Consider the following 57671-nt stretch of genomic DNA (forward strand, 5'->3'; position numbering starts at 1 on the left):
ACCCTATAACTTTGATTGCTGACCTGGCGACAGGGCTTGCAGATCAAGGTGAGGATTCAAGTAGTTATGTCGTTCTTCATGAAGTCGAAGAAGACGCAATCAAATCAAGCTGATTCGAGTCGCGGAGTTCCTTGGGAATTCAATGCGGCAACTCTACGAATTGGGTTTGTTGCTCATCCTAGAACCTCTAGGAAGCAGCAGGCCAACCAGTCAAGCCTGACGACCATAGCGAGTTGGTCCCACTCCTTCCCATCCCGAACAGGACAGTGAAACGACTCAGCGCCGATGATAGTGCGGACTCCCGTGTGAAAGTAGGTCATCGTCAGGCTATTTACTCCGCTACGCCCCTCTCCTGGTTCCAGGTGAGGGGCGTTTGCTTTTGGGCGCGGAGATTTGCCCCGAATCCTGATACCTGCGGTCGCCTGCGTGGCGCAGGAATCAGAGAAGACTGGCGTGGCCTATTTACTCGTGCAGGGCTGTAGCCAAGACTCGTATATGGAACTGCGTGTCGGTTGAGTTCAAGCGAGCGTCGACTTCGATGTTCGAATGCGCGACGTTCGAATGCGATATGTGCGCCAAAATATGCGCGCCAAAGAAAAAGCCCCACCCGCTTTCGCGAATGGGGCTTTCTTGTTTGGCTCCTCGACCTGGGCTCGAACCAGGGACCTACGGATTAACAGTCCGGCGCTCTACCGACTGAGCTATCGAGGAATTGAGCCTCGCAGTATAGCCTACTTTTGCGGAAGACTACAAGCTCATCGAGAGATTGAGCCGAACGGTCCGGGGGGCGAGCGGGTAGAGGTAGCTGTGGCTGAACTGGTAGGGGGCCTCACGCCAGGCGCGCCGGTCGGTGGCGTTGTCGATGGCGAGGCGCCAGACCCAGCGCTGGGCTTGCACCCACTGCGTCAGCCGGAGTCCCAGATCAAGCGTCGTCCAGGCCGGGATGGCGAATGCGTTGTCGGGGGTGGCGAAGCGCGATGACTCGTGATTGAGGCCGACAGTGGCTTGCAGACCTGTTGTGATCTGGTGGCGCCACTGCGCCTTGATGCTGGTGGCGGGGACGTTGGGCGGCGTTGTGTTGGTGAGGCTCGCGTCGACGGCGCCGAGACGACGTGCATGGAGCTTGGTGGCAGACAACAGGAGGCCGCCGTCCGACCACTTCCAGTCGGCGCTTGCCTCCAGCCCTTGGTGGCGCGCCGTGCCGTCAGCCTTTCGCTCGCAACTGAGTGCTGCGCTGCAGCTTCCGATGTCTGACCAGACGGGGCGCGTGATGTCGAACCAGGCGAGGGAGCTTTCGATGCGCTGTGAGCCTGCCTTGATCCCCACTTCGGTCTGCCGGCTGGCGAGCACGGGCAAAGCTCGCCCGGCGTTCTGGTAGCGACTGCGGTTGGGCGTCACTTCAGACTCAGCGCCGCGCCCCCAACTGGCGTACACCAGCCAGTTGGCGTTGAGCGCGTGGCTCACCGCGATCCAGGGTGACGTCACCGACTGGTCGTAGTTGGTCGCGCGAGATCCGTCGGTGCGAACGGATTCGCGGTGAAGGCGGGTATGACGCAGCCCGAGCCAGGCGACGGTTTGCGAGCCGAGGGCGACGCGGTCGCGGATGAAGACTTCGGTGGTCTGTTCGTCGCGGTTGGTGTTCTCGTCGGTCAGGTCGGGCGCTGCAGGCGTGATGGCGGAGCCATCGACGTAGCCGGTGCCAGCGTAGTTGTAGGCCTGCTGCTGGAAGCGGCTCGTGAACTGGCTGCGCAGGGTGCCCAGGCCGATGTCGTGGCGAAGATTGGCCAGCTCCACCGAGCCAGTGGCTTGCAGTTCGAAGGCGCGCGTGTTGCGGCGTTCGTTCTCGCTGCGGAAGTCGTAGAGATCAAAGCTGCCGTCGGGGCAATAGCGATCGGCCCACCAATACCCGGTGGCGTCGGTACAGCCAAACGGGAATGCAATGCGGTCGTTGGTGTGCAGCCGCTGGGTTGCCGCTTGCGCCTTCAGGCGCCAGTCGCCGGCCAGGCGTTGCTGGACGCGGAGCGAGGCATGGACGTTGTCGAATTCGACGGGCAGGCTCCAAGGCTGGTTGTTCAGGTTGAGGCGCGGGTCAACGCTGCTGGCGGCTGGCACCTGGTTGCCGAGCAGGCTGAATCCGGCTTGGCTGGGCTGGCGCTGGCGATTGAATTCGACTTCAGCGTCGAGCTGGGTCTCGCTGGAAACGCGCCAATCAGCCGCTATCGCGGCCGTGTGCGCCTGGCCATTTGCATGGCGCAGGCTGGGTTCGAGACGGCGAGCGTCCAGATTCACACGCAGGCCGAACTCGCGCTGGGTGCCGAAGCGGCGCGATGCGTCGATCGCGGCTTGCAGCGTGCCGGGCTGCTCGGCAGCCAGGAAGACCTGCGTGGCATCGTCGTCGAGTGGCCGCTTGACGACGAGGTTGACGAGGCCTGCAGGAGCACTGGTGCCGGACTGCATGCCCGATGCTCCTTTGAGGACCTCGACCGCCGACTTGTTGGCCAACGAGAGAGCTGTCTCGCCCGAAATGGGCAGGCCCTCGCGCCGTACGTTGAAGCGGTTGTCCAGATCGAAACCGCGGATCTTCAACTGGCTCCAGTAGCCGACGGCGTTGTAGCCATCGGAGACCGAGGCATCCAGCTTGGTGAGGCCTGAGAGCTGACTGACGCCGCTGTCCAGCAGGCGCTCGGCCGAGAGCGACTGCGCCTGCAGGGGCAGCTTGGCCGGAGGGTCAGTAAAACCAGCGAGGCTGGGTGTGGGGTCGGTGGCACGTCCACTGACGGTGACCTGGGGTAGTGTCTGCGCGGCAGACAGGGACCAGGCGAGCGAGGCCGCAGCGGCAGCCACGGCGGAGGGGGAACGAAGAGTTTTGTGAGCCATCGGACGATGTCGTTGCGATGGCAGGTCGGCGGGCTCGCGGAAGACCGGCTCGGAGACGAACGTGAGAGCGGTCCTTTGGCGATCGCTTCCCTGCGCGAGGATTACCTCAATCAGGTTCAAAGGGACTGTCTCAGTCGATGGCGCTGGGCCATCAACACCCCTAGCGGATGCGGCGCACTGGGCGTGCGTCACGGCTTGAATTGTAGGCTCAGGGCGTTGCGGCGCCCGTGCTGGCGGCGCGGCTCGGGGGGCGCTCAGCGCTGCTTGAGGAAGTCGGCGTAGGCCAGCGCGCTGAGCTTGGGCGTGCGCCGCTGCGTCTCGAAGTCCACGTGTACGAGGCCGAATCGACGCTCGTAGCCAAAGGCCCACTCGAAGTTGTCGAGCAAGGACCAGACAAAGTAGCCCCGCACGTCCACGCCGTTCTGCATTGCGCGTGACAGGGCCTCCAGATGGCTGCGGACGTAGGTCTGGCGCTGCGTGTCATCCACCTGGCCAGACGCATCGACTTCGTCCTGGCTGGCGCAGCCGTTTTCAGTGATGACGAGCGGCGGCAGGTTGGCGTAGTCGCGCTTGAACTGCTCCAGGATGTCCTGCAGGCCCTGGGGGTAGACCTCCCAGTCCATGGTCGTGCGTTCAACGCCTTCGGGGTGCACCCAGGTAAAGCTGTCTGGGCCGGTGCTGCGGACCACGGCCCGGCTGTAGTAGTTGAGGCCCAGGTAGTCCAGTGGCTGGGCGATGGTGGCCATGTCGTCGGTCAGCACCAGCGGCTCGCAGCCGGGCCAGAGGGCCCAGAGATCCGCCGGGTACTCGCCGCGCAGCAGCGGGTCCAGCACCCAGGCGTTTTGGTAGGCATTGAAGAGGGTGACTGCACGTGCGTCTGCAGGCGTGACCGGGTAGGCCGGCGAGACATTGGCCACCAGGCCATGCTGGGCGCCAGGGTCGTTGGCGCGCATGGCGGGCAGCGCCAAACCGTGGGCCAGCAGGTGGTGGTGCATGGCCTGGGCGCCCCAGCGCAACTGCGCATGGCCTGGGGCGTGGTGGCCGTTGCCATAGCCCAGATAGGCCGAGCACCAGGGCTCATTGAAGGTGGCCCACGCGGCCACGCGCCCGCGCAGCTCGCGGGTCATCAGGTCGGCATAGTCGGCAAAGCGGTAGGCCAGCTCGCGGTTGAGCCAGCCGCCCCGGTCCTCCAGGTTCTGGGGCAGGTCCCAGTGGTAGAGCGTGACGTAGGCCTTGATGCCTCGGCGCTCCAGGCTATCGAGCAGGCGCTTGTAGAAGTCGATGCCCTTGGCATTGGGCCGGCCTGCCTCGTCCATCACACGTGGCCAGGCGATGGAGAATCGGTAGGCGTCGAGGCCCAGGTCGGCCATCAGGGCCACGTCCTCGTCAAAGCGGTGGTAGTGGTCGCAGGCCACATCGCCGTTCTCGGCGCGCAGCACCTTGCCGGGCGTCGCGCAGAAGCTGTCCCAGATGGAGCGTAGCCGGCCGTCCTCGAAGGCGGCGCCCTCGATCTGGTAGGACGAAGTCCCGGAGCCGAAGACGAAGTCCTTGCGCCATAGCGGCGAGCCAGCGGGCGGGGCGACAAGGGCGGCGAGGGCGGCCAGCGAAGGTTGCTTGCTCATGGGTATTCAGGGGGATGGGCGGGAGCCGCTGGTTGTGTGATAGTTCTAGCTAAACGAAGGCTGTTTAGTAAAAATGGCCACTTCCCGGCGCATGATTGCCGGAACTGACGCGGGCGGGTGCCCGCCTTTCTGTGCGGTTCGAAGGGCGGGTGGGCATGGCGCCAGGTTCCTCCAGCGCTGCCTCCGACTGCCAACTCGAACATGTCCAAACCCGTCACGATCCGCAAACTGGCCCTGGCGGCCAATGTGTCCATTGGCACCGTGTCGCGTGCGCTCAAGGGGCAGTCGGGCCTGTCGGAGCAGACGCGCGGCGAGATCCTGAAGTTGGCTGCCGACCTGGGCTATGACCTGGGCAAGCTGCGCTCCACGCGGCCGCGGCGCATCTTGTTTGTCTACAACCGCGAGCTCAGCTCGCTGGCCACCAACCCCTATTACTCGCACGTGCTGCACGGCGCCGAGACGGCCTGCCGCGAAGCGAGCGTGGACCTGAGTGTGCTGTCCGTGGCGCCGGGCGAGGCGGTGGCGCCACAGGTGCGGCGCGGCGGGGCAGACGCCATCCTCGCGGCCGGGCACTTCGATGCCGGCACCATGCAGGCGCTGCGTGGCTGCGACCTGCCCATGGTGCTGGTGGCTCACTTTCATCCTGGCATCCACTGCGTCAATGACGACAGCATCTACGGCGCGCGGGCAATGACCGAACACCTGCTGGCCCAAGGCGCCAAGCGGCTGGCCTTCATCGGCGGGCCGCTGGCCAATCACTCGGTGGCCCAGCGCTTGAAGGGATTCCGCCAGGCGCTGTTTGCGGCCGGGCGCCTGGCCGACCCGATGCTGGAGGTGGAGCTGGATGCCACCATCGACTACGGCGAGGCTGGCCGCAAGGCCATGCGAGGCCTGCTGGCCTTGCCCCAGCCGCCCGACGCCATCTTTGCCTACAACGACCAGACGGCGCTGCGCGCGCTGGAGGCCTGCGTCGATGCTGGCCTGAGCGTGCCGCAGGATGTGCTGATCGCGGGCTACGACGACATCGACGACGCCGCCCGCAGCCAGCCCGCGCTGACGACCATCCGCGTGGACAAAGAACGCCTGTGCCGTGAGGCTGTGCTGCAGCTGCTGGATGGCCGCGTCGAGCCCGGCGAGACCTTGCTGCCGGTGGACCTGGTCGTGCGCGACAGCACGGTCCGCACCTGAGAGCCAGCGAACAAATCCTGCACACCCGCTCGTCCGCCCCAAACGCCGCCACTCGGCGTTGCAAATGCGCGCCGTAGCCCGAGCTACGGCTGTGCTTTGCGCCTTGATTGGCGACCTTTGGGCCGCCCGCTCGGGCGCGCCGGATTCATTCACTGGCTCTGACATCAGCGCGCCGGCAGGTAGGGCGTGAGCCATTTCATCTGCGGCTTGTCCTGGCCGTCCGGCCCGGGCTCGATGGACAGGAAGTAGTCACCCCACCAGGGCCCCGCTGCCCACCACAGCCAGCCGGCCCAGACGTCGGCATTGGCGTGCAGGTGGTCCAGCGCGGCCTTGATGCTGGCCTCGCAGCCCGGGTTGGCGCCGCCGCCTAGTTCGCCGAGCAGGCCCTTGTGCTTGTGCTCGCGCAGCCAGGCGGTAAAGCGTTGCAGCCGCTCGGCGCCGCCGGGGCCTTCGCAGATGGGGCTGGTACCTGAGTTGTCTTTGTCGAAGTACTGGTGCACTTCGATCAAGAGGTTCTTGCCCGGGTCGCGGAGCTGCTTCATGGCGACGCTGTTGGGCGTGCCGTAGTAGTTGCTGTCCCAGCTCCAGGCGCCCGTCCAGGCGTTGCCGGGCACGCTCACCACATTGCGCGCGCCGGTGGCGCGGATGGCGGCGATGGCCGCGTTGGCGCTCTCGACCCAGGTTTCGGTCTTCATGGTGTGCGGCTCGTTGACGAGGCCGAACATCACGCGCGGGTTGTCCTTGAACTGCTCGGCCACGCGGCGCCAGAAGTCGGCAAACGCGGCATGCGGCACTTGCTTGCTGCCGACGGTGTGGCCGTACCAGCGCGCGTAGTTGTGCGGGTTGAGCAGGACGCTGAGGCCGCGGTCGGTCGTGCCGTCCACGAAGGCACGCAGGCGGCCGAGTTCGGTGGTGTCGAGCTCTCCCATCAACTGGCGCTGCAGGCGCTCCCAGCGGAAGCCCACGCGCATCAGGTTCATGCCGCGCGACTGGAAGTAGGCGGTGCTCCTGACCGTGGGGTAGATGTAGTCCTCGTCGTAGAGGCCGGGCAGGTTCTTTTCGCCGAACTCGGCGCCCGCGAGGTTGACGCCGCGCCATGGCAGCAGCTTGGGCTCTGCCGCGTGCGCGGCGAGAGCCGCCAGGGCCAGCGCTGCCACGATCCAGGTCCTGAGGGCGGTGCGCATCAACGAGTCTCCTTGTTTGGCTGCACCATCAGTGCGCCCAGCACGTCCTGGCAGGCGCCCATGGTGTGGTAGTCGGTCTTCCCCGGCGGGCTCTTGTGCGTGTCGACCTTGCGGTTGTCGGGGTGCAGCTGGCGCCACCAGGCGCCGCGTTCGTGGTCGATGAAGTGCTGCCAGGCGTAGGCCCAGAGGCGGTCGTAGGCGTCCCAATAGCTGGCTTCGCCCGTGCGCACGGCCAGCCATGCGGCGGCGGCCAGGCTCTCGGCCTGAACCCAGAAGTACTTGTCGCCGTCGCACACCTGCTCATCCGGCCCGAAGCCGTAGACAAGTCCGCCGTGGGTGGCGTCCCAGCCCAGCCGCATGGCGGTGTCGAAGAAGTGCTGGGCCGTGGGGACCAACCAGTCGGGCGCGGCAGTGCCAAGGCGGCGGTCGAGCTGCATCAGCAGCTTGGCCCACTCGGTGAGGTGGCCGGTCTGGTAGCCCCAGGGGCGGAAGATGTTGGTCTTGTCGTCGCGGTTGTAGTCCCAGTCGGGGCTCCAGTCCTCGCGGTAGTGCTCCCAAACGAGGCCCGATGCCTTGCCGGCCTGCTGGCGGGCGATGCCCTCGGCCAGCAGCCGGGCGCGGTCGAGGTAGCGGGCCTCACCCGTGGCAGCGTGTGCTGCCAGCATGGCCTCGCAGCTGTGCATATTGGCGTTCTGGCCGCGGTAGGGGCCGACCTGCCAGTCGGGCGTGGCCTCGTCGGCGTAGAGGCCGTGCTCGGGCAGCCAAAAGCGGCGCTCCATCAGGTCGAAGGTGTCGGCGATGCCTTGTGCTGCACCTGGCACCCCGACATCGGCCGCATGCGAATGGGCCAGCAGCACAAAGGCGAGGCCATAGCAGTGGTTGGTGCCGTCGCGCACGGTGGCGCGGCCTTCGTGCCAATCGATCTCCCAGGCATAGCCCTCGCCGCTTGGTTGTTTGTGAGCGGTGCGGACGAAGTCCAGCGCGTGCCGCACGTCGGCCAGCGGCGCGCCAAACCAGCGGTGCGCGAGCGCCGTGTTGAAGACGAAGCGCGTGCTGGAGACGAGGTGGCGGGTGCGACGGTCGTAGACGGTGCCGTCGTCTTCGTAGCAGTGGAAGTAGCCGCCGCTCGGGTCTTTGGCGCGCGGGGCGTAGAAGGCGAGCGTGTGCTGGACGTGGGCGAGCAGGGCGTGCGGCTCGCGCAAAGCAGGAAGGGGCGGCGTCACTTGAGAACCTCGGTGCGCAGGAAGTGGGTGAGTTCGTCAGCCATCTGGGCGTGGACGTCGATGCGTGGGTGCGCGTAGGCAAAGGCCTGGAAGGTGTAGCGCCAGACGAGCTGGTCGCCTTCGGCACGCAGGGTGGCGTAGGCATCGTCCAGCGCTTTCACGAGGCGGGGCTCGTCCTTCCAGGCTGTCATGCCGCCCACGGCGATGACGAGCCGGGCGCCGGGGTGGCGCTGACGCAGCCGGCGGAGGAAGTCGAGGTAGCGCGCGCCGAACTCGGGCGAGAGCTTCTGGCCCATCGAGTTGGGGAAGCCGTGGTCGTTCTGCCCAAGGTTGATGACGACGATCTCGGGCTTGGCGGGGTCCGGCGGGGCGAAGGGCGCATCCAGGCGCGGCGCAACGCGGTCCCAGACCTGGTGCTGCAGCATGTCGTGCCAGGTGGCCGTGAGGCCGATGCCGCTGACGGCCTGGCCGAAGTAGTCGGCCCCCAAGCGCTCGGCGGTGATGGCGCCATAGGCGCGCGTGCCGTCGTGGGTGGAAAGGTCTTCGTACTGGTCGGCGCCGAGGTCGCCATTGCAGGCACCGGCGGTGATGGAGTCGCCGTAGACCACGAGCCGAAGCGGGCGTGCGGGCGGCGGCGTAAGCAGGCGGCTGGCGGGCGCGAGGCGCAACCCGAGGAGGGTGGCATCGCCCTGCGAGCCCTCGGTGCGCTTGACGAGGCGCAGCTCGTGCTCGCCAGCAGGGAGGGGCTGCCTCAGCACCCATTCGCCCCGCTCGCCACGCACCTGCAGGCGGTGGGGCTGCTGGTCGACCCACACCGTGTAGTAGCTGACGCCATGCGGCTCGAAGCTGAACGCGATGGACTCGCCCGTGAAGCGGGCCCGCAGCTCGTTGCCGCTCCAGGACAGGCGCACGGCGCTCTGCCCCTCGACGCGCTTGCGCTCCATGCGGCCGATGAACTGCAACTCGGGCGCGTCGGTGCTGATGAGGCCGGCGCCGCCAGCTGGCTTGCGCTCGAAGTCGAAGCGCTGCAACTCGACGCCCTGCAGCCCCGCCGCCATCACGGCGAGCAAGCTCGCAGGCCGTCCGCTGCCCTGCCATTCGTCGCGCTTGACGCGCACGTGCAGCAGATGCGGCCCGGGCTCCAGGTCGCGGCCCACCAGGGTGTGGGACCAGCCGAGGTAGCCCTTTCGCTCGGGCACCTGGCCGCGCAGCGTCACCACGGTGCCGTCGTCCACCCATGCTTCGAGGTTGCGGTAGTGCTCGCTCTCGGCGTGGAAGACGGCGATCTGGCGGCCCCAGACGAGGAAGGATGCATGGGAGTCGTCGCGGGTGCTGACCCAGCCGGGCTGCTGGCGCGGCCACTCGGGATGCACGTCGCCGCCGCGCGTGAAGCCCTGGTTGGCGTAGGACAGCAGTTGGTCGCCAGACCAACTGCGTGTGAACTCGTGGTCGCGCCCATGCAGCGCGGCGGGCACGGTGGGTGCGGGAGCTGGAGCCGACGACAGGGCTGCGCTGATTTGCTCGACCAGCGCTGCGGCGATGGCGTCGTGCCCACGTTGGTTGGGGTGCACGGGCTCGTCGTAGAGCGCGGACCAGGAGCCCTGGCCGGCGGCCACGCGGGCTTGCATCCAGGCACCAAAGTCAAGGTGGCTGAGCCCGTAGTGGCGGGCAATGCGCAGTTGCTCCTCCACGGAGCCACGCGCCTGGTTGCCTTGCTGGGTGAGGTGCAGCGTGAACACCGCCGCTGGCTTGGGGGCTGAGAGCAGGCGGCGCACCAGGCCCTCGTAGCTGCTGCGGCGGGTGGCAGGGTCCAGCCACTCGTCGTTGACGCCGAACTCGACGATGACGAGATCAGGCTGGGCGTCCAGCACGTGGGCGTCAAGGCGCTGCACGGCGGCAGCGGAATCCGTGCCGCTGACGCCGGCATTGATGAACGTGACCTTGCCCTTGCCCGGCTGCGCCAGCAGCCAGCGCTGCAACTGCCCGGCCCAGCCTCGTTGGCGCGGCGGGCTGGCCGCATAGCCGGTGGTGATGGAGCCACCGATGACGGCAACAGTCAGCGTCTGGCCTTGCTGCCAGTTCGCCAGCGCCTGCTGCAAGCGTGGGTCGGTGCCCGCGCGCGCATGGTCAAGGGACAGGAGCATCAGAACGAGTAGCAGCAGTCGGCGCATGGCGAGCAAGGCGCGAGAGCATTTCAAGCTCGGCGCGGACATGGTGATAGGGGCATTCCCAAGGGCCGGCCTTGGGGGTGGAGGGCAGGGGTCGCAGCTCGGCGTCGAGCATCTTGATCCAGTCGCCATGCTGGCGATCCACATGGTGCTGGCTGATGAACTGCCAACTGCGGTGTGCGGCCTGTGCAAAGCGGGCCTCGCCGCTGATCTCGAAGGCGTCCCAGTAGCCGACCATGGCTTCGGCCTGCACCCACCAGTGGCGCCGCGTGTCGGTGGCCTTGCCGCCAAACTCGCCCGCGCCCAGCATGCTGCCGTCGGGCGCCATGCCCGTGGCCAGCACGGCGTCGGCGATGGTGACAGCCAAGCTGCGCGCGCGGGCCAGGCGGGCGGGGTCGCCAAGCACCTCGGCGGCGCGCACCAGCAGCCAGCCGGATTCGATGTCGTGGCCCCAAGAGAGCAGGGGCGTCATGTTCTGCCAGTCGCGGGTGAAGAACTGGCCGAAGCAGCGGTCCTGCGGGCGCCAGAGCTTGTCCAGGAAGAGGTCGATCAGCTCGGCCAGGCGCTCGCGCACCCGGGCTTCCGGCCGCGCGCGGTAGAGCTCGGTGAAGGCCTCCATCACGTGCAGCAGGGTGTTGGTCGTCTTGGGGGCGGGGGGCTCGGCGTCCGACAGCTTCGCGCCGGGCAGCACCTGCCAGTCGCGCGTGCAGCCTTCGTAGTAGCCGCCCAGCTCAGGGTCGCGGGCGTGGGTGTCGATCAGCTCGAACAGCCGCCAGGCGGCCGCCAGGGCCTCAGGCTCCGGGCAGCTGACGAGGGCGTAGATGCCAAATGCCTGGGCGTAGGTCTGCTTGTGGTCCGCGATGGGGTGGCCCTCCGCATCGACCGACCAGAACAGGCCGCCGTGTTGGGCATCCGTCAGGCGTTGAAGCACCCAGCGCAACGCCTGTTGCACGCGCTGGCCACGCGCCTGACCAAGCTGGCGCGCCGCATTGCTGAAGCTCCAGAGCACCCGGGTGCCCAGGACGGCAGTGCGCGGGGCGTCCAGGAGGCGGCCATCCAGCTCTCGGCCACCAAGCAGGCGGCCTTGGGGGTCGAACATCTCGCCCTGCCACCAGGGCAGGACGTTGTCGGTCAGGTCGGCACGCACGCTGTGCGCCCAGGCCTGGGTATCGGTAGGGGTCATGGGTGAGTCAGGGGGGGGCAGGGCCCAGACGCTGTCGCGGGGGCGCGACGCCAGGGCGCGCAGTTTCGCGCTGGAACGACTTTCGAGAGACCGGTCGCAGGGTGGGCTGAGAGGGCGGATGCAGTCGCCGACGTTGGCTTGTGGACTCGCCGCGCCGCTTGGTGAGGTTGAGGGTGACCGCAACAAATAGTTCCGTTTACTAAACATCAGACAGAATTAGACGCCAGAACGGCAGTTTTGTGCGCGTCGATGCGCGTTTTCCCTGCAAGTAAAACCCCGAGGTGACCGAGGCTGAACGAGTGAACATACTGCTGGCAGCCTGGAAGCAGGAGCTTGATCCGTTCCTCGATCAAAAGTTGCGTAGATTGTTTAGATAAACACGGTTGTTGTGTTGCGTTGTTCTCCCCCTTATCGGTTGGCTGATTACAGCCTGTTTAGCTTTGTTGGGTCTGTGGAGCCTGGCGGCGCCGCTGCACGCCTGGGGCTGGGTGTTTCAGTGGGTTTCATGACTCGTTCTTGCGGGGCGCTGGATCCTGCGCGGTGGGTGGCGTCGTGACTGATCGTCAAATCGTGCCCCTGAACGAGGGGTGGCAACTGGCTGAGGCACCCGCGCGGGCTTCGGCGGCTGAGCTGGCGCGGTTGCCTGAATCGGCCTGGCTCAACGCCACGGTGCCGGGCTCCGCCCACGGCGCACTGCTGCGTGCGGGCCGCATCCCCGACCCTTTCTACGGCATGAACGAGCAGGCCGTGCAGTGGGTGGGGGACAAGACCTGGGTCTGGCGCCTGCGCTTTCGCGTCGACGCCGACTTCGAACCCCACGAGGACCTGGTGTTCCAGGGCCTCGATACCTATTGCGATGTGTGGCTGAACGGCGAGCTGCTGCTCAGCACCGACAACATGTTTGTGCCGCACCGCGTGGCTGTGCGGGACCGCCTGCGCGCAGGGCTCAATGAGCTGCTGCTGTGCTTCCATCCGGCGCTCGTGCGGGCGCGCGTGATCGAGGCAGCGCACGGCAAGCGCCATCTCTGGAACGGCGACAGTGCTCGCCTCTACGTGCGCAAGGCGCAGTACCACTTTGGGTGGGACTGGGGGCCTGTGCTGATGACGAGCGGGCCGTGGCTCCCGATCCAGAGGCAGCGCTACGGCACGCGGATTGATGATGTGCAATGCCGCCAACTGCACGCGACCGAAGCCGGGGGGCCGGTTCGCGTGCAGTTGCGGACGCGCTGGGCTGGTGATGCGCCCTCGAGGGTCTCGCACGAGTTGCTGGACCCCGAGGGCAGGCCGGTGGCTGCCGCCGATGTTTCGGCATCGTGCGGCGAAGCCAGCCTGACCGTCACCGAGCCCCGCTTGTGGTGGCCGCGTGGCATGGGGGAGCAAGCGCTCTATACCCTTGTCACGCGGCTGCATGCGGGCGACCAGGTGGTGGCCGTGGACCGCCGCCGTATCGGCTTGCGGACGCTGCGCCTGGTGCAGCAGCCCGTGGCGGGCGAGGCTGGCACCAGCTTCTTCTTCGAGGTGAACGGCCGCGAGGTCTTCATCGGCGGGGCCAACTGGATCCCGGACGACAACTTGCTGGAGCGCATCACGCCTGCGCGCTACCGCCAGCGCGTCGAGCAGGCGGTGGCCGGCAACATGAACATGCTGCGCGTCTGGGCCGGCGGCATCTACGAAGACGACGCCTTCTACGACGCTTGCGATGAACTGGGCGTGCTGGTCTGGCAGGACTTCCTCTTCGCCTGTGGGCTCTACCCCGCGCATGCGGAGTTCCAAGCCAGTGTTCGAGCTGAAGCCGAGGCGGCAGTGCGGCGCCTGCGCCACCGTGCCTGCTTGGCGCTGTGGTGCGGCAATAACGAGGACTACGCCATCGCCGAGTCCATCGGTGCCCACGGCCCGCAAGCGCCGTCTGGCCGCTTCCCGGCGCGCGTGATCTACGAGGAGTTGTTGCCCGCCGTTTGCGCCGCCCTCGACCCAGACCGTCCCTACTGGCCGGGCAGCCCGTATTCACCCAACGCCACTGGCATCACGCTCTCTTCGGACCCAACGGTGGGCGACCGCCACTCATGGGAAATCTGGCACCAGGCCATGCTGCCCTATCAGCGCTACGCCGATGTGCAATCGCGCTTTGTCAGCGAGTTCGGCATGCAGGCGCATCCGTCCCTGGCCTTGCTGGAGCGCACCTTGCCCGAGGCCGAGCGCTATCCCGAGAGCCGCACCATGGTCTGGCACAACAAGGCCGGCAGTGGGGCGCCAGACGGACACCGCCGCCTCGCGGTTTACGTGTCGGACAACCTGCGCGCCGCAACGTCGCTGGCCGGGCAGGTCTACGCGACCCAGTTCATCCAGGCGGAAGCCATGCGCGTGGCCTACCAGGACTTTCGCCGGCGCTGGCAGCGCCCCGGGGCACGCGCCGTTGGCGGCGCCCTGGTCTGGCAGCTCAACGATTGCTGGCCCGTCACCAGCTGGGCGCTCATCGATTCAGCCGGCGTCGTCAAGCCGGCCTGGCATGCGATACGCCGCGCCATGGCGCCGCTCGCGGTCGCTCTGCGGCAAGAGAAAAACTCACTTCGATTCACGGTGATGAATGCCGGCGCGACCCGCGAACTCGCCATGCGCTTCAAGGCCTTTGATCTGCAAGGTAACTGTCGTTTTGAGCAGACATTAGGGTGGACCGCAGACAGCGATGTCAGTGCTGATGGATGGATTGCGCTACCCGTTTCGGATATCACTGTCGTTGCTGAAGTTATTGCGACTGATGCCCGCACTAATTCCGAGATTTCGAGGGATTGCGCGTGGCCCGAGCCGTTCAAGTACCAGGATTTCTCGCTTGCGAGCCTCAGTTTTCACCGCTCTGATGAGGGCCTGAAAGTGAGTGCCACCGCACCTGTCAAGGGCCTGTGGTTGCTGTCCGAGGGCCTGGAGTTTGAAGACAACTTCATTGACCTTGTGCCTGGCGATGTTCGCCACATCGCCGTGCGTGGTGTTTGCCGGGCGCCGGTGGTCTGGACTGCTTTGGACCAATTGGGAGGAAAGGTGCCTGAAGCACTCATCCCTGGCGCCCCTTTCTCGCCGTGATCCCGTGCCCCGGGGTCACATCTTTCAACCTTGACTAGCTTTACCCAACCAGAGGATCCCCATGAGGAGACATTTCAAGCAGACGCTGCTGTCCCTGGCCGCAACGCACGTGGCCTTGACGGCTGGCGTCGCGTTCGCCCAGGCGCAGACAGGCGCAGCGGCTCCGGCCGCTGACAAGAGCTCACAGCAGCTCGAAACCGTGGTGGTGTCGGGGCGGCGTGCCGCACTCGCTACCGCGCAAAAGATCAAGCAGAACTCCGATGAAATCGTCGACTCGGTTGTCGCCGAAGAAATCGGCAAGCTGCCAGACCGTTCGGTCTCGGAAGTGCTGCAGCGCATCGTTGGCGCCACCATGTCGCGCGTGTCCGCGTCGAACGACCCGGTGCACTTCTCGGTCGAAGGCTCGGGCGTCAATATCCGTGGCCTGACCTACGTCAGCTCCACGCTGAATGGCCGCGAAACCTTCAGCGCCAACCAGGGCCGCACACTCGGTTTCGAGGACGTGCCGCCTGAACTGATGGCCGGCGTCGACGTGTACAAGAACCCGTCGGCCTCGCAGATCGAAGGCGCCATCGGCGGCTTGGTGAACCTGCGCACGGCCCTGCCGTTCGACTACTCGGGTTTCAAGGGTGCGATCTCGGTCGACGCCACGCGCGGCAGCCTGTCAGCCAAGACCAAGCCCAGCATCTCGGGCCTGCTGTCCAACACCTGGAACACGCCTGCCGGCAAGATCGGTCTGCTGATTGACGCCACGCATTCGCTCGGCGCCAGCCGGACCGACGGCCTGGTGCTGGACCCCTTCTACAAGGCCACGCCCGACGCCAAGAACTGGATTCCGAAGGCCATGTCCTGGAAGCAGCAGTTCTACAACCGCACGCGCGATGGCCTCTACGGCGCGGCGCAGTGGAAGAAGGACAGCATTGAATCCTCGCTGACCTTCTTCCGCTCCAAATACAAGTTCGACTGGAACGAGTACAACGTCAGCGCGCAGAACGACCCCTACAGCGTCGTCGTGCTTGACGGCACCTATGACGCCAACGGTGTGATGACCAAGGGCGTGCTGACCGGCAAGAAGGACGCCAACGGGAACTACACCGGCCTCGAAGTCGAGAACCAGACCCGCTTCTCGAAGCGTGCCTCGCAAACCGACGAATGGGCTTGGAAGATCTCTGGCCGGGTCAACGACAACCTGACCTTGAGCTCGGACCTGCAGTACATCAAGTCGAGTACTCAGAACTTTGATTCGACCGTGGGTACCGGCGTTCAACTGCCCAAGCAGACCGTGGACCTGACGGGTTCCATGCCGAAGCTGGTCTTTGACCAGGGCGACATGGCGATCATGAATGACCCGTCCAAGTACTACTGGTCCATGATGATGGACCACCTGGACAAGGGCAAGGGCACCCAAAAGGCATGGAAGGGTGATGCGCGCTGGATGTTCAACGACGACTCCGTCTTCCAGGACGTGACCGTCGGTGTGCGCCTGGCCAAGCGCGATGCCGAGACCGTCAACAGCAACCCCAATTACAACTGGGCGACCGTCACCCACGCGTGGCAGGTGGGCTGGAACATCAAGGATCTGGCCTATCTGCCGAAGTCTGATCTGCCGACATTCAAGAACACCTACAGCGGATTCATGAATGGCAAGGTCCAGCCTCCGAACCTGTATTTCCCGGCGGCGTCGGTGGCCTTCGGCTGGCCCGACAGCTACAACAAGCTGCACCAGCTCTATTTGAACGAGTGCGATGCGCTCGCGAAAACGGCAGGTTGGGACGGAGCTGGCTGCGCACAGCAAGCCAACAGCATTAAGGGCGGTGGCAAGTGGGCGGTCGCGACCTTCGGCACTGACCCGTCCGGCCGGAACACGCAATCGGAGACCACCACTGCCGCCTATGGGCAACTGCGGTTCTCCTTTGAGGACCATGGCCTCCCGATCGACGGCAATGTCGGTTTGCGCGTGGTCAGGACCCAGAACGATGCCGATGGCTACACCATCCTGCGGACCCAGCCGGCGCCTTCCGGGGCGACCGGCGTGGCAGTGCCTAAGCTGACGCCGTTTGAGAAGGCCGAGGTCTACAGCCAGAGCTTCACGGACTTCCTGCCGAGCTTGAACCTCAAGTACAAGGCGACGAAGGATCTGCAGTTCCGCTTCGCTGTGTCGCGCGCGCTGGCGCGCCCGCAGTTCGGCCAGATGCAGGCATACATCTCGATGGCCCAAGGCATTGAGCTGGATTCGAAGGTCGTCCCGCCAAACGTCAAGAAGGTCAACCTCAGCGGCTCCGGCAACGGCAACCCCTTCCTGAAGCCCATCACTTCCGACCAGGAAGACCTGACGGCTGAGTGGTACTTCGCGAAGAATGGCTCCCTGACGGCGGCCCTCTTCAACAAGAACCTGAAGAACATCATCGTCAACCAGGCATTCAACCGGACCATCAAGGACGACAACGGCCAGCCCGTCACGTTCGTGCTCAACGGCCCGGTCAATGGTGCCAAGGGCTATGCCCGTGGCATGGAGCTGGCCTATCAGCAGTATTTCGAGGGTCTCCCGGACGCCTTGCAAGGCCTCGGTCTGCAGGCGAACTACACCTTCGTGGACAGCAAGGTCAAGCGCTACAACGCGGTGTATACGGGCTTCTGCTCGCCGGGCGAAGGTCAAGAGAACTTCAACCTGTACATCAACGGTTGCGATACCGATGGCCGTTCGTTTGGCGACGTACCGCTCGACAACCTGTCACGCAACACCTTCAACATCGCGCTGCTGTATGACCAAGGCCCGGTGTCTGCCCGTATCGCCTACAACTGGCGTGGCAAGTACCTCTACGGCGTGGCGTTGAACTCCGACAACACGGGTCCGAACCAGACCAATGCGTTGGACACCAACCCGGGCAGTGCGACCTTCGGTCAGCACAACCTGCCGGTGGGCCTGCCGTTGTGGGCAGATGGTTATGGCCAGCTTGATGCCGGTATCCACCTGAAGATCGGCAGCAATATGTCGGTCGGTCTGGAAGCCAGCAACCTGCTGAACAAGACCTACAAGCAGATCATGCAGCAGCACATCGGCATGATCGGCCACAACTACTTCACGTCGGGTCGCACCCTCAAGATCAACGCGCAATACAACTTCTGAGTTCCACACGTGGCAAGGCCGGTCGCCGGCCTTGTCAGGACTCATGAAGAAAGGGCACCGCTTGCGGTGCCCTTTTTCTTTCTAAGCTCGCAAATAGGGGCGTCTACATCTTGGGTGCTTGGCAGTAGTGCCGGATGAACTCCGAGTGCTCTGGCATCACGGAAACGCAGTTGGCAATGGTGTCGGACACGCCCTTGAGGTAGTTCACCGTGTCTTCGAGCCCTTGTAGCTCGGTGAGGGCCAGCCAGCGCTTGGGGCGCAGGTTCTGGCCTTCCATCACCTCGAACCAACTCGGTTCGCGGAACAGGTCGGTGTCGACGTAGACCAGGCGCCCGCTCGCAGCGTAGAGGGCCATACGCCAGCGCAGGCCTTCGGGCACGGCCATGTTGGCGCAGGCCTGCCAAAAGCCGCCGTCCTCGCGCTGGTTCAGGTGGTAGTGCAGCACGATGAAGTCCCGCACCGATTCATAGCGCTGGCGGCTCTGGCGGTTGTACTCGGCGATCTCTACGGGGTCGAAGCCGCTGTGCGGGAAGGCCTCGATCAGCCCGGCGACTCCCATCTGTACGAGGTGTAGCGCGGTGGACTCCAGCGGCTCCACAAAGCCGGCCGACATGCCGATGGCGACGACATTGCGCGTCCAGGCGTCTTTGCGCATGCCAGTTTTGAAGCGAATCAGCCGCGGGTCAGCGAGGGCTGGCGCGTCGAGATTGCGCAGCAGTACGGCAGCGGCTTCGTCGTCGCTCATGTGCTGGCTTGAATAGACGTGGCCGTTGCCCACGCGGTGCTGCAGCGGGATGCGCCACTGCCAGCCGGCGCTGTGGGCGGTGGAGCGCGTGTAAGGCAGCAGCGGCTTCGTGCTCTCACTGGGTACCGCCCACGCGCGGTCGCAAGGCAGCCAGTGGCTCCAGTCCTCGAAGCCCACGCCTAGCGCCTTGTCGGCCAGCAGGCCGGCAAAGCCGGAGCAATCGAGGAAGAGGTCGCCCTCCACCATTTCGCCACTCTCCATCTGCACCGCGCGCACATGGCCGTGTGTAGGCCCAGGCGCCTCGTCAAGCAGCACGCGCACCACCTTGCCTTCGGTGCGGCGCACGCCGCGCCGCTCGCTCAGCGCGCGCAGGTGCCGGGCATAGAGGCTGGCATCAAAGTGGTAGGCATATGCCAGGTCCGCCAATGGCGAGTTCTGCATTTCCGGCTTCGGCAGCATGAAGCGGTTGGCCTTGGCAGCCATGCTGGAGACGACGTAGGCATCGATCGGCTCTGCCCGGCCCAGTGCGCGCAAGCGCAGCCAGTATTGGGTGAAGTCCACCGGCCACAGCGGCTTGCCGACGCGACCGAAGCCGTGGAAATAGCGCTCACCCACTCGGCCCCAGTTGACGAACTCAATGCCGAGCTTGAACGTTCCTTGCGTGGCCTTCAGGAAGGTGGCTTCGTCGAGCTGGGCCAGGCCGTTGAACATCTTGATCAGCGGGATGGTTGCCTCACCCACGCCGATGATGCCGATCTCCTCGGACTCGACGAGGCGGATCTCGTAAGGTGGCTTCAGCACGGCGCTCAACGCTGCGGCTGACATCCAGCCTGCGGCGCCGCCGCCCACGATGACGACACGGCGCAGAGGCTTGGCAGTGTTTTCCATGGAAACAGCTAGAAAATTTTCGATGCCGCCAGTCTAGGCAGACCCGAGCGGCACGTCATGGGCGCTATCCCGCGGCGCGGGCGACAGCGTGGCGCAGGAAGGTGTCGTGATCGGGCATGCCGGCCGTGATGCTCGCGAGCGCCTCACGCCGCTGCCGCAGGTATTGCAGCGCCATTGCCTCCGGCACCTCTTGCATCCACGGGCTCGCGCGTTTAGGCCAATGCCCCATGCCCGCAAAGATCGCCAGCCAGCTGGTGCGGTCAAAGCCTTCGTCGTCGTAGCCCACGAGCACGCCGGTTTCACGCCAAGTGTGAATCTTGTAGGCCAGCGATTCAGGCAGTTCGAGTGCGGCCATGTAGCGCCACAGCTCGCTGTCGCGGCGTTCGGTCAGGCAGTAGTGCAGGATGATGAAGTCGCGGATGCGCCGGTACTGGCGCACTTGTTGATCGCTGAAGGCCGCAGCCGCATCCGGCGTAGCGCCACCAGGTTGCAGCAAGAGCGGGATCAGGCGGCCCAGTGCGTTGTGGACCAGGAAGATCGCCGTGGACTCCAGCGGCTCCAGAAACCCTGCGGCCAGGCCCAGGCCCACCACGTTGTGCGACCAGAGTTGCGCGCGATGGCCGGTGGTGAAACGCAGCAAGCGCGGCTCGGCCAGTGCCTTGCCATCGACCTGCGCCAGCAACTGCTCGCGAGCCCGGTCCTCGTCGATGAACTTGCTCGCGAACACATGGCCATGGCCGCAGCGTTCGCGCAGCGGGATGCGCCAGGTCCAGCCCGCCTCCTGTGCGGTGGAGCGGGTGTACGGCGTCAAAGTCCCCTCGGGCCGTTCGGCCGGTACGGCCCAGGCGCGGTCCACGGGCAGCCAGTGGCTGAAGTCCACAAAGGGCACGCCCAGCGTTTTGCCCAGCAGCACGGAGGCAAAGCCCGAGCAGTCCACGAAGAAGTCGCCGGCCACCTCGCGGCCATCGGCCAGCTTCAGGTAGGCCACGCGGCCATCGGGGTGCCGCGCCACATCGACCACCTTGCCCTCGATCCGACGCGCGCCGCGCCGCTCGGCGAGGCGACGCAGGAAGCCGGCATAGAGCACGGCATCGAAGTGGTAGGCGCAATCAAAGCGTGCCGTGATTGCGTCGCCCTCGGTATCAGGCAGGCGGAAGCGGCCTTCGCGGGCCATCACTGTGGGCAGGCAGTGATCACCCAACTGGCCACCCAGCCGCGCCTGCACGCGGTGGTACTGGCCCCACAGCGCCATCGGGCCGTCAAGCGGCCCAAAGTCACCGAAGGTGTGGAAGTAGTGCTCGCCCTTGACACGCCAGTCCACGAACTGGATGCCGAGCTTGAAGCTGCCTTGCGTGGCGGCCAGCATCTCGGCCTCGTCGATGCCCAGCAGGCGATTGAAGGCGCGGATAGACGGGAAGGTCGCCTCACCAACACCGATGATGCCCAGCTCTTCGGACTCGACCAGTTCCACCTGCGCACCCGGCATACCGGTGGTGAAGGCGGCGGCCGCCATCCAGCCGGTGGATCCGCCGCCGAGGATGACGATGCGTCGAGGGGTCATGCGCACTACTCCGGAAGTTGCAGCTGCGGATTCTCTTCGCGCTCGGTGCTGGCGGCGCTCAGGGCTTGCCTGTGCGTGTTGCGATGAGCAGTGCCGGCACGCCAAGCTCGGTAGTGATCCTCTGCCGCTGCACGGCCAGTGTGGGCATGCTTCAACCCATGAACACCACCGCCACCGTCGCCGCTGATCGCGTTCCTCTGCCCCAGAAGGTCGGCTATGGCCTCGGCAGCTTCATCGACATGTGGGGCCACTGGCTCTACCAGTCGCTGGTCTTCCATGTGTTCAACGTCTTCCTCGGTGTGGCGCCGGGCTTGATCTCGACGGCGCTGATGGTGAAGACGCTGGTGGACGCCGGCAGTGACGCGATCTTTGGCTGGCTCTCAGACAACACGCGGACCCGCTTTGGCCGCCGCCGTCCCTTCATCCTGGTGGGCGGCATCCTGGCCGGCATCGGCCTGCCGTTGATGTTTGCCGTGGGGCGTGACTGGACCGAGGGGCAGTACTTTGCTTTCCTGCTCGTCTCCACCTGCCTGTACGTGCCCTTGATGAGCTGCTTCTACATGCCCTGGAACAGCCTTGGGGCCGAGCTCACGCCGGACTATCACGAGCGCACCAGCGTGCAGGCCGTGAAGAGCGCGATCCAGAAGATCCCCGAGCTGGCGATGTTTGTGGCCGCGCAGTTCACCACGCTGGCCGTCTTCAACGACGCCTCCGGCAAGCCCGACATCCTGCGCGGCGCGCAGGTCTATTGCTCGCTGCTCGGGGCGGTGATGGTGGCGGTGTCCATCGCCATCTTCCTGCTGACGCGTGAGCGCTACTACGAGAAGTTTGTGCGCCAGACGCAGGCGCCCGTGCCCTTCAAGGACACGCTCTACCGCACGCTGCAGAACCGGCCCTTCCGGTTCATGCTGGGCACCATGCTGACCTATGGCCTGGCCACGTCGATGGTGGGCACGCTGGGCTACTACGCCACGCTCTACTACGTCTGCCAGGGCGACGTGGCCCTGGGCACGCAATGGAACTCAGGCATGGGGATGGCGGGCATGGTGATGGGCCTGATGGGCATTCCCTTTGCGGCCGGTGTGGCCAAGCGCGTGGGCAAGCGCAATGCCATTCGCGTGATGCTCATACTGGCCGTTGGCGCCTTCATCGGTGACTGGTGGTTCTACAACCCCAGCTACCCGGCGCTGCAACTGCTGGCCAGCGGCTGCACGGCCTTCACCTCCGCTGGCTTCTGGACCCTGTTCGGCTCCACCATGGCCGACGTCTTCGACACCGACGAGTTGGAGACCGGTCAGCGCCGCGAGGGCTCGTTCTCGGCCTGCCAGTCGTGGATCTTCAAGCTGGCCATCGCGCTGGGGAATGGCGGCTCGGGCTGGGTGCTGCAGCTCACCGGCTTCGACTCGAAGTTGCCCGTGCAGAGCCCCGACTCGCTCTTCATGATCCGGGTGCTGCTGTCGGGCATCCCGGTGGCAGGCATCCTGGTGGCCATCTACTTCATCTCACGGGTGCCCCTGACCGAAGAGGGCATGCGCGAGACCCGCCGCCAGTTGGAGGCGCGGCGCGGCGCGGTCTGATCAAGCGGGCCTGGTCCAGAGGGCGCGAAAAACCGCCTCCACGTCTGCTGCAGTGTGCGGGCGGTTGTCGCCCAGCCACCAGGCAATCAGTTCAAACAGCGCAGCCGCTTGTGCCCGCGCCCGAGCGGCGGCGCGCCAGTCGCGCGCCGTGCTGTTCGGCGTGTTGCTGGGCGTGTTGCTGGGCGCGCTGTTCGGTGTGCAGGCCGAGCGCTCGAAGAGCGAGACCAGCATGTCCCGAAAGCGCTCGTGCACGAACAGCGCCGAGCGGCGCCCCACCAGCGCAGCCACCAGTTCACGGTTCTCGTCTACATGAGCCAGCAGCCCGGGCAGAAAGGCAAAGACCTGCTCGGCGTCGGTGGGCGCCATGCTGATCAGGCCCTGACCCAAGCCAGCGAGGCTCTCGGTCAGGAGGGTCTCCTTGTTCGGGAAGTGCTGGTAGAAGGTGGAACGCCCCACGTCAGCGCGCTCGCACAGAGCCTGCACGTCGACAGCGTCCCAGCCGCGCTCGGTCATGAGGGCGAGCAGGGCGTCGCGTAGCGCATCACGCGTGCGCCGCACTCGGCGGTCTTTCCCGGGCTGTGTCTGGGGAGCAAGCATCTAGATCTTGGGCACTCGGCGGGCCAATGTCTGCAAACGGACAGGCACGGTGCAGTCATGCTGGGCAAGTGGCGCCGGGCTCGGAATGATCCGCACGCACTGCCGCACGGTCGCTGGCAGGCAGGGATTGTGGGGGCCATTTTGGAAGGTTCGGACGACAAGGGTCGCGCTGCGGCGCGTCATGGGGTGCGTCATGGGGTGCGCTCGCGGGTGTGCTTCCTTGGGGCGATGGTGGGGCTTGCGGCTTTGTGCCCGGCCTTGGCAGCAGATCTGACGCTGAAGGTCGATGGGGTCGCCCAGGCGCAAGGGCAGATCGTGGCGCGGCTCTTCGTGCCGGGTGATGCGCTCGACGGCCCTGCCCGGGCTGTGGTGTCGGCACCGGCCGTGGCCGGGACAGTCACGCTGGTCTTCCAAGGCATCGCAGCGGGCCGGTATGCCTACTTCGTCTTCCACGATCTCAACGGCAACGGTGTCCTGGACCACAACCTGATCCGATGGCCCACCGAGCCCCTGGGGTTCTCGGCGGGCTTCAAGCTTGGGCTGCTGTCCGGTAAACCGGATTCGTACAAGCTGGCATTCAGCCTGACCGAGGCCGACGCCGAACAGCGCGTGGAGCTGCAATGAAGCCCACGCCTCGCATCGTTCAATTCGGGCTCTACCCCACGTTGCTGGCCGGCGTGTTGGCGGCCTGGCTGGCCAGCCGTGAGTGGGGCTGGAACCTGAGCACCGTCTTCGCATGGATGGCAGGCTTGCGCCTGGCGGCGCTGTTCTTCGCCGAATGGCGCTGGCCGGCACGGCAGAGCTGGCGCATGAACTGGGCCAGCTTCCGGCGCGACCTGAAATACGTCCTGGTCAACGGCAGCGCCGCCGGCCTGTTCAAGTGGGCCAGCCTTTGGTGGGCGGTGGACGCGGCTGGTGGCCGCCAGGGCGGCATCCAGGGCTGGCCGCTGGCGGTGCAGGTCGTCGTGCTCATCCTGGCCTTCGAGTTCCCGCAGTACTGGTTCCACCGCCTCAGCCACGAGGGGCGCGGTGCGATCGGTGCCTGGCTGTGGCGCATGCATGTGGCCCACCACCTGCCGGACCGGGTCTATCTGCTGATGCACGTGGTGGGCCACCCGATCAATCTGCTGATCTCGCTGGCCATCATCCAACTGCCCGCCTGGTGCTTCGGCGCGAGCCAGGAAGCGGTCTTCCTGTTCGGCGCGCTGATGAGCCTGCAGGGCCTGGTGTCGCACTTCAACGTGGACTTGAAGGCGGGGCTCTTCAACTACCTGCTGGTGGGGGCCGAGCTGCACCGTTTCCACCACAGCGCCGCCATGGACGAGGCGAAGAACTTTGGCGTGCTCACGCCTTTCTGGGACCTGGTGTTCGGCACCTTCCGCTACGACCCCCGGCGCCTCCCGGCTGCGCTGGGGGTGGAGCACCCCGAGGACTATCCGGCCAGCCCAGACATCCTCGGCGTGCTTGCCCTGCCGCTGCGCGGCTCAGTGCCCAGCGGGGGGTGAGCTTTCGTCGTCGTCGGACGCCTTCTGCGGGAAGGGCGCCAGGAAGGCCAGGATCACCGGCGGGATCGAGAACACCAGCACCCAGCCGAAGAAGCTGTTGTAGCTGTGGTTGACGCCCGACCACAGCCAGCTGCTCACGGTGCCCGTGCCCCACTTGGTCAGCGCCATCACGCCGGTGGCCATGGCGTAGTGCGTCATCTTGAAGGGGCCCGGCGCCACCTGCTGCATCATGTACAGCATGTGGCCCACCGAGCCCATACCGAAGCCAAACTTCTCGATGGAGACGATGGTGCCGATGACCCAGGGGTCGGTGGGCATGGTCTGGGCCAGGTAGAAGTAGGTGAGGTGCGGGATGTTGAGCACCAGCGCCAGGATGAAGAAGGCCCGCGGCAGGGTCATCTTGGCGGCCAGGAAGCCGCCGAGGAAGGCGCCGGCGATGAAGGAGATGGTGCCCACACTGCCGTTGATGTGGCCCAGCGCTTCATTGCCCAGGGCCAGGCCACCAAGCTCACGCGCATCGAGCAGGAACAGCGGACCGAACTTCTCGATGAAGCCCTCGCCAAAGCGGTAGAAAAAGATGACGGCCAGCATCATCCAGATCTGCGGCTTCTGGAAGAAGCTGATCCAGGACTCCTTCATCGCCGTCCAGCCGGCGGCCATGCCTTCGCCCTTGAGTGTCGAAGGCCCGCCCGGCGGCAGCGCGCGCAGGTGCCACACGCCAAAGAGCGCCATCGAGGCCGCCGCCATGCACACCACGATGACCCAGCACTGCACCCAGGGCAGGCCGTGGGCGTTGTGCAGCCAGCCGGTGAGCGACACGAAGAGGCCCGAGCCGATGACCGCGCCCATGTTCCAGCACATGCCCTGCAGGCCCGAGTAGCGGGCCTGGTCGCGCAGGTTGACCGTGGTCATGAAGACGCCGTCCGCCACCGTGTCCTGCGTGGCCGAGGCAAAGCCAGTGATCCAGAAGAAGGCCAGCGACAGGCGGAAGAAATCGTCCAGCGGCAGGCACAGCGCCACGAGGCCGAGCGACGCGGCCATCAGGAACTCCATCGAGATGACCCACCAGCGCTTGGTCTTGAAGGGCTCCAGCAACGGCGCCCACAACGGCTTGAGCACCCAGGGCAGGTACATCTGCGAGGTGTAGAGCGCGATGTCCTCGTTGGACACGCCCATGTTCTTGTAGATGATGGCCGCAACCACCCCCACCATCACATTGGGCAGGCCCATGGCCAGGTAGAGCGTGGGCACCCAGGTCAGCGGGTGGCGGAAGGAGACGGCGTTCTGAGTCACGGGCTTACTTCTTCTCGGAAGGTGGGGTGAGGGCTTCGAGCGCGGCGGACACATAGACGAGAGGCGCGTTCCAGTTGATCGCGATCTCGTTGCTGGCAAAGCTGCAGAGGTGGTCCAGGTAAGCCTTGGCCACCTCGGTGGAGGGGTAGGGCGGGCACTGGGCCTTGTCCTGCAGATTGGGGTTGGGGCCGCCCACCAGGAAGCCCGGCACCGCCTTGCCATAGCCGCCCGAGGGGCGGTGGTGGGGGTTCTTGGCGGGGTTGGACCCCAAGCCCGTGACCTGCGAGATGTTGGTCGCGTTGCGGCCCAGCACGTAGTCGAGCGCGGCCTGGGCAGCGTCCAGCATGCGGCGCTCGCCCGTCAGCTCGTAGCCCTGCAGCAGCATCATGGCCTGGTTCATCACCACGGCATTGCTGCCCCAGACGAAGTCGCTGCGGCGCAGCGTGGTGCGGTAGGGCGAGGTCTGCCAGTCGTCGGCCAGCTCCTGGGCCAGGGCGGTGATGCGGGTGGGCACCAGCTTGGCCAGCGAGAAGGGGCCGGGCGCGTCGGGCAGCAGGCTGCGGTGATGGGCCAGGGTCATCCACCCGAGCGCGGCCACCTCGTTCCAGGACGGCACCAGCAGCTTGGGCGGCAGTTGCTGCGGCGCCGGCAGGTAGCTCGCGTCGCCCGTGCTCACGAAGAGCTCGGCAGCGGCCCACACGAATTCATCGCGCAGGTCTTCGTCGCCATAGGCGCCGGTGCGCACATCGGCCGGCTGGCGGTAGCGCACGTCGGGGTGGGCCTTGGCCCAGGCCCAGGCGTTCTGCGCGGCCTTCAGCGCGCGGGCCGAGAGGCCGGGCCGCTGCGCTTCAAAGGCCTTGAATACGCGGCTGGCCTGCGCCATCACCGCCGCAAAGTCGAGCGCGGCGGCCGTCGTCTTCATGACGACGTAGCGTTCAGTCTTGCTGTGATGCGGCAGCTGCATGCCGTCGAAGCGCAGGTCCGTCAGCTTGTGATAGACCCCGCCGTCGTCGGGGTCCTGCATGGTCAGCATCCAGTCGAGGTTCCAGAGCACCTCGTTCAGCAGGTCGGGCAGACCATTGCCGGTCTCGGGAATGTTCAGCGCCAGCTTCTGGAAGTAGGCCGGGTGATGCTCGTACGCTGCCAGCAGCGTGTAGACCGTGATGCCCGAGTTGACGATGTACTTGTTGTAGTCGCCCGCGTCGTACCAGCCCTTGGGCGACGAGATCAGGTCACCCTCCTTGCGCTTGGGGCCGGCGGCCGAGGCATGGATGCGCACCACGGTGTCCGGGTGCCCGGCAGGCCGCGCAAACTCGCCCGCGTGCTCGGGCTTGAGTTCGATGCTGGCGCGGTTCAGGTAGTACGCGCGGACCGCAGCACGGGTGACCGCTTCGTATGCGGTGTCCGAAATCGAGAACGGCGCTGAATCGGGCAAGCCGGCCACCCGCAACTGGTAGCTGCCCGGCGCGCGCAAGGCCCCAAAGTCGGCCAGGCGCACCGCCTCCTTGGACAGCGGCCACTCCGCAGCCGCGCCCAGCGTGCCGGTGAACACCGTCTTGCCGGTGCGCGCGTCGACGACGGAAAAGCCGTCAGCCTGCGCCGGCGCGGGGCTGCTCAACGCCGCCCACTTGGCGCCGCCTGGCAGATATCCGACCTGGTTGAGTTGAAGCGAGGGGCTTGGCTTGTCGGCAGCGGAGGCAGAAGCCAGCAGCGCCAGGGCGGCAGCACTAGCGGCAAGCCATGGGGCGATTTGGAAGGCGGGTGTGGGGCGATGCATCAGTGGTATTGGAGGTTCAGAGCGGCCTGCTGGGCAGTCTAGGGACTGCCGCCCTGGAATGCATGGGCGCTATCCCGCAACGCTGAGTGCAGCCCAAAGAAACAGCAGCGACGAAGGCGCTTGTTTAGGGCCTGTTAACACTACGGCAATGGGTCGCGTTGTGTTCAAAACAGCTGCAGGCAAGGCGCAAACCGCAAGTCGGGGTCGGCCCCCGACGAGGATTTGCAACGCCGCCAGCGGTTGTTTTGATCACAACCCTCCGGGAAGGCCCGCCACCGGGGGCCACTCGGCGTTGCGCCTCTGGCCCGCACGCGAGTGCGGGCGGCGAGCCGCGCCTTGATTGGCCCCCGGTGGCGGGCCTTCGCGACCCATTGCCGTAGTGTTAACAGGCCCTAGTCGCCAGTTGGCGCGGGCGCCACGCCGAGCAGCTGATGCAGCCTGGGGCTCGTGGTCGTGTACTGCAGCAGCACCCGCTTGCCCGGGAACACGGTCTCCACCGCCGCAAAGGCCGCCAGCGTCGCCTCGTGGAAGCCGCAGACCAGCAGCTTGCGCTTGCCCGGGTAGGTGTTGACGTCGCCCACCGCAAAGATGCCCGGCTCGCTGGTCTCGAAGCGGGCCGGGTCCACGCTGAGCAACTTGTGCTCCATGGCCAGGCCCCAGTTCGCAATGGGCCCGAGCTTGGGCGAGAGGCCCAGGCAGGCGATCACGTCGGTGCAGGGCAGGTCCACCTCGGCGCCTTCGGGCGTGGCCAGGCGCAGGTGGCTCAGTTGGCCGTCAAGGCCCTGGAAGCCGATGGGCTGCCCGGCCACGAAGCGCAGCGTGCCGGCCTCGCGCAGGGTCTGCAGGGCGGCCAGATCGGCCGGCTCGGCGCGCAGGGCATCGCGGCGGTGGACCAGGGTCACGCTGGCGGCAGGCGCCGGGCCGGTGGCCAGGGTCAGCGCCCAGCGCACGGCGGGGGCGTCCCCACCCAGCACGATCATCTGTCGGCCGACAAAGCGCGCGGCCTCGGTGGGCCGGTAGTGCAGAGAGCGGCCCTCGAAGGGCTCGATGCCCTCCAGCCGCAGGCGCCGGGGCTGGAAGCTGCCGACGCCGCCGGCGATGAAGACAGTCTTGCTCAGCAGGCGTGTGCCGCTGGCCGTCTCGACCCGCCAACGCCCATCCGCCTCGCGGCTGAGCTGACTGACTTCCTGGCCGAGGTGGAACTCCGGCGCAAAGGGCCGGGCCTGCTGCAGCAATCGGTCCGCCAGCTCTTGACCCGTGCAGACAGGCAGGCCAGGGACGTCGTAGATGGGCTTGTCGGGGTAGAGCTCGACGCACTGGCCGCCCGCATGGGGCAGGCTGTCGATGACGTGGGCGCGGATCTCTTGCAGACCGAGCTGAAAGACCTGGAACAGCCCGACCGGGCCCGCGCCGATAACAACGGCGTCGGTTTCGATCAGTGGCTGTCCATTCATGGGCGGACTCTGCAGGTGAGTTTGGGGCCGAGCGCCGGGCCGCCCCAAGCCGGCCCGATTGCGATGGCGCGCGGCTCGATGCCGCTCGCCATCTCGTCCCCTCGGGGGACCGGCCAGGCTCGCACGCGTTCAGCGCTGCGCGTCTGGACGAGGGGCCGTCAGGTTCAGCGGATCAATTCGCCAAGCTTGCCGGTCTTGTCCTTCCAGTCATCAGCGTCGGGCAGTGCCGCCTTGCGCTTGGTGATGGAGGGCCACTTCTTGGACAGGTCGGCGTTGAGCTTGATCATGTGCTGCTGGTCGCCGGTCACGTCCTCCTCGGGCACGATGGCGTTCACCGGGCACTCGGGGATGCAGACCGCGCAGTCGATGCACTCGTCGGGGTCGATGGAGAGGAAGTTGGGGCCTTCGCGGAAGCAGTCCACGGGGCAGACATCGACGCAATCGGTGTACTTGCAGCGGATGCAGGCTTCGGTGACGACGTGGGTCATGGTGAACGGTCGGGAGGTCGGGGGTGGATGGAGTCGCCCTGGCTTGGGGCGAAAGCTGAATTCTAGGCGGCGCGCTCGGGTTTGCCCGGGGCGGGGTTGCTGCACAGGGGTGATCCGCCGGCGCCAACGACGACGATGGTCGGCCGCTCAGCATGCTGGGCGGCGGCCTCGGCGAGCTGGGCCACCAGGTGCTCGCTGCTCAGCGCATCGGGCCGCCCGGCGTGCGAGACGACCAGGGCCGGTGTGTCGGCCGGCCAGCCAGCCCGCTGCAGCAAGGTCGCCAATTCGGGCAGTTGGCGGCCGGCCATGTAGAAGACTTCGGTGTCCGCCGTGTTGGCCGCGCGCAATTGGCCGGCTTCGGTCATGGCGGTCGAGAGGCTGACGGTGCGCCCGCGCCCGCGCCGTGTGAGCGGGCGCTGGGCTTGCGCGGCGGCGGCAAGGGCGGCGGTGACGCCAGGGATGACCTCGCAGTCCAGCCCGGCTTCTGCCAGCGCGATCAGCTCTTCTTCCAGCCGCCCGAAGACGCTGGCGTCGCCGCCCTTGAGCCGCACCACCACGCCGTGCTGGCGTGCGGTTTCGACCAGCAGGGCGTTGATCTCGCTCTGCTTGGCCGAATGCTCGAAGCCGCGCTTGCCGACATTGACCCAGCGCGCGTGCGGGGCATAGCTGCGCAGCTCGGCGTCGGCCAGGGCGTCGTAGAGCACGACTTCGGCGTCGGCCAGCGCGCGGGCGCCACGCACGGTGATGAGGTCGGCACTGCCCGGGCCGGCGCTGACGAAGAGAACCTTGCCCACGCTGGTCCGCGCCTTACCAGTCTTCCTCGGTCGTGACCGGGGCTGCGTCCACGAGCAGGGCACCGCTGGTGCGATGGCTGGCCGGGTCGACGACGATCAGCGCGCCGCCGACGCGGTTGCTGGTGAAGGGCTCGACGGGCAGCTCGTGCTGCACTTCCATCGTGACCTTGCCGATGGCATTGACCGGCAGCTCGTGGGCCTCGCGGGTGGCCAGGCTGTGGATGTCGAGCACCGAGTCGATGCTGCTGATGCGGGCCTGGACCCAGCGGTTGCCGTGGCGCACCCAGTACTTGCGGCCGGGCTTGGCGGGCTCGGTGTCGAGCCAGGCGAGCGTAGCCGGGAACTGGCGGGTGGCGCTCGCAGAGCCGGGGGTGACGATCCAGTCGCCGCGGCTCACGTCGAGCTGGCGGTCGAGCACCAGGCCTGCTGAGGTACCGGCGGCGGCTGCACCCACCACCTCGCTTGCCACGCGAACTTCGGCAACGATGGCGGTCTGGCGGGAGGGCAGCACCTCGATGGTGTCGCCGGCCTTGACGGCGCCGTGCGCAATGCGGCCCCACAGCACGCGCGGCTGGAAGCCGGTGCCCGAGCTCTGGTAGGCGTCCTTCTGCACGTACTGCACGGGCAGCGACAGCGGGGCGTCGGCGCGCTCCTGCAGCGTGGGCAGGCGTTCCAGCACTTGCAGCAGGGACTCGCCCTGCCACCAGTCCGAGGCCAGCGGCTGGGTCACGTTGTCACCGCGCAGCGCGCTCACCGGGATGGTGGCGACAACGTTGAGACCGGCTGCCTTGGCAAAGGCTTCGAGCGCGGTCTTGACCTTGGCAAAGCCGGGGCCGGGGTTGTCCAGCGCGTCGATCTTGTTGACCGCGAACACGATGCTTGGCACGCGCAGCAGGTGCGCCAGCAGGCTGTGGCGGCGCGTTTGCGGCAGCAGCTCGACGTCGTCCTGGCTCAGGTCCAGCTTGGTCACGTCGACCAGCACCACGGCGGCATCACTGCCGGCGGCGGCGGTGACCATGTTGCGGGTGTACTGCTCGTGGCCCGGGGCGTCGGCAATGATGAACTTGCGCGTGCGGGTCGCGAAGTAGCGGTAGGCCACGTCGATGGTGATGCCTTGCTCGCGCTCGGCCTCCAGGCCGTCGGTCAGCAGGGACAGATCGATGGGGCTGCCGGCCGCGCGGCGCTCCAGGGTGTCGAGCTGGTCAGCAAGGATGGCCTGGCTGTCGAACAGCAGGCGGCCGATCAGGGTGGACTTGCCGTCGTCAACCGAACCGGCGGTGAGGAATCTCAAGGCTTGCATCAGAAATAGCCTTCCTTCTTGCGCTTTTCCATGGAGGCTTCGCTGGTGCGGTCGTCCATCCGGGTGGCACCGCGTTCGCTCACGGTGACGGTCAGGGTCTCGGCCACCACATCGATGGCGTTGCGGGCCGGGCTCTCGACCGGGCAGGTGCAGGTCATGTCGCCCACGGTGCGGAAGCGCACCTCCACGGTCTCAACCGTCTCGCCTTCGAGCGGCGGGGTCACGTCGGTCAAGGGCACCAGCAGGCCCTTGCGGCGCATTACCTGGCGCTGGTGCGCGAAGTACATCGGCGGCAGCGGGATGTTCTCGCGGGCGATGTAGAGCCAGACGTCGAGCTCGGTCCAGTTGCTGATGGGGAAGCAGCGGAAGTGCTCGCCCGGGCGGATGCGGGTGTTGAACAGGGTCCACAGCTCGGGCCGCTGCTCCTTGGGCTGCCATTGGCCGAAGGAATCGCGGTGGCTGAAGATGCGCTCCTTGGCGCGGGCCTTCTCTTCATCACGGCGGGCGCCGCCGATGAGGGCATCGAACTTGTGCTCCTCGATGGTCTCCAGCAGGGTCACCGTCTGGTGGCCGTTGCGGCTCTCAAGCGGGTGCGCCAGGCGGATGGTGCCCTTGGCGATGGAGTCTTCGAGGTGGCCGACGACCAGGCGCTCTTCCATCTCGGCCACGCGCTGGTCACGGAAGGTGATGACCTCGGGGAAGTTGTGGCCGGTGTCGATGTGCACCAGAGGGAAGGGCAGGCTGCCCTTGAAGCCGCTCGGGTGCGATGCGTCCCTGAGCTTGAAGGCCTTCTCCGCAAGGCGCAGCACCACGCAGGAGTCCTTGCCGCCCGAGAAGAGCAGGGCCGGGCGCTCGAAGCTGGCCGCGACCTCGCGCAGGATGAAGATGGCCTCTTCTTCGAGGGCATCCAGATGGGCGTGATCGACGTCGGCGATCAGTTGTTCGGGTTTCAAAGCAGCATTCATGTTTTGACGTGCAGACCGCACTCCTTGGAACTCTCTTCCCACCACCAGCGGCCGGCGCGGAAGTCCTCACCCACGGCGATGGCGCGGGTGCAGGGCGCGCAGCCAATGGACGGCATGAACTCGTCATGCAACGGGTTGTAGGGCACCTTGAACTTCTCGACGTAGGCCCAGACCTCGGCCCAGGTCCAGTCGGCGATGGGGCTGAGCTTGCGCCGCCCCTGGCCGTCGTCCTCGTCAAAGGCGACCTCGGCGCGGGCGCCGGATTGCTCGCGGCGCAGGCCGGTGATCCAGGCACTGCGGCCGGCCAGCATGCGCGAGAGCGGCTCCATCTTGCGCAGGCCGCAGCAGGCCTTGCGCAGCTCGATGGACTTGCGCATCGCGTCATCGCCCTCGCGGCGAACGAACTCGATCACCGCCTCTTGCACCGGGCTGAAGATGGCGACTTCAAGGCCATAGATCTCGCGGATGCGCGGCACCAGGGCCAGGGTCTCGGCATGCAGGCGGCCGGTGTCCAGCGTGGCGATGGCGATGGGCAGTTGGGCGCGGGCGATCAGGTCGGTGACGACCATATCTTCCACGCCCAGGCTGGTGCTTTGCACGGCGCCAGCGCCATGGGCCGCAGCCGCGTCGCGCAGGCGCTCGGTTGCGGCCGCGATCTTGGCGTCCAGCTCGGGGCTCCAGCGCGCATAGAGGCCGATGGCGCTCGATGTCTGCGTGGCCCAGGGCAGGCTGCTGACTTCGCTCACGTCACTCATGCCGTGGCGCCCCGCAGGAACCACGGGCGCGTCTCTTGCACATCGCCCTGGTAGAAGCCGACGTCGTTGAAGAGGTCGAGCGCCTTTTGCGCAAAGGCCTTTGATTGGTCGCCACGCAGCACGACTTCATCGAAGCCCGTGCGCTGCAGCAGCTGCATCATGTCGACCAGCACTTCGCCACGGGCGCGGATGGCGCCCTTGAACTTGAAGCGGGCACGCAGCACGCGGGCCTGGGAGTAGGCGCGGCCGTCGGTCCACTTGGGGAAGTCGAGCGCCACCAGGGCAATGCGGCCGAGGTCGGGCGCGAGCTGGGCGATGTCGGCGTCGTTCGGGAACTCGATGGCCACTGACAGGTCCTGCGGCCAGTGGGCGCGCACCGCGTGCCATTGCTCCAGGGAGAGCAGGCGGTGTGGGGCGGGATCCGGGTCGGGCTTGGGGCCGTCTTCGCCGATGGCGTGTTGCCAGGGGCAGGTGTGGAGGTCAATGAACTTCATGCTTGAACCTTGGCGGTGGACGTGCGCACGGCGTTGGCGGCGGCCTTGAAGGGCTCGTGGCCCAGGCGCTTCAAGGCATCGATGAAGCGCTCGCCGGCCTGGCGCTGCTGCTGGAAGGTGTCGATCACGGCGTCGATGGCATCGGCGATCTCGCCCGCCGCAAAGCTGGGGCCAACGACCTTGCCGGCCACGGCGGGGCCGGACAGGGTGGAGCCATCGCTGCCACCCAGGGTCAGCTGGTACCACTCGGTACCGTCCTTGTCGACGCCGAGCACGCCGATGTGGCCGCTGTGGTGGTGGCCGCAGGAGTTGATGCAGCCGCTGATGTGCAGGTCGAGGTCGCCCAGGGCTTCGAGCTCGTCGGGGTCTTGGTAGCGCTCGGCCAGCTCGGCCGCGAGCGGCAGCGAGCGCGCATTGGCCAGCGCGCAGAAGTCACCGCCGGGGCAGGCGATCTGGTCGGTCAGCAGGCCGGCGTTGGACGTGGCAAAGCCGGCGGCACGGGCGGCCTGGAAGAGCTCGGGCAGGTCGCTGGCCTTGACCCAGGGCAGCACCAGGTTCTGGCGGTGGCTGACGCGCAGCTCGCCGAGGCTGAAGCGGTCAGCCAGCGCGGCGGCGGTGTCCATCACGTCGGCCGAGGTGTCGCCGGGCGGGATGCCCAGGCGCTTGAGGCTCAGTGTCACGGCGCGCAGGCCCGGCACGCGGTGCGGGTGGACATTGCGCTCCAGCCAGCGGGCAAAGGCCTTGTCACTGGTGTCGAGCGTGGGCTCGGCCTGCGGGGCCACGCCCGCCGGGTCGACGAAGCAGGCCTTGACGCGGGCCAGCTCGCTGTCCGGGATGATGTGCTCGTGGCCGCCAGCGTCGTCGGCCAGGATGCGGGCGAACTCGGCGTTGACGGCGTCGAAGTACTTCTGCCCCTCGGCCTTGACGAGGATCTTGATGCGGGCCTTGTAGAGGTTGTCGCGCCGGCCGTAGAGGTTGTAGACGCGGACGACGGCCTCCAGGTAGATCAGGATCTGCTGCCAGGGCACGAAGCTGTTGATGACGGTGCCGACGATGGGCGTGCGGCCCATGCCCCCGCCCACCAGCACCTCGAAGCCGACTTCGCCGGCCGCGTTCTTGCGCAGTTGCAGGCCCACGTCGTGCCAGCCGATGGCGGCGCGGTCTTCAAGGGCGCCGCTGACGGCGATCTTGAACTTGCGCGGCAGGTGGGCGAACTCAGGGTGCAGGGTGCTCCACTGGCGCAGCACCTCGCAATAGGGGCGCGGGTCGACGATCTCGTCGGTGGCGATGCCGGCAAAGACGTCGCTGGTGATGTTGCGGATGCAGTTGCCGCTGGTCTGGATGCCGTGCATGTCCACGTCGGCCAGCAGCTCCATCACGTCGGCGCTCTTGGGCAGCGGGATCCAGTTGTATTGCAGGTTCTGGCGCGTGGTGAAGTGGCCATAGCCGCCCTGGCCCTTGAAGGGGCCCTCGGAGACCACGTCGTACTCACGCGCGATGCGGGCCAGCTGGCGCAGCTGGCGGCTGGACAGCTCGCCATAGGGGATGGCGACGCGCAGCATGGGCGCGTGACGCTGGATGTACCAGCCGTTTTGCAGGCGCAGCGGGCGGAACTCGTCACCCCCGAGCTGGCCGCTCAGGTGGCGCTCCAACTGGTCTCGGAACTGGGCCGCGCGCTGGCGGACGAAGTGGCGATCAAAAGCGGTGTAGACGTACATAGACAGGGATCAGTGGATGACCTTCCAGCCGGCCATCAGCAGGGACACGCAGAGCAGGCCGCGCACGACGCCCTCGGGCAACTTGCGCGTGAGTTGGGCGCCCAGCCAGATGCCGGGCAGGGAACCGATGAGCAGCGACGCCAGCAAGGCCCAGTTGACGTTGCCCAGGGTGGCGTGGCCGATGCCGGCCACCAGGGTCAGGGGCACGGCATGGGCGATGTCGGTACCGACGATGTCGCGTGCCTTCATGCGGGGGTAGATCAGAAGGATGAGGGTGGCCCCGATGGCGCCTGCGCCGATCGACGACAGGGACACCAGGACGCCCAGCAGCGCGCCACTCGCGATTGTCAGGCCTGGCTTGCGGGATTCGGGAATCCAGCGCTCCAGCCGCAGCCCCAGCGCCTGCCAGCTCTGTTTGAAGGCCACCACCACGGCGGTGCACAGCAGGGCAATGCCGAGCGAAAAAGTCAGGGCCTGAGCCCAGCCCTTGGTGACGCCGGTCAGGTGCATCAGGGCCACCGTCAGCAGCGTGGCGGGGATGGAGCCGGATAGCAGCAGCCGGGTGATGTGCCAGTTCACGTGGCCATGGCGGGCATGGGCCACCGAGCCGCTCATCTTGGTCAGCGCGGCAAACCACAGGTCGGTCCCGATCGCGATGGCGGGCGGCAGGCGGAAGACGGACAGCAGCAACGGGGTCATGAGCGAACCTCCGCCCACCCCGGTGACGCCCACAATGAGCCCGACCCCCAAACCACTTGCAATCGCTACCCCATCAAGCACAGTCTTCTCCCTGCTTTGAAGGGCGGGACTCTAGACAAAGCGACGCCCAAGAGGAACGAACAAATCCTTGGGGTCATATGCCAATCAAGAATAAGCAAGCTTGATTAGTGCCTGAACCTGCTCTGTAACCCGGCGCGGCACCGGCAGGTCGCCGTCGGCCATGCGCCGGACCACGGCGGCATTGGCGGCGGGCTCGATCTCGGGCAGCAAGGGCACGTCTTCCTCGGGCGCCTCCGGGTCATGGAGGGGTTGGGCCTGGCCGCCGGTAAAGCCCACCAGGTGCGGGCGGCGTCGTGGGTGGGCAAAGGCCTCACCCTCGCAGGCGCGCATCAGCAGGCTGGGGCTGGCGAGGCTGATCGTCGGCAGCAGGGTGGACATGCTGTCCAGGTATTCCGGGTGGGTGACGGCCACGACGCGCACGCAGCGGCCGGGGCACGGGTCCAGCAGCTTGGCCAGGCTGTGGCCTGAGTTGCGGACGCCCAGGCGGGGCCGCAGCGCCATGAGGGCGTCGAGGCCCGGGTTGAGCGCCTGCAGGGGCAGCACCGCCAGGCGCTGCGTCGCCAGCTGGGTGTGGGCCTGTTGCAGGCTGTCGGCGGCGGGCAGGCCCAGGGCGTCGAGCAAGGCAAAGGGGCTGATGCGGCTGTCAAAGTCGTGCCGCCCGAAGATCAGGACCGGCACGCCTTCTCGCGCCAGCAGCAGGGCCACCAGGGGCATGAGGTTGGCCGTCTTGCGCGCACCGTTGAAGCTGGGCAGCAGCACGCAGCGCGGGCCGGGGGGCAGGTCGAGCCGGGCGGTTCTGGCCTGCATGGCGGCGTGGAAGCCGGCCAGCTCTTGCGGCGATTCACCCTTGATGCGCATGGACAGCAGCAAGGCGCCCAGCTCCATGTCGGGCACCTGGCGGTCGAGGATGGCGCCCATCAGGTGTTCGGCGGTGGCGGCATCCAGATCGCGGGCGCCCCGTGTGCCTCGCCCCACTTCGCGGATCAGTTCAGACCAGTTCATCCCCACAGTGTAGGAAGGGGGCTCAACGCATCTGCCGCAGCACCGTCACCCGCAACGGTGTCCCCGCCAGCAGCGGCGCGCCCTTGCCGTCAAGCAGGCTGGGCTGGAGCTCGTAGTCCCCGGCGGGGAGGTCCAGCACGGTCTCGGTGCGGCCATCGGCCAGCACGACCGACTGTGCCGTGGCACTGCCGCGCAGCACCTGGAGGCGGAAGTGGCCGGTGTCCTTGACCTCGGAGCCCGCCGGCGCCACGCCCAGGCCCACCACGCCGAGGCTGACGGTGAAAGGGCTGGCCACGCCTTCCTCGGCGCGCAGGTTCTTGACGTAGACCTCGCGCAGCGCGGGGTCGCGCGGGGTGCTGGCGTAGTCGCCGTACCAGCGGGTGCAACTGGCCTCCAGGTTGGTGGCGTCCAACTGGGGCGCGGGGCCGGCGCGCTTGCCGGTGACCTGGATGCTGATCTCGGGGCTGAAGACGAAGTAGGGCCGGTGCGCGTGGTCGGCAAACAGCAGGCGCAGGGTGTGGCGGCCAGGCGGCAGGTCGAGCAAGGCGCCCGTCTGGCCCTTGCCGAAGTGGCGGTGCGTGTCGGAGAACGGGATGGCGGCGGTGTGGTCGCGCGGCAGCGGGGTGTCGATCAGGATGTGGTGGTGCCCGGACTGCTCGCGCGGGTTGCCGGCCGGGATCACGCCCATGCCTCGCACGCCAAACTCGACCCAGAAGGGCGAGCGCACGGAGTCGCCCGACTTGAGGTTGCTGAAATGCACCGCGATGGGTTCGCGCAGCACGTCCACGCGCGTGCGCTCGGCCGTGTGCGCCAGCCAGCAGCGGCGTTCCAGCGGGTCGGCCGGCAGAGGCGCGGCCGTCGCCATCAGGTGCAGGGCGGCCAGAGCGGGTACTGCATAGCGCTTCATGCGGGCTCCTGACGTCAGGGCGTACCGTGGGATTGTGGGTGGGAAGGGGGGCGGATGGTCAGGATTGGCAGCAATTCACATGCCATGACAATGCCGCCCGTCATTGCCCTTCCTGCCCCTGTCGATGTCACTGTTTTTGCGATTGCCATGCTGGCGGCGCACCGTCGCCCTGGCCTGTGCCGCGCTGCTGCTGGCGGCTTGTGCCTCAGGACCTGCGCCGCGCCAGACTGAGCCCCCCATCCAGCCAACGCAGACGCTCCCGCCTGCCGACCCCATCCCGCCCAAGCCCGCACCCAAGCCGCCCCGCGTGGGCCTGGCCCTGGGTGGCGGCGCGGCGCGCGGCTTTGCCCACATCGGCGTGATCCAGGTGCTGGAGGAAGCGGGTATCAAGGTGGACCTGGTGACCGGCACCTCGGCCGGCAGCCTGGTGGCGGCGCTCTATGCCTCGGGCCGCAATGGCAAGGAGCTGGCGCAGCTGGCCGACAGCATGGACGAGGGCGCCATCACCGACTGGTCCTTCCCCTTCCGGGGGCTGATCCGCGGCGAGGCCCTGGCCCGCTATGTGCGCGAGAAAACCGGCGGCCGCACCATCGAGCAACTGCCGCTGCCGCTGGGCGTCGTGGCGACGGACCTGAGCGACGGCGCACCCATCCTCTTCCGTCAGGGCGACACCGGCATGGCGGTGCGTGCCTCCAGCGCCGTGCCCGCCGTGTTCCAGCCGGTCAAGATTGGCACGCACGAGTACGTGGACGGCGGGCTCGTCGCCCCGGTGCCGGTGCGGTATGCGCGTGAGATGGGCGCCCAGCTGATCATTGCGGTGGACATCTCCTCACCGCCCGAGAAGGACCCGCCGGGCGATGCCTTCCGGATGCTGATGCAGACCTTTTCGATCATGGGCCGCAGCATCAACAACTTCGAGCTGCGCGAGGCCGACGTCGTGATCCGCCCCAAGCTCGACGGCATCGGCAGCGCGGACTTCACAGCCCGGCGCCGTTCCATCCAGGCCGGCCGCGAGGCGGCGCAGGCCGCCTTGGCGCTGATCCGTCAGCGGGTGGCTGAGAAGACGCGCTGATCGAGCCACTCGGTCAGCGTGGCCAGCACGGCGCGCTGCTCGGGCTCGTTGAAGATCTCGTGGGCAAGGCCTGGCCAGGCCTTGGCCGTGACCACACCGGCCGGCGCCTGGGCCGCAAAGGCCTCGCTGCCCCGCGCGTCCACGCAGCGGTCACGGGCGGCCCACATCAGCAAGGTGGGCACCTGCCAGCGCGGCGCGGCCGCGCGCACGGTGTCGCCGGCATCGAGGATGAAGCGCGTCAGGCGGGCGCTGATGCGGTCATGCACATTGGGGTCGTTGAGGTAGGCCTGCACCACCTGCGGGTCGCGGCAGATCCACTCGGGCTTCAAGCCGTTCGACACACCCAGGTTGGGTGCCAACGGCAGCGCCAGTTTCAGCATCCATTGCTGGCTGGTGGACAGCGATGCGGCCAGCGCCGGGGAGCTGAGCACCAGGGCATCTACCGGCTGCGCCCATGCGGCAGGCTGGGCCTGCAGGCGCTCGGCCACGAAGCGCGCGGCCACCGCACCGCCCATGCTGTGCCCCAGCAGCACCAGCGGGCCCGGGCCGTCAAAGCCGGCGAGCGCGTCACCCAGGTCGCGCAACAACGCGTCCGGGCTGGCGATCACGCCACGCGGGCCCTCGCTGCGGCCGTGGCCACGCTGGTCGTAGGCGCGCACCGTCCAGCCCAGGGCATTGAGCACGGCAGCCACGTGGGCGTAGCGCCCCACATGCTCGCCCAGGCCGTGTACCAGCATCAAGCGCCCACGCGGGATCGGCGCCACCCAATCGCGCACGTGCAGGCGCAGGCCGTCGTAGGTGGTCAGGGGTTCAGGCATGGCTGAGGCTCGGGTGGCATCGCCTGCAAGTAGACCCGATCCAGCGGGGCTGGCCGGTCAACTGGCGCTGACGGCCTCGGCCCGCTGCCAAGAATGACACAAGGGTCGGACACCTGGAGGTGTCCGACCCTTGTTGAGGTGGCTGGGCTGCAAGGCAGCCCATGCAAGGTCAGCCGATCAGGCGGCCTTCTTGCGCGTGGTGGCCTGGGTGGCCTTCACGGCTTGGGTGGTGGCGGCTTGGAAGTTGGCTTCGGCCACGTCAACGGCTTGCTTGGTGGCCTTCTGCACCGACTCGAAAGCGTTGTTGGCGGCGGAGATGGCCGACTTCATCAGGGCAACCACGTTCTCGCTGCCGGCCGGGGCGTTCTTGGCCGTGCTTTCGACGAGGGCGTTGAACTTCTTCTGCGCGTCGGCGAGCTGGCTTTCAGCGATCTTGGCCACTTCGGTGCTGGTGCCGGAGGCGATGTCGTAGACATGGCGGCTGTAGGAAGCAGCCTTCTCGGCGGACGGTTGCAGCAGCGCGGTTTGCAGGGCCAGCAGCTCTTGGGCGTCCTTGACGGACAGCACCGAGGTGGTGGTGTCGGCCACTTCGGTCAGCGCGGTGCGGGCGACTTGCAGGTTCAACTCGACCAGCTTTTCCACGCCTTCGAACGCCTTGTTCGTCAGGCCGAAGAGCGTTTCGACGTTGGCCTTGTGGCTCGCGAGGACTTGTTCGGGGGTCAGCATGAGGAACTCCTTCGGTGCGGTTGATTGATTTTTGCTGCACTGCAGCATGAAACGAATAATAGAGGCTGCCGCCGCGAATGCAAGCGGAATTTGGTGCGGTGCAGCAAATTAGGGGTGCGCCCCAAAAACCCTGGCCGGGTTCAAGGCGCTGTCACATCAGCCGGGCTTTGCTCCGGGCGTCAATCCAGCCTGAAGTGCCCCACCACCTGGCTGAGCTTTTGGGCCTGCTCCCGCAGGGACTCTGTGGCGGCGGCGCTCTGCTCCACCAGGGCGGCGTTCTGCTGCGTCATCTCGTCGAGCTGGGTCACGGCGCTGTTCACGTCGCCGATGCCCTTGCTCTGCTCGGCGGCGCTGGCGCTGATCTCGGCAATGATGTCGGTCACCCGCTCGACGGCGCCGACGATGTCCTGCATGGTGCTGCCGGCGTCCTGTACGAGCCGCGAGCCCGACTCCACACGTTCCACGCTGGCGCCAATCAGGGTCTTGATCTCGCGCGCGGCCTCGGCGCTGCGGCCGGCCAGGCTGCGCACCTCGCCGGCCACGACGGCAAAGCCACGGCCTTGCTCGCCGGCGCGGGCGGCTTCCACAGCGGCGTTCAGCGCCAGGATATTGGTCTGGAAGGCGATGCCGTCGATCACGCCAATGATGTCACCGATGCGCTTGGACGAGCTGGCGATGTCGTTCATGGTGTCCACCACCTGCTGCACCACGCTGCCGCCCCGGTGGGCCACCTGGGTGGCGGTGCTGGCCAGCGAGTTGGCGGTCTGGGCGCTCTCGGCGCTGTGCTGGACGATGCCGGTCAGCTCGGACATTGAGGAGCTGGTCATCACCAGGCTGGTGGCCGTTTGCTCGGTACGGGTGTTGAGGTCCTGGTTGCCGGAGGCGATCTCCGACGAGGCGGTGCGGATGGAGTCGGCCACACGGAAGACCTCGCCCATCGACTGCCCCAGCTCCACGCACATGCGGTTGAGGGCGCGCATCAGGTCGGCCAGCTCGTCGTCGCCTTGCGGCTGGGCGCGGTGCGTCAGGTCTCCGCCGGCCACCGACTCCGCGAGCGTGAGCGAGGCCTTCACGTCGGCCACGATGCGGCGCTGGTTGACCAACAGCAGGCCCAGGCCGGCGCCGGCTGCCAGGACGGCCACCAAGGCCAGCAGCCAGGCACGGCGCTGCGCCCCCTGCAACTGCTCGGCCGCAGCCGCCTGCTGCTCCGCCCCCATGGCCTGCACGCCGCTGGCCACCAGGGCCGCCACTTCCTTGTACTTGGCCTCGGCCTCTTGCATGGCGGCGATGCCGGTGTTGGGGTCCACCGAGGCCAGGTCGATGGCGCTGTCAGCCTTGGCCTGGTAGGCCTGCATCAGCGCCGGCGCCCGCTTCAGCGTGGCTTCCACTTCGCCCTCCACGCCGGGCATCTCGACCAAGCTGGCCAGCGTGCGCGTCACGCCACTGGCCTGGTCCTTGAGCCGGCCGCGCAGCTTTTGCACCTCGGCGTCCGCCATCGAGGACATCAAGGTGATGCTGCGGTAGATGCCGCTATGCATCTCACCGAGCTGGCTTTGCACGGCCACCAGGGTCATGAAGACCTCGTTGTGCTGCTGGGCCGATTCGCTGGAGCGGGCCGCCTCGCGCAGGCTCAGCAGCGTGCCGACCAGGCTGATGCCCAGCACCACGGCAAGCGCTCCCAGGGGCGGGAGCAGCATCTTGGCAGTCAACTTCATAGCGGCCTTTCCAGCTGCCGTGCGCCGCGTCGGGCGCCTCCCTCGTTGATGCATCACGCCGGGCTGAAGCCCGGTCTTGCCGTGTCAGTGCTTGTAGACCCCGCCGCACACCAGGGTCTCGCCCAGGCGCTCGCAGTACATCTGCTTGGGCTCGATCTTCTTGGTGGTCGGGTTGGTGAACTTGTAGTCCTGCCAGAAGCCGCCTGGCTTGGCCTTGCCCAGCTCCACCCGCTCGCGCACAAAGGCCTTGCCGTCTACGTCCTTGAGGTCGATCAGGTCTTTGCCGACCTGCTTCTCGTTGGCGCCGTGGGCCAGGCATTTGCCGTCCATGCCGTAGACGACCAGGTAGAGGTCGTTCTTGACGAACTGCGCGTTCTTGGCGGTGATCTCGGCGTAGGCCTTCTCCACGCCATTGGCCTTGATGAAGGCCACGCCCTTCTTGACCATCGCGGTGGCGTCGTCGCGGCTGGCGTTCTGCGCCAGTGCGGGTGTTGCCAGCAGGCAGGTCGCGAGGCTGAGGGCGAGTGTGGCCCAGGGTTTGCGATTCATGTCGTACTGCTCCTCGAATGCGCGGGCTGCGCCTGACTGTGCGTGTATGTCAGTTTGCGACCGAGCCCACCGGCGGCGCAAGCCATGGCCATGGCCTTCGTCCTCCAAAGGGCCCAAGGCTCCGTGAAAGAATGCACTCATCGATGCGCCGCCCTTGGCGCGCGCCGCCTGCCGGTCCGCCCTGCAAGGACTTCGTGTGTGAATGCTTTCGACCTCCCCACCCCTGAACAGACTGCGGCCGTTGACGCCGCGCTGCTGACGCGCCATTCCATGCGCGCCTTTTTGCCGCGCGCCGTGCCTCGGTCGGTGCTGGAAGAGATCCTCGCCGTGGCGAGCCGAGCGCCCTCGGGCACCAACACCCAGCCCTGGCAGGTTCACGCGCTCGCCGGCGCTGCCTTGAAGCGCTTCACCGCGCGCGTGACGGCCGCCTACCTGGACCCCGACCAGAACGCTGCCCACCGCGAGGAGTACGCCTACTACCCGCTGGAGTGGCGCAGCCCTTACATCGACCGGCGCCGCAAGGTGGGCTGGGATCTGTACGGCCTGCTGGGCATTGGCAAGACCGACAAGGCCCGCATGCAGGCCCAGCACGCGCGCAACTTCGGCTTCTTCGACGCGCCGGTGGGCCTGATCTTCACCATCGACCGCGTGATGCAGCAGGGTTCCTGGCTGGACTACGGCATGTTCTTGCAGAACATCATGACGGCCGCCCGCGCCCGAGGCCTGCACACCTGCCCGCAGGCGGCGTTCACGCAGTTCCATGCCTTGATCGCCGACGAGCTGCAGCTGGCGCCCGAGCAGATGCTGGTGTGCGGCATGTCGCTGGGCTGGGCCGACCCGGCGGCGGTGGAGAACAGCCTCGTCTCCGAACGCGAGCCGGTGGCCGAGTTCACGCGCTTCCTGGAGGACTGAGTGGCAAGCCCCCGGCCCGCAGTGCTGGTGGCGCGTCAGGCGCCCGCCGCCGTCCTCGCACGGCTGCATGCCGAGTTCGACGTGGACCTGAACGAGCCCGACGTCGTGCTGCCCCGGCCCGAGCTGCTGCAGCGCTTGCAGGGCAAGCTCGCCTGCATGATCACCGGCTCCGAGCGCATCGACGCCGAGCTGCTGGACGCCTGCCCCGAGCTGCGCTTCGTGAGCACGGTGTCGGTCGGCTTCAACCACATCGACGTGCCCGCCTGCACCGCGCGCGGCGTCGTCGTGACCAACACGCCCGACGTGCTGACCGAGAGCACTGCCGACTTCGGCTTTGCGCTGATGATGGCCGCTGCACGCCGCATGTCCGAGGGCGAGCGCATGTTGCGCGACGGGCGTTGGCAGCGCTGGAGCTGGGACCTGCTGGCCGGCGCCGACGTGCACGGCGCCACGCTCGGCATCCTCGGCATGGGCCGCATCGGCCAGGCCATTGCGCGGCGCGGCCACCACGGCTTTGGCATGCCCGTGATCTATCACAACCGCAGCCGCCTCGATGCCGCCACCGAGGCTGCGGTGGGCGCACGCTATGTCTCGCAGGACGAGCTGTTTGCCGAGGCCGATCACCTCATCCTGGTGCTGCCCTACTCGCCCGCCGTGCACCACCTGGTGGGCGCGCAGCAACTCGCGCTGATGAAGCCCACCGCCACGCTGACCAATGTGGCGCGCGGCGGCATCGTGGACGAAAACGCCCTTGTGGCTGCGCTGCGGGCGGGCCGCCCGGGTGCGGCGGCGCTCGATGTCTTCGAGGGCGAGCCCCAGGTCAACCCTGCGCTGTTGACCCTGCCCAACACCGTGCTCACGCCGCACATCGCCAGCGCCACGATCAAGACCCGCACCGCCATGGCCGCCTTGGCCGTGGACAACCTGCTGGCCCTGGTGAGCGGCCGCCCGCCGCTCACCGCGCTCAACCCCGAAGTTATCGAACGCCAGACATGAGAGTGCTTCTCGCCTTGCTGCTTGCTTTGCCCTTGCTGGTAAGCGCCCAAACAAGTGCCCAAACAAGCGCCCAAACAAGCGCCCAAACCCCGGCCAGCGCGCCGGCCGCCAAGCCGCACGCGGCAGGCGCTGCCGCTTCGGCGCCGGCCGTGGCCAAGCGCAAGCTCACTGCGCTGGCCGTCACCGGCGAAGGCATCCAACTGCTGACCCTGCAGGCTGACCGGGGCAACCTCACCCACGCCGGCTCCTGGCAGCTGTCGCCCGGCTCCTTGTTTGACTCTGAGTTGCTGGCGGCCGTGTCTGACGCCGTCAAGGCCGCCGCGCCCGACCGCGAGATCAAGACCTACACCACGTCCACGCGCAGCCTGTTTGGCGATCCGGCGGGCCTCTTCGTGGACGGCAAGCTCACCCTGCCGGGTACGCTCGGTGACGCGCTGCGGCAGGGCGGCGCCACGCACCTCTTCCTGGTCACCCGGGCGCAGCAGGCGCCGGCCCTGGTGCCCGCGCTGCCCGACAAGATCGCCACGCCGCTGGAGGGGGCCGGCTTCGTCATCGACCTGCGCCCCACCGGCCAGATCGGCATCGACGGCAACCCGGGCCTGCCCATCTTGGCGGCCTACCTGTCGCTGCGCGTCGCCCTGGTAGACATGAAGGACTACCGCCTCGTCAAGGAGCAGTCGATCATCGTCGGGCAGCGCCTGCCAGTGGAGCGCGGCGTGGCCAACCCGTTTGCGACGATGAGCCCTGAGGCGCGGCTGGCGGCGCTCAAGGCCCTGGTTGCGGCCGAGCTGCCCCAGGCCATCAAGGCTCTGCTGCCCAAATGACGCTGGTGGAGCTGCTCCTGCTGGCGGTGCTGCTGGCGCTGGCGGGCCTGGCGCTGCTCGTCTGGCGCAGCCGGCCGCAGGGGCCGGCGGTGGATGTGGCGGCCCTGGTCCAGCAGTCCGTCCAACAGTCCAGCGAGCGCCTGGAGCGCGAGCTGCGCGACGAGCTGGCGCGATCCAGCGCTGCGCTGCGCACCGAGCTGCTGGCCGGCCTCGGGCAGTTCCAGCAGGGTCTCACCGCCCAGGGCTTTGCCGCCCGCGAGGCGCAAGACCAAGCCCTGCTGCGCCTGACCGACGCCATCCGCGAGCAACTGCGCGAGATGCAGCAGCGCGTGGACCAGCGCCTCGGCCAGATCCAGCAGGACACCGAGAAGAAGCTCGAACAGATGCGCGCCACCGTGGACGAAAAACTCCACGCCACGCTGGAGCAGCGCCTGGGTGAGAGCTTCAAGCAGGTGGCCGACCGCCTGGAGCAGGTGCACAAGGGCCTGGGCGAGATGCAGAACCTGGCGCGCGATGTCGGCTCGCTCAACCGCGTGCTCACCAATGTCAAGACGCGCGGCATCTTTGGCGAGGTGCAACTGGCCGGCCTGCTGGAGCAGGTCTTCACGCCCGAGCAGTACGCTGCCAACGTGGCCACGCTGCCGAGCTCCAGCGAGCGGGTCGAGTTCGCCATTGCGCTGCCGGGCCAGCGGGCCGACGGCCAGCCCCTGTGGCTGCCGATCGATGCCAAGTTCCCCCGCGAGGACTACGAGCGCCTGCTCGACGCCCAGGAGCGCGCCGACACGGCCGCCGCTGAAGCTGCGGGCAAGGCCATCGAGACCCGCCTGCGCTTAGAGGCCCGCAGCCTGCGCGAGAAATACATCGGCCCGCCGCACACCACGGACTTCGGCATCCTCTTCGTCCCGACCGAGGGCCTCTACGCCGAGGCCCTGCGCCGCCCCGGCCTCGTCGAGGGTCTGCAGCGCGAGCACAAGGTCATGGTCTGCGGCCCCACCACCTTGCTGGCCACGCTCACCAGCCTGCAGATGGGCTTTCGCACCCTGGCGCTAGAGAAGCGCAGTGCCGAGGTCTGGGAGGTGCTGGGCGCCGTCAAGACCGAGTTCGGCAAGTTCGGCGAGGTGCTGGCCAAGACCAAGAAAAAGCTCGAAGAGGCGTCCAACACCATCGACGCCGCCGAGACCCGCACCCGCCAGATGACGCGCAAGCTCAAGAGCGTCGAGGCGCTCCCGGACGAGGCGACGCAGCGCCTGCTCCAGCTGGGCGCCAGCGCGGCTGACGACGAATAGGCGCGCCCCGCGCCACAGTGCCCCGCCCGCTGGTGCACCGGGTGTGAACTCCTGCCCAGACCCGGTAGGCTTGGCGCGTTGTGCGCTGTTGCATTGAGTTTCAATCAACGGCCTGTCCAGCGCGGCTTTGTAGCCGCCGTGTCGCCGTGCCCGAGTCTCCGTCCTCCTCCTCCGCCCCTGCTGCCGCCGAACGAAGCGCCGTCAAGGCCTTCGGTCGCTTTGAGTTGCGCGCCTTGCTGGCCAAGACCGAGCGCAGCATGGTGTGGCTGGCGGCCGACCCTCGCATCGGGCGCGAGCTGATCCTGTGCATGCCGCGCGTGGCGCCCAACAGCGAGGCGGCCATGGCCCACTGGATGAGCATGGCCAATGCCGGCGCGCGCATCGAACACCCCAAGCTGGCCCCGGTGATGGAGGTGGGCCGCGTCGAGCAATGGCCGTTCATCGCCTACGAGCGCAGTCTGGGCGAGACCCTGGACGAGCGGCTGCGGCGCACTGCCGCACCCACGCCGCTGGAGGCGGCGGAGTGGATGAGCCAGTTCCTCGAAGGCCTGGCCTTTGCCCATGAGGCTGGCCATGCCCACCGCGACATCCAGCCCGCGCACTTCCTGATCGACGCCCAGCACAAGGTGCGCCTGATTGGCCTGGAGGTGGCGCAGGAAGTCTTCCCGGCGAACGTGGACTTCAACACCGTCACCCGCCGTGCTGTGCGCGAGTCAGCCGAGGAGGACATCCTCTGCGCCGGCCTGCTGCTGCACCGCATCCTGAGCGGCAAGCGCCCGCTCGACCAGGCCGACCTGCACGCCGTGGTGCAGCAGATGCAGCCTCTGGGCAAGGAAGTGATCCGCCTGGGCTGGGAGACCCCGCACCCCATCCCCGACCCGCTGCGCGCCATCTGCAACCGCGCCACGGACCGCCAGGCCCGCCAGCGCTACTTGCTGGCGCGCACCTTCCTGCGTGCGCTGGAAGGCTGGCGCCTCGTGGCCCAGCAGGACGAAGGCGGCGCCATCCAGTTGCTGCTGGACAAGATGCAGCGCAACGGCCACCTGCCGTCCACCTCGGGTTCGCTGCGGCGGGCACTGGGCGGCAACAGCGGCTTCGATGCGCAGCACACCAATGTGCTGTCCGAGCTGGTGCTCAAGGACATGGCGCTGACGCTGGAGCTGCTGCGCCGCGTCAACAACGCGCTGCGCCAGCAGGGCCACCAGGGCGAGGCCATCCTCAACATCCAGCGGGCGCTGCAGATGATCGGGCTTGACGGCCTGCATGCGGCAGTCAGCACGCTCAAGCCCTGGCCCGGCGTGCTGCAGCCGCAGGCGGCCGAACGGCTCAAGGCCGTGATGCAGCGCGTGGCCAAGGCCGGCGAGGTGGCGCAGGCGCTGCGCCCGGCCGGCTATGACAGCGAGGTCACCTTCCTGATCGTCATCCTGCAGAACCTGGGCCGCTTGCTGCTGGCCTACCACCTGCCCGACGACGCGCTGCAGATGCAGCACCTGATGCAGGTGCCCGAGCCCACCGAGGACCAGCCCCAGCCCGTGGGCATGAGCGAGCAGGCGGCCGCCTACGCCGTGCTGGGCTGCGACATGGACACCCTGGGCACGGCGCTGACCAAATACTGGCACCTGGGCGACGACGTGATGCGCATGTCCCGCCGCCTGCCCGTGGATGCCCCGGTGCACAAGGCCATGGACGACGTGGAGCTGCTGCGCCAGACGGCCAGCCTGGCCAATGAACTGGTGGATTGCTTCGGCCTGCCCGAGACACGCCGCCGCGCGGCGCTGGACGTGGTGACGCGGCGCTATGCCAAGCCGCTGAGCATCGGTGCCAAGGACGTGCAGGAAGCGCTGTTCGGCTCGCCCGAGAAGGCGCGCGAGCGCGCTGCCGAGCGACCGGCCCCGCCCGACCTGGAGGGCGAATCCAGCCACCTGCGTGAAGGCGCTGCCTCTGCGGCGGCGCCTTCGCTCCGATCCCGCCTCACGGCCCGCGCCACCAAGTGATCACGGCCATGGACCCCGTGCCAACGCTGGGTCGCTTCCGCCTGCTGCGCCGTCTGGGGGAGGGCGCCCAGGCGACCGTCTGGCTGGCGCACGACCCGCTGCTGGACCGCGAAGTCGCCATCAAGGTGCTGCAGCCGGGCACGGAACTCGGCAGCGTGGACGAGTGGCTGCACGAGGCCCGCGCCGTCAGCCGGCTCAACCACCCGCACATCGTGCCGGTCTTCGAGGCCGACACGCAGAACGGCCAGAGCTACCTCGTCTTCGAGTACGTGGAGGGCGGCACCCTGGCCGACCGCCTGCGTGACCGCAGCCGCCTGCCCGCGCGCGAGGCCGTGGGCCTGCTGCTGGCCGTGCTGGATGCGCTGACGGCCGCCCACGCGGCCGGCATCGTGCACCGCGACCTCAAGCCCACCAACATCCTGCTCGACACCCGCGGCCGGCCGCGGGTGATGGACTTCGGCATCGCGGCCCGCGTGTCCGCCAGCGCGGCGTTGGTGGCCAACCCCGAGCGCATCGTCGGCACCCCCGGCTACCTCAGCCCCGAGGCCGCTGAAGGCCGGGCACCGCACCCCAGCATGGACGTGTTTGCCGCTGCCGTGCTGCTGGCCGAGATGCTCAGCGGCACGCGCCTCAACCACGACCCCGACCCCTGGCGCGCCGTGCGCCGCGTGCGTGAGCAGGACCTGCAACTGCCTCATGGCCTCAACCCCGACGTGGACGACACGCTGCGTGCCATCGTGCAGCGTGGCCTGGCGCGCGACCCGCAGCAGCGCTGGCCCAGCGCGCGGGCCTTCCACGACGCGCTGCTGGCCTGGCTGCGCCCGGCCGAGGTGCCCAATGCCACCAGCGCCGAGGCGCCGGTGCTCGACTTCCTGTTGCGGCGCATGCGCCACCGCAGCGACTTCCCGGCCATGTCCGAGGCCATTGGCCGCATCCAGCGGCTCACGCAGTCCGACACCGAGAGCCTCGCCAACCTCAGCAACGAGATCCTCAAGGACGTCGCGCTGACGCAGAAGCTGCTGCGCCTGGTGAACACGGTGGGCTTCCGGCACGCCGGGGGCGGCACCATCAGCACGGTCTCGCGCGCCGTGGCCCTGATTGGCTTTGCCGGCATCCGCAACCTGGCACTCTCGCTGGTGCTCTTGGAGCGCATGGAGAACAAGGGCCATGCCCAGCGCCTGCGCGAGGAGTTCCTGCGCTGCCTGATGGCGGGCTCGCTCGCCCGCGAGTTGTGCCACGACCCGGGCGCTGGCGAAGAAGCCTTTTTGTGCGCGCTCTTCCACCACCTCGGGCGCATGTTGACCGAGTTCTATTTCCCTGAGGAAGCCGAGGCCGTGCGGCGCTACCTGCAGCCCAGCGAATCGGGCGCCCCGACCCTCAGCGAGGCGGCGGCCTCGGCCAAGGTGCTGGGCATGAGCTACGAGCAACTGGGCCTGGGCGTGGCGCGTGAATGGGGCCTGCCCGAGTCGCTGCAAAACGCCATGCACCGCCCGGTGGGCGAAGCACCCGGCCGCCTGATCGAGAACACCGCCGAGCGCCAGCGCTGGCTGGCCCGTGCCGCCAACGACGTGGCCGACCTGATCCTGCACACACCGCCCGCCGAGGTGCACGCCCGCGTGGTGGCCCTGGCCCAGCGGCATGCGCGGGCGCTGGGCGTGGGCGCCGACGAGTTCGATGCGGCGGCCGACCGCGCCCGCCAGCGCCTGGCGCAGATGAGCGAGGCCATGCAGATCTTGCTGCCGCGCGACTCGGTGGCCCAGCGCCTGCTGGCGCCGCTGACGGCTGCGCCGCAGGACTCGTTGGCTCCGCACCAGCTGCAAGCCACGATCAAGCTCGACCGCACCCAGACCCTGGTCAGCGAACGCGACGACCTCGAGAGCGCCACCCAGATGCTGGCCGCCGGCATCCAGGACATCACCGACGCGATGGTCGAGCAGTTCCAGCTCAATGCCGTGCTGCGCATGATCCTGGAGACCATCTACCGTGCGCTGCGCTTCCGCCGTGTCATCTTCTGCCTGCGCGACTCACGCGGGCAGACCTTGACCGGGAGGCTGGGCGTGGGCGAGGGCGTCGAGCGCCTGGCGCCGCAGATGCGCATCGAACTCGGGCCCCAGGCGCGCGACCTGTTTGCCGCCGTTTGCATGAAGGGCGCCGACACCTGCATCGAAGACGTCAACACCATCGCCAACCGCCTGCCCGCCTGGTACGCGGGCGAGCTGCGCGGCTCCAGCTTCCTGCTGCTGCCGCTGATGGTGAAGGGCGCGCCGCTCGGCCTCATCTACGCCGACAAGGTGTCGACCAATGGCATCGAGCTGGGGGAGAAGGAGTTGTCCCTGCTGCGCACCTTGCGCAACCAGGCCGTGATGGCCTTCCGCCAAGCCGGCGGATGAAGGGAGGGGGAGGGTGACGAGCCTTACCCCCGGCACTGGTCGCAACGCTTAGGGCTGCTTGGTTCCCCACCTGACCCGGTTGGGCGCGCTTCCATGCGGGGAGGCCCGTCAGGGACAGATTCTATCGGAGGGCCAGATCGTCAGCGCCGAAGCGAATGTTCAGCGGCTCGATCAAGAGCTGCTTCTCGCCCGCTTCCACACACCCCGCCACCCAGGCATCGATGCCGCAGTCGCGCGAGATCTGCGCGGTGCGTTCGGCGTCCTCGGCCTTCACGAAGAGCGCAAAGCCTGCACCCATGTTGAGCGTCGAGTAGGCCTCGCGGTCGTCCTGGCCGGCCTGGCGCTGGATGAAGTCAAGCACCGCCGTCTTCGGGGGCACGGTGTGGATGCGGTAGGTCACGCTCTTTGGGTGGCGCAGCAGCTTGCGCCAGCCGTGGCCGGTGATGTTGGCGCTGTAGCGCGGCACGATGCCGGCCTTCCAGAGCGCCTCGGTCACGGGCGAGTAGAGCGTGGTCGGGGCCAGCAGGCCTTCGCCATAGCTAAGGCCCGGGGCAATCTCGGTCAGGTAGCCATTGGGCAGCCGCTCCGCCAGCTTGCGGGCCAGCGACAGGCCGTTGGCATGGATGCCGCTGGAAGCCAGCAGCACGATGGCATCGCCGGGGCCCAGGTCGTCACCGACGCTGAGGCGTTCTTTCGGGTTGATGAGGCCGGTGCACGAGGCCGCCAGGTCCACGCGGCCATCGGCCACGATGCCCGCCAAAGCGGGCGTCTCGCCGCCACCCCAGGCCACGCCGCAGGTGTCGCAAGCGGCTTTCCAGCCGGCCACCAGGGCTTGGGCGCGCTGGGCGTCGCCAAACCAGTCGCTGCCACCGGCGGCCCAGTAGGCCTGCACCACCAGGGGCGTGGCGCCGACGGTGATGAGGTCGTTGATCGCCATGGCGATGGTGTCCTGCGCGATCGAGGCGTAGAAGCTCTTGCCCGTCAGCGTGGCCATCTCGTCGGCCACCAGGGTCTTGGTGCCCAGGCACTCGACGATCGAGGCCAGGTAGAAGGGGCCCACGTCGACCACATAGGCCGATTCGCCACGCGAGGCAGCCACCTCGCTGAAGCCGTGGCCGCCCAGGTGGGCGCCGGTGGCGGCAGCGGCGCGCTGGGCCGCGATCTTGAGGGGGTCGATCAGGTCGTAATTGACGCCGGCCTGGTCGTAGGTGAGGGGGGCGGTGGAACTCATGGGGCGGGATTATCGGTGGCCGGCTCGATGAGGGCCGCCTCCTAGAATCGCCGCCCATGAGTTACCAGGTTCTCGCACGCAAGTACCGCCCGCAAAGCTTCGAGCAGATGGTGGGGCAGGAGCACGTCGTGCAGGCCCTGTCCAACGCCCTTACCCAGGGCCGGCTGCACCACGCCTACTTCTTCACCGGCACGCGCGGCGTGGGCAAGACCACGGTGTCGCGCATCCTGGCCAAGAGCCTCAATTGCACGGGCGCGGATGGCCAGGGCGGTGTGACGAATGCGCCCTGCGGTGTGTGCCCGGCCTGCCGGGACATCGATGCGGGCCGCTTTGTCGATTACGTGGAGCTGGACGCCGCCTCCAACCGGGGTGTCGAGGAGATCTCGCAGCTGCTGGACCAGGCGGTCTACAAGCCGGTGATCGGGCGCTTCAAGGTCTACATGATCGACGAAGTCCACATGCTCTCGACCCCGGCGTTCAACGCCATGCTCAAGACGCTGGAAGAGCCGCCCGACTACCTGAAGTTCGTGCTCGCCACGACCGACCCACAGAAGGTGCCGGTCACCGTGCTGTCGCGTTGCCTGCAGTTCAATCTGCGGCCGATGTCGGCGCCCGAGGTGCAGTCGCACCTAGCCAATGTGCTGCAGGCCGAGGGCGTGGCCTTTGACGCCGGTGCGCTGCGCCAACTGGCGCGGGCGGCGCGCGGCTCCATGCGGGACGCGCTCTCCCTCACAGACCAGGCCATCGCCTTTGGGAGCGGCAGCCTGGCCGAAGCCGGCGTGCGCCAAATGCTGGGCAGTGTGGACCGTGGCCATGTGGTGGGCCTGGTGGACGCCCTGGCGGCCTGCAGTGGCGAGGCCGTGGTGGCCCAGGTGGACGCGCTGCGCGGCCTTGGGCTGTCGGCCGCCGGCACGCTGGAAGACCTGGCGCAGCTGATGCAGCAGATGGCCCTGGTGCAGGCGGTGCCCGCCGCGCTGGACGATGCCGACCCCGAGACCGCCGAGGTGCGCCGCCTCTCTAGCCTGCTGCCGGCGGACGAGGTGCAGCTGATCTACAGCATGGCCTTGCATGGCCGGCAGGAGCTGCCGCTGGCGCCTGACGAATACGCAGGCCTCTTGATGGTGCTGCTGCGCATGCTGAGCTTCCGGCCCGCGCCGGTGCTGGCCCAGGCCAAGGCGGCGCCGCGTGCCCCGGCGCAGCCGCTGGTGCGGCCCGCAGCGGTGGCCAAGGCTGTGGTGCAGGTGCCGCTGCCCAAGCTCGTTGAGCCCAAGCCTGAGCCGAAGCCCGAGCCCGTCGTGCAAGTAGCGCCAGCGGTGCAAGCGCCCCATGTCGCCGAGCCACGCGCCGAGTTCCGCCGCAGCACAGCCCCCGAACCCAGCAAGCTCAGCGAGCGCCTGCGCCCCCGCCCCGTGGAAGCCCAGGCGCAGGAAGACGCCCCGCCCGACGACGCCCCGCCGCCCTGGCTGGAGGCCGACGACCCGGGCGCTGCACCACCGCTGGCCACAGCGCCGGCCGACAGCGCCGAGACGCCACTCGTGCTCACGCCCGAGGGCGATGCCTGGGCCGCGCGGGTCGAGGGCCTGGGCCTCACGGCCCTGGTGCGCGAGCTGGCCTGGCAGGCGCAGCCGCTCGCTTGTCCGGCGCCTGGCACGGCTGAAACCTGGCGCCTGCGCGTGGAGCGCGAGTCGCTGCGCGCCCCGGCCCTGGTAGCCAAGCTGGAGGCCGCGCTGCAGGGCAAGCTCGACATCGAGCCCGGTCGGGCCGAGGATTCGCTGGCCCTGCGCGCCGTGGCCCGCGCCCGCGCCGAACAACGTGCGGCCGAGAAGATTGCCGCTGAACACCCGCTGACCCGGGCCTTGCTGGCGCAGTTCGCGTCAGCCCGCATCCTGCCCGGCTCGGTCCAACCCATTACCTCCAAAGGAACAGCACCATGATGAAGGGACAACTCGCCGGCCTGATGAAGCAGGCTCAGGCGATGCAGGACAACCTCAAGAAGGCCCAGGACGAACTCGGCAATGTCGAGGTCGAGGGCCAGAGCGGCGCCGGCCTCGTCAAGGTCGTGATGACCTGCAAGCACGAGGTGCGCCGCGTCACCATCGACCCCAGCCTGCTGGCCGATGACAAGGACATGCTCGAAGACCTGGTGGCCGCCGCCTTCAACGACGCTGCCCGGCGTGCTGAGGCAACTTCGGCCGAGAAGATGAGCAAGCTGACGGCGGGCCTCCCCATGCCCCCCGGCATGAAGTTCCCATTTTGATGACCCACCCCCGTTGCGCTGCGCGCTCCCCCTCAAGGGGGCGCACCCGATGGCCCGGCAAAGCCGGTTCCATGGGTGCCGCTGGGTTTTCGAGCGTCAGCCTGCCCGCGCCTGGCGTTGTCAGACTGTGGGTTAAGGTCTTCGGGTGAGTTCTCTAGACGCCCTGATCGACGCGCTCAAGCGCCTGCCCGGCGTGGGGCAGAAGTCGGCGCAGCGCATGGCCTTTCATCTGCTACAGCACGACCGTGCGGCCATGCAGGGCTTGGCGCAGGCGCTGCGCGCGGCGGGCGAGGACATCAAGCATTGCCAGCGCTGCCACACCTTCAGCGAGACCGAGTTGTGCCGCGTCTGTGCGGACCCCGATCGCGATGCGCGCCTGCTCTGTGTGGTCGAGTCGCCGGCCGACCAGGCAGCGCTGGAGCGCACCGCTTCCTACCGTGGCTATTACTTCGTGCTGCTGGGGCGGCTCTCGCCGCTCGACGGCATCGGCACGCGCGACATCGGGGTGACCGAGTTGCTGGCGCGGGCGCTAGAAGGCGTCGAAGAAGTGATCCTGGCCACCAGCTTCACGGCAGAGGGCGAAGCCACCGCCCATGTGCTGGCCGAGGCGCTGCGCGCGCGCGGCATCCGCTCCACCCGGCTGGCGCGCGGTGTGCCGGTGGGGAGCGAGCTGGAGTACGTCGATCTCTCCACGATCGCCCACGCCCTTGTCGACCGTCGTTAACGCCTAGTCTTTCGAAAGCCTCGCATGTCCATCGCCCACATCTGCATCTTGATCGCCTGCCTGCTGCCCATCGTCTGTGCGGGGCTTGCCAAGTCCGGGGGCTTTGGCAAGCGCCGTCGGGATGGTGGCTACGACAACCACAACCCACGCGCTTGGGCTGAGAGCCTGGAGGGCTGGGCGGCGCGTGCCAATGCCGCGCAGGCCAATAGCTTTGAAGCCTTGCCCATCTTCATTGCCGGTGTCTTGGTCGCAGAGCAGGCGCATCTGGGCGCGGCGCGGGTCGATCAGTTGGCCATGGCCTTCGTCGCTTGCCGCATCGCTTATGTCGCAGCCTATCTGGCTGACCAGGCGACGCTGCGCTCCTGCCTCTGGGCAACCGGCCTGGGCCTGAGCATCGCGCTCTTCTTCGTGGGCTGAAGCGCCCTGGGGACTAGCGCCCGCGGGCGGGTTTGTTGGCCACGGCGAGTTGCACCGGTTTGCTGGCCTTGGCTGGCGGCGCGGTGTAGACCACCACCGTCTGCCCGGGCTTGAAGCGGGCATTGACGCCCACCTTGTTCCAGCTCGCCACCTGTTGTGGCGAGGCCTTGTAGCGCGCAGCCACGCTGGCCACGGTGTCGGCCTTGCCGGCCTTGAGGGCCAGCTTGCGCAGCGGCGGCTGGTCAGGCGTGAGATTGAGTCGGGCGCTCTCGGCAATGGCCTCGGCCACGTCGTCGGCGTCCTTGGCGTCGCGCGGCACCAGCAGGGTCGAGCCCGCGCGCACCAGCATCTTGGGCGGGATCTGGTTCAGCTCGCGCAGCCGGGCCTCGGCCAGGCCAAAGCGCTTGGCGGCGTCGGCCGTGGACATGGTCTTGGGCACGACCCAGGCCGTCCAACTGGCTAGCGGGCCCTGATGCTCGGCCAGGTTGCGGGCAAAGATGCCGGCCTGGTCATAGGGCAGCAGCACGCGCGGCGAGGCGGCGGCCAGGATCACGGGTTTGTTGGACTGTGGGTTGAAGAGGCTGAACTCCTCCACTGAGAGGCCGGCAAACTGCGCAGCCAGCTCGACGTCGATGTCGCGCTCCAGCTTCACCGACAGGAAGTAGGGGTGGTTGGCCACCGAGGGCAGGGCCAGGCCCAAGCGCCCGGCATCGAGCACGATGTTCTTGATGGCCTGCAGCTTGGGCACGTAGTAGCGTGTCTCGTCCGGCAACTTGAGGCTGGCGTAGTCGGTTGGGCGCTTGAGCTTTTCGTTGCGCGCCACGGCCTTGGCCACATTGCCCTGGCCCCAGTTGTAGGCCGCCAGCGCCAGGTGCCAGTCGCCAAACTGCTTGTAGAGCCGCTCCAGGTAGTCAAGCGCAGCGCGGGTGGACTCCAGCACATCGCGCCGGTCGTCGCGGAAGATGTTCTGCTTGAGCGCGAAGTCGCGGCCCGTGGCGGGCATGAACTGCCACATGCCGGTGGCCTTGACGCGTGACTGCGCGGTGGTGACGAAGGCGCTTTCGATGAAGGGCAGCAGGGCCAGCTCGGTGGGCAGGCCACGGCGCTGCACTTCTTCAACGATGTGGAACAGGTAGCGCTGGCCGCGCGACATCATGCGCTCGACATAGTCGGGCCGCGCGCCATACCAGCCCTCGGCCTTTTGCACCCAGGCGTCGTCCAGGTCGGGCATGGCAAAGCCCCCGCGAACGCGGCTCCAGAGGTCGGCCTGCGCGTCGGGGGCGGCAAGGTCCACCTTCTGGCCGGGCTGCAGCGCGTCTTCCAGCAGGTCACTGGCCTGCAGCGTGGGCGTGGCGGCGAGCGGTGCGGCGGGTGCCTCGGCGGCCGTGGCGGGCGAGGCAGCCCAGGGCTTGGGCAATTCGTTGCGGACGCTGGGCGTCAGATCGGTCTGCGGCGTGGCGCAGGCGGCCAGCAGCAGCGTGAGGCCGGCCAGGGCCAGCCGGCGCAGCGATGT

The 57671-nt window shown here is 67.7% G+C and carries 45 protein-coding genes, 1 tRNA gene, 1 rRNA gene, 1 other RNA gene and 1 riboswitch (1 of these 49 running past the window's edge); of the genes, 18 read left to right on the forward strand and 30 right to left on the reverse strand.

Going from position 1 to position 57671, the window contains the following annotated elements; translation table 11 throughout:
- Positions 1-215 precede the first annotated feature (215 nt).
- Positions 216-328 (forward strand): 5S ribosomal RNA (gene rrf, locus ABDJ85_RS11340).
- Between the two features lie 307 nt (positions 329-635).
- On the opposite strand, the gene ABDJ85_RS11345 is transcribed toward rrf, so the two are convergent.
- The 3 genes from ABDJ85_RS11345 to ABDJ85_RS11355 all read right to left on the reverse strand — a co-directional run bounded on the left by ABDJ85_RS11345 (position 636) and on the right by ABDJ85_RS11355 (position 4499).
- Positions 636-711 (reverse strand) — tRNA-Asn (locus ABDJ85_RS11345).
- Between the two features lie 36 nt (positions 712-747).
- Positions 748-2844 (reverse strand): TonB-dependent siderophore receptor, encoded by a 2097-nt coding sequence (locus ABDJ85_RS11350; protein ID WP_347704891.1) that lies wholly within the window; start codon positions 2842-2844, stop codon positions 748-750.
- 103 nt (positions 2845-2947) lie between these two features.
- A riboswitch (TPP riboswitch) is annotated at positions 2948-3049 on the reverse strand.
- 82 nt (positions 3050-3131) lie between these two features.
- Entirely contained in the window at positions 3132-4499 is a 1368-nt protein-coding gene (locus tag ABDJ85_RS11355; protein ID WP_347704892.1) for a GH1 family beta-glucosidase, read from the reverse strand.
- Between the two features lie 201 nt (positions 4500-4700).
- Here ABDJ85_RS11355 and ABDJ85_RS11360 point away from each other — a divergent pair, with 201 nt between their 5' ends.
- Positions 4701-5687, forward strand: a complete 987-nt coding sequence (locus ABDJ85_RS11360) for a LacI family DNA-binding transcriptional regulator (protein WP_347704893.1) — start codon at positions 4701-4703, stop codon at positions 5685-5687.
- A 164-nt stretch (positions 5688-5851) separates the two neighbouring features.
- Here the strand turns inward: ABDJ85_RS11360 and ABDJ85_RS11365 are convergent, their stop codons facing one another.
- From ABDJ85_RS11365 to ABDJ85_RS11380, 4 genes are read right to left on the reverse strand one after another with little or no spacing between them, the layout of a single operon-like run.
- Complete coding sequence (locus ABDJ85_RS11365) at positions 5852-6871, reverse strand: glycoside hydrolase family 5 protein (protein ID WP_347704894.1); 1020 nt, start codon at positions 6869-6871, stop codon at positions 5852-5854.
- Positions 6871-8094: an AGE family epimerase/isomerase gene (locus ABDJ85_RS11370; RefSeq protein WP_347704895.1), complete on the reverse strand. Its 1224-nt coding sequence runs from the start codon at positions 8092-8094 to the stop codon at positions 6871-6873. The genes ABDJ85_RS11365 and ABDJ85_RS11370 overlap by 1 nt, the downstream gene beginning before the upstream one ends.
- A complete protein-coding gene (locus ABDJ85_RS11375; RefSeq protein ID WP_347704896.1) occupies positions 8091-10238 on the reverse strand; it encodes a GDSL-type esterase/lipase family protein in 2148 nt (715 codons plus the stop codon). The genes ABDJ85_RS11370 and ABDJ85_RS11375 overlap by 4 nt, the downstream gene beginning before the upstream one ends.
- Positions 10222-11445: an AGE family epimerase/isomerase gene (locus ABDJ85_RS11380; RefSeq protein ID WP_347704897.1), complete on the reverse strand. Its 1224-nt coding sequence runs from the start codon at positions 11443-11445 to the stop codon at positions 10222-10224. The genes ABDJ85_RS11375 and ABDJ85_RS11380 overlap by 17 nt, the downstream gene beginning before the upstream one ends.
- A gap of 552 nt (positions 11446-11997) precedes the next feature.
- On the opposite strand from ABDJ85_RS11380, the gene ABDJ85_RS11385 reads away from it, so the two are divergent.
- Together ABDJ85_RS11385 and ABDJ85_RS11390 are read left to right on the forward strand one after the other, a co-directional pair.
- Positions 11998-14520, forward strand: a complete 2523-nt coding sequence (locus tag ABDJ85_RS11385) for a glycoside hydrolase family 2 protein (RefSeq protein WP_347704898.1) — start codon at positions 11998-12000, stop codon at positions 14518-14520.
- A gap of 61 nt (positions 14521-14581) precedes the next feature.
- Complete coding sequence (locus ABDJ85_RS11390) at positions 14582-17647, forward strand: TonB-dependent receptor (RefSeq protein WP_347704899.1); 3066 nt, start codon at positions 14582-14584, stop codon at positions 17645-17647.
- Positions 17648-17750: 103 nt separating this feature from the next.
- On the opposite strand, the gene ABDJ85_RS11395 is transcribed toward ABDJ85_RS11390, so the two are convergent.
- Together ABDJ85_RS11395 and ABDJ85_RS11400 are read right to left on the reverse strand one after the other, a co-directional pair.
- Entirely contained in the window at positions 17751-19280 is a 1530-nt protein-coding gene (locus tag ABDJ85_RS11395; RefSeq protein WP_347704900.1) for a tryptophan halogenase family protein, read from the reverse strand.
- 64 nt (positions 19281-19344) lie between these two features.
- A complete protein-coding gene (locus tag ABDJ85_RS11400; RefSeq protein WP_347704901.1) occupies positions 19345-20841 on the reverse strand; it encodes a tryptophan halogenase family protein in 1497 nt (498 codons plus the stop codon).
- Positions 20842-20999: 158 nt separating this feature from the next.
- Here ABDJ85_RS11400 and ABDJ85_RS11405 point away from each other — a divergent pair, with 158 nt between their 5' ends.
- A complete protein-coding gene (locus ABDJ85_RS11405; protein ID WP_347704902.1) occupies positions 21000-22418 on the forward strand; it encodes an MFS transporter in 1419 nt (472 codons plus the stop codon).
- On the opposite strand, the gene ABDJ85_RS11410 is transcribed toward ABDJ85_RS11405, so the two are convergent.
- Entirely contained in the window at positions 22419-22976 is a 558-nt protein-coding gene (locus tag ABDJ85_RS11410; protein ID WP_347704903.1) for a TetR/AcrR family transcriptional regulator, read from the reverse strand.
- Positions 22977-23072: 96 nt separating this feature from the next.
- Here ABDJ85_RS11410 and ABDJ85_RS11415 point away from each other — a divergent pair, with 96 nt between their 5' ends.
- Positions 23073-23639, forward strand: a complete 567-nt coding sequence (locus ABDJ85_RS11415) for a DUF2141 domain-containing protein (RefSeq protein ID WP_347704904.1) — start codon at positions 23073-23075, stop codon at positions 23637-23639.
- The gene (locus ABDJ85_RS11420; RefSeq protein ID WP_347704905.1) at positions 23636-24520 is read left to right on the forward strand and encodes a sterol desaturase family protein; all 885 of its coding nucleotides are present in this window, start codon (positions 23636-23638) and stop codon (positions 24518-24520) included. The genes ABDJ85_RS11415 and ABDJ85_RS11420 overlap by 4 nt, the downstream gene beginning before the upstream one ends.
- Here ABDJ85_RS11420 and ABDJ85_RS11425 read toward each other — a convergent pair.
- The 13 genes from ABDJ85_RS11425 to ABDJ85_RS11485 all read right to left on the reverse strand — a co-directional run bounded on the left by ABDJ85_RS11425 (position 24500) and on the right by ABDJ85_RS11485 (position 38247).
- A complete protein-coding gene (locus ABDJ85_RS11425; RefSeq protein WP_347704906.1) occupies positions 24500-25813 on the reverse strand; it encodes an MFS transporter in 1314 nt (437 codons plus the stop codon). The genes ABDJ85_RS11420 and ABDJ85_RS11425 overlap by 21 nt on opposite strands.
- Positions 25814-25817: 4 nt before the next feature.
- A complete protein-coding gene (locus ABDJ85_RS11430; protein WP_347704907.1) occupies positions 25818-27590 on the reverse strand; it encodes a glycoside hydrolase family 9 protein in 1773 nt (590 codons plus the stop codon).
- A 392-nt stretch (positions 27591-27982) separates the two neighbouring features.
- The gene (locus ABDJ85_RS11435; RefSeq protein ID WP_347704908.1) at positions 27983-29044 is read right to left on the reverse strand and encodes an NAD(P)/FAD-dependent oxidoreductase; all 1062 of its coding nucleotides are present in this window, start codon (positions 29042-29044) and stop codon (positions 27983-27985) included.
- 164 nt (positions 29045-29208) lie between these two features.
- Positions 29209-29532 carry a ferredoxin FdxA gene (gene fdxA / locus ABDJ85_RS11440; RefSeq protein ID WP_347704909.1) on the reverse strand — a complete coding sequence of 108 codons (324 nt, stop codon included), beginning with the start codon at positions 29530-29532 and terminating at the stop codon, positions 29209-29211.
- Between the two features lie 62 nt (positions 29533-29594).
- A complete protein-coding gene (cobA, locus tag ABDJ85_RS11445) occupies positions 29595-30326 on the reverse strand; it encodes a uroporphyrinogen-III C-methyltransferase (protein ID WP_347704910.1) in 732 nt (243 codons plus the stop codon).
- A gap of 13 nt (positions 30327-30339) precedes the next feature.
- On the reverse strand, positions 30340-31626 hold the full coding sequence (locus ABDJ85_RS11450) for a sulfate adenylyltransferase subunit 1 (RefSeq protein ID WP_347704911.1): 1287 nt from the start codon (positions 31624-31626) through the stop codon (positions 30340-30342).
- Complete coding sequence (gene cysD, locus ABDJ85_RS11455; protein ID WP_347704912.1) at positions 31626-32591, reverse strand: sulfate adenylyltransferase subunit CysD; 966 nt, start codon at positions 32589-32591, stop codon at positions 31626-31628. The genes ABDJ85_RS11450 and cysD overlap by 1 nt, the downstream gene beginning before the upstream one ends.
- On the reverse strand, positions 32588-33346 hold the full coding sequence (locus ABDJ85_RS11460; RefSeq protein WP_347704913.1) for a phosphoadenylyl-sulfate reductase: 759 nt from the start codon (positions 33344-33346) through the stop codon (positions 32588-32590). The genes cysD and ABDJ85_RS11460 overlap by 4 nt, the downstream gene beginning before the upstream one ends.
- A complete protein-coding gene (locus ABDJ85_RS11465) occupies positions 33343-33840 on the reverse strand; it encodes a DUF934 domain-containing protein (RefSeq protein WP_347704914.1) in 498 nt (165 codons plus the stop codon). Before ABDJ85_RS11465 ends, ABDJ85_RS11460 begins: the two co-directional genes overlap by 4 nt.
- On the reverse strand, positions 33837-35558 hold the full coding sequence (locus ABDJ85_RS11470) for a nitrite/sulfite reductase (RefSeq protein WP_347704915.1): 1722 nt from the start codon (positions 35556-35558) through the stop codon (positions 33837-33839). Before ABDJ85_RS11470 ends, ABDJ85_RS11465 begins: the two co-directional genes overlap by 4 nt.
- A 9-nt stretch (positions 35559-35567) precedes the next feature.
- Positions 35568-36338 (reverse strand): sulfite exporter TauE/SafE family protein, encoded by a 771-nt coding sequence (locus ABDJ85_RS11475; protein WP_347704916.1) that lies wholly within the window; start codon positions 36336-36338, stop codon positions 35568-35570.
- A gap of 84 nt (positions 36339-36422) precedes the next feature.
- A complete protein-coding gene (gene ybiB / locus ABDJ85_RS11480) occupies positions 36423-37340 on the reverse strand; it encodes a DNA-binding protein YbiB (protein ID WP_347704917.1) in 918 nt (305 codons plus the stop codon).
- Positions 37341-37362: 22 nt separating this feature from the next.
- Positions 37363-38247 (reverse strand): DUF4399 domain-containing protein, encoded by an 885-nt coding sequence (locus tag ABDJ85_RS11485; RefSeq protein WP_347704918.1) that lies wholly within the window; start codon positions 38245-38247, stop codon positions 37363-37365.
- 124 nt (positions 38248-38371) lie between these two features.
- On the opposite strand from ABDJ85_RS11485, the gene ABDJ85_RS11490 reads away from it, so the two are divergent.
- Positions 38372-39319 carry a patatin-like phospholipase family protein gene (locus tag ABDJ85_RS11490; RefSeq protein ID WP_347704919.1) on the forward strand — a complete coding sequence of 316 codons (948 nt, stop codon included), beginning with the start codon at positions 38372-38374 and terminating at the stop codon, positions 39317-39319.
- Here ABDJ85_RS11490 and ABDJ85_RS11495 read toward each other — a convergent pair.
- The 4 genes from ABDJ85_RS11495 to ABDJ85_RS11510 form a co-directional block, all read right to left on the reverse strand.
- Positions 39292-40137 (reverse strand): alpha/beta hydrolase, encoded by an 846-nt coding sequence (locus tag ABDJ85_RS11495; protein ID WP_347704920.1) that lies wholly within the window; start codon positions 40135-40137, stop codon positions 39292-39294. The two genes, ABDJ85_RS11490 and ABDJ85_RS11495, sit on opposite strands and share 28 nt — an antisense overlap.
- A 177-nt stretch (positions 40138-40314) precedes the next feature.
- Entirely contained in the window at positions 40315-40863 is a 549-nt protein-coding gene (locus tag ABDJ85_RS11500; RefSeq protein WP_347704921.1) for a phasin family protein, read from the reverse strand.
- 179 nt (positions 40864-41042) lie between these two features.
- Positions 41043-42578: a methyl-accepting chemotaxis protein gene (locus ABDJ85_RS11505; RefSeq protein WP_347704922.1), complete on the reverse strand. Its 1536-nt coding sequence runs from the start codon at positions 42576-42578 to the stop codon at positions 41043-41045.
- An 84-nt stretch (positions 42579-42662) separates the two neighbouring features.
- Complete coding sequence (locus ABDJ85_RS11510) at positions 42663-43127, reverse strand: cache domain-containing protein (protein WP_347704923.1); 465 nt, start codon at positions 43125-43127, stop codon at positions 42663-42665.
- Between the two features lie 270 nt (positions 43128-43397).
- Between ABDJ85_RS11510 and ABDJ85_RS11515 the strand changes: the two genes are divergently transcribed.
- From ABDJ85_RS11515 to ABDJ85_RS11540, 6 genes are all read left to right on the forward strand, one after another.
- On the forward strand, positions 43398-44039 hold the full coding sequence (locus ABDJ85_RS11515) for a nitroreductase (protein WP_430765545.1): 642 nt from the start codon (positions 43398-43400) through the stop codon (positions 44037-44039).
- A complete protein-coding gene (locus ABDJ85_RS11520; protein WP_347704925.1) occupies positions 44040-45035 on the forward strand; it encodes a 2-hydroxyacid dehydrogenase in 996 nt (331 codons plus the stop codon).
- On the forward strand, positions 45032-45859 hold the full coding sequence (locus tag ABDJ85_RS11525) for a hypothetical protein (protein ID WP_347704926.1): 828 nt from the start codon (positions 45032-45034) through the stop codon (positions 45857-45859). Before ABDJ85_RS11520 ends, ABDJ85_RS11525 begins: the two co-directional genes overlap by 4 nt.
- A gap of 2 nt (positions 45860-45861) precedes the next feature.
- Entirely contained in the window at positions 45862-47145 is a 1284-nt protein-coding gene (locus ABDJ85_RS11530; RefSeq protein ID WP_430765546.1) for a DNA recombination protein RmuC, read from the forward strand.
- Positions 47146-47291: 146 nt separating this feature from the next.
- Positions 47292-49139: an HDOD domain-containing protein gene (locus tag ABDJ85_RS11535; RefSeq protein WP_347704928.1), complete on the forward strand. Its 1848-nt coding sequence runs from the start codon at positions 47292-47294 to the stop codon at positions 49137-49139.
- A gap of 8 nt (positions 49140-49147) precedes the next feature.
- Positions 49148-51529, forward strand: a complete 2382-nt coding sequence (locus ABDJ85_RS11540; protein ID WP_347704929.1) for a protein kinase domain-containing protein — start codon at positions 49148-49150, stop codon at positions 51527-51529.
- Positions 51530-51541: 12 nt separating this feature from the next.
- Here the strand turns inward: ABDJ85_RS11540 and ffs are convergent.
- Together ffs and ABDJ85_RS11550 are read right to left on the reverse strand one after the other, a co-directional pair.
- Positions 51542-51639, reverse strand: an RNA gene (ffs, locus tag ABDJ85_RS11545) — signal recognition particle sRNA small type.
- Between the two features lie 11 nt (positions 51640-51650).
- The gene (locus ABDJ85_RS11550) at positions 51651-52760 is read right to left on the reverse strand and encodes an AIR synthase related protein (RefSeq protein ID WP_347704930.1); all 1110 of its coding nucleotides are present in this window, start codon (positions 52758-52760) and stop codon (positions 51651-51653) included.
- Between the two features lie 56 nt (positions 52761-52816).
- Between ABDJ85_RS11550 and dnaX the strand changes: the two genes are divergently transcribed.
- The 4 genes from dnaX to ABDJ85_RS11570 all read left to right on the forward strand — a co-directional run bounded on the left by dnaX (position 52817) and on the right by ABDJ85_RS11570 (position 56158).
- Positions 52817-54694, forward strand: coding sequence for a DNA polymerase III subunit gamma/tau (dnaX, locus tag ABDJ85_RS11555; RefSeq protein WP_347704931.1), 1878 nt, complete (start codon positions 52817-52819; stop codon positions 54692-54694).
- Complete coding sequence (locus ABDJ85_RS11560; RefSeq protein WP_347704932.1) at positions 54691-55017, forward strand: YbaB/EbfC family nucleoid-associated protein; 327 nt, start codon at positions 54691-54693, stop codon at positions 55015-55017. The genes dnaX and ABDJ85_RS11560 overlap by 4 nt, the downstream gene beginning before the upstream one ends.
- 145 nt (positions 55018-55162) lie before the next feature.
- Complete coding sequence (recR, locus tag ABDJ85_RS11565; protein WP_347704933.1) at positions 55163-55741, forward strand: recombination mediator RecR; 579 nt, start codon at positions 55163-55165, stop codon at positions 55739-55741.
- 24 nt (positions 55742-55765) lie between these two features.
- Positions 55766-56158: an MAPEG family protein gene (locus tag ABDJ85_RS11570; protein ID WP_347704934.1), complete on the forward strand. Its 393-nt coding sequence runs from the start codon at positions 55766-55768 to the stop codon at positions 56156-56158.
- A 13-nt stretch (positions 56159-56171) separates the two neighbouring features.
- On the opposite strand, the gene ABDJ85_RS11575 is transcribed toward ABDJ85_RS11570, so the two are convergent.
- Positions 56172-57671, reverse strand: partial view of a transglycosylase SLT domain-containing protein gene (locus ABDJ85_RS11575; protein ID WP_347704935.1) — the 3' portion only. The gene runs 18 nt beyond the window's last position; 1500 of the gene's 1518 nt are visible here — the last part of the coding sequence; its start codon lies off the right edge, out of view — the gene reads right to left on this strand; its stop codon occupies positions 56172-56174.

The sequence above is a fragment of the Roseateles paludis genome (assembly GCF_039872745.1).
GTDB lineage: Bacteria > Pseudomonadota > Gammaproteobacteria > Burkholderiales > Burkholderiaceae_C > Pelomonas > Pelomonas paludis.

Bases quoted from the DNA above. Each gene is read 5' to 3' on its own strand.
- ABDJ85_RS11355 (WP_347704892.1), bottom strand. From the start codon at position 4,499: ATGAGCAAGCAACCTTCGCTGGCCGCCCTCGCCGCCCTTGTCGCCCCG.
- ABDJ85_RS11360 (WP_347704893.1), top strand. From the start codon at position 4,701: ATGTCCAAACCCGTCACGATCCGCAAACTGGCCCTGGCGGCCAATGTG.
- ABDJ85_RS11365 (WP_347704894.1), bottom strand. From the start codon at position 6,871: ATGCGCACCGCCCTCAGGACCTGGATCGTGGCAGCGCTGGCCCTGGCG.
- ABDJ85_RS11375 (WP_347704896.1), bottom strand. From the start codon at position 10,238: ATGCTCCTGTCCCTTGACCATGCGCGCGCGGGCACCGACCCACGCTTG.
- ABDJ85_RS11380 (WP_347704897.1), bottom strand. From the start codon at position 11,445: ATGACCCCTACCGATACCCAGGCCTGGGCGCACAGCGTGCGTGCCGAC.
- ABDJ85_RS11390 (WP_347704899.1), top strand. From the start codon at position 14,582: ATGAGGAGACATTTCAAGCAGACGCTGCTGTCCCTGGCCGCAACGCAC.
- ABDJ85_RS11395 (WP_347704900.1), bottom strand. From the start codon at position 19,280: ATGGAAAACACTGCCAAGCCTCTGCGCCGTGTCGTCATCGTGGGCGGC.
- ABDJ85_RS11400 (WP_347704901.1), bottom strand. From the start codon at position 20,841: ATGACCCCTCGACGCATCGTCATCCTCGGCGGCGGATCCACCGGCTGG.
- ABDJ85_RS11405 (WP_347704902.1), top strand. From the start codon at position 21,000: ATGAACACCACCGCCACCGTCGCCGCTGATCGCGTTCCTCTGCCCCAG.
- ABDJ85_RS11415 (WP_347704904.1), top strand. From the start codon at position 23,073: ATGCTGGGCAAGTGGCGCCGGGCTCGGAATGATCCGCACGCACTGCCG.
- ABDJ85_RS11420 (WP_347704905.1), top strand. From the start codon at position 23,636: ATGAAGCCCACGCCTCGCATCGTTCAATTCGGGCTCTACCCCACGTTG.
- ABDJ85_RS11430 (WP_347704907.1), bottom strand. From the start codon at position 27,590: ATGCATCGCCCCACACCCGCCTTCCAAATCGCCCCATGGCTTGCCGCT.
- ABDJ85_RS11435 (WP_347704908.1), bottom strand. From the start codon at position 29,044: ATGAATGGACAGCCACTGATCGAAACCGACGCCGTTGTTATCGGCGCG.
- fdxA (WP_347704909.1), bottom strand. From the start codon at position 29,532: ATGACCCACGTCGTCACCGAAGCCTGCATCCGCTGCAAGTACACCGAT.
- ABDJ85_RS11450 (WP_347704911.1), bottom strand. From the start codon at position 31,626: ATGCAAGCCTTGAGATTCCTCACCGCCGGTTCGGTTGACGACGGCAAG.
- cysD (WP_347704912.1), bottom strand. From the start codon at position 32,591: ATGAATGCTGCTTTGAAACCCGAACAACTGATCGCCGACGTCGATCAC.
- ABDJ85_RS11460 (WP_347704913.1), bottom strand. From the start codon at position 33,346: ATGAGTGACGTGAGCGAAGTCAGCAGCCTGCCCTGGGCCACGCAGACA.
- ABDJ85_RS11465 (WP_347704914.1), bottom strand. From the start codon at position 33,840: ATGAAGTTCATTGACCTCCACACCTGCCCCTGGCAACACGCCATCGGC.
- ABDJ85_RS11470 (WP_347704915.1), bottom strand. From the start codon at position 35,558: ATGTACGTCTACACCGCTTTTGATCGCCACTTCGTCCGCCAGCGCGCG.
- ybiB (WP_347704917.1), bottom strand. From the start codon at position 37,340: ATGAACTGGTCTGAACTGATCCGCGAAGTGGGGCGAGGCACACGGGGC.
- ABDJ85_RS11485 (WP_347704918.1), bottom strand. From the start codon at position 38,247: ATGAAGCGCTATGCAGTACCCGCTCTGGCCGCCCTGCACCTGATGGCG.
- ABDJ85_RS11490 (WP_347704919.1), top strand. From the start codon at position 38,372: ATGTCACTGTTTTTGCGATTGCCATGCTGGCGGCGCACCGTCGCCCTG.
- ABDJ85_RS11495 (WP_347704920.1), bottom strand. From the start codon at position 40,137: ATGCCTGAACCCCTGACCACCTACGACGGCCTGCGCCTGCACGTGCGC.
- ABDJ85_RS11500 (WP_347704921.1), bottom strand. From the start codon at position 40,863: ATGCTGACCCCCGAACAAGTCCTCGCGAGCCACAAGGCCAACGTCGAA.
- ABDJ85_RS11505 (WP_347704922.1), bottom strand. From the start codon at position 42,578: ATGAAGTTGACTGCCAAGATGCTGCTCCCGCCCCTGGGAGCGCTTGCC.
- ABDJ85_RS11510 (WP_347704923.1), bottom strand. From the start codon at position 43,127: ATGAATCGCAAACCCTGGGCCACACTCGCCCTCAGCCTCGCGACCTGC.
- ABDJ85_RS11515 (WP_430765545.1), top strand. From the start codon at position 43,398: ATGCGCGCCTTTTTGCCGCGCGCCGTGCCTCGGTCGGTGCTGGAAGAG.
- ABDJ85_RS11525 (WP_347704926.1), top strand. From the start codon at position 45,032: ATGAGAGTGCTTCTCGCCTTGCTGCTTGCTTTGCCCTTGCTGGTAAGC.
- ABDJ85_RS11540 (WP_347704929.1), top strand. From the start codon at position 49,148: ATGGACCCCGTGCCAACGCTGGGTCGCTTCCGCCTGCTGCGCCGTCTG.
- ABDJ85_RS11550 (WP_347704930.1), bottom strand. From the start codon at position 52,760: ATGAGTTCCACCGCCCCCCTCACCTACGACCAGGCCGGCGTCAATTAC.
- dnaX (WP_347704931.1), top strand. From the start codon at position 52,817: ATGAGTTACCAGGTTCTCGCACGCAAGTACCGCCCGCAAAGCTTCGAG.
- ABDJ85_RS11560 (WP_347704932.1), top strand. From the start codon at position 54,691: ATGATGAAGGGACAACTCGCCGGCCTGATGAAGCAGGCTCAGGCGATG.
- ABDJ85_RS11570 (WP_347704934.1), top strand. From the start codon at position 55,766: ATGTCCATCGCCCACATCTGCATCTTGATCGCCTGCCTGCTGCCCATC.